Annotated in this window: 48 protein-coding genes (1 of these 48 running past the window's edge); 17 read left to right on the forward strand and 31 right to left on the reverse strand. The window is 34.1% G+C overall.

The annotated features are described in order from the left end of the window. Nucleotides 1-117: 117 nt before the first annotated feature. The 10 genes from EKM77_RS03755 to EKM77_RS03800 form a co-directional block, all read right to left on the reverse strand. The gene (locus tag EKM77_RS03755; protein ID WP_125592722.1) at nucleotides 118-1659 is read right to left on the reverse strand and encodes an ABC-F family ATP-binding cassette domain-containing protein; all 1542 of its coding nucleotides are present in this window, start codon (nucleotides 1657-1659) and stop codon (nucleotides 118-120) included. A gap of 64 nt (nucleotides 1660-1723) precedes the next feature. After that, nucleotides 1724-2929 carry an LCP family glycopolymer transferase gene (locus EKM77_RS03760; protein WP_125592723.1) on the reverse strand — a complete coding sequence of 402 codons (1206 nt, stop codon included), beginning with the start codon at nucleotides 2927-2929 and terminating at the stop codon, nucleotides 1724-1726. 215 nt (nucleotides 2930-3144) lie between these two features. After that, nucleotides 3145-4542 (reverse strand): MFS transporter, encoded by a 1398-nt coding sequence (locus tag EKM77_RS03765; protein ID WP_125592724.1) that lies wholly within the window; start codon nucleotides 4540-4542, stop codon nucleotides 3145-3147. Nucleotides 4543-4577: 35 nt separating this feature from the next. Then, nucleotides 4578-5597 (reverse strand): zinc-binding alcohol dehydrogenase family protein, encoded by a 1020-nt coding sequence (locus tag EKM77_RS03770; protein WP_125592725.1) that lies wholly within the window; start codon nucleotides 5595-5597, stop codon nucleotides 4578-4580. 20 nt (nucleotides 5598-5617) lie between these two features. Next, nucleotides 5618-6682 (reverse strand): mannonate dehydratase, encoded by a 1065-nt coding sequence (gene uxuA / locus EKM77_RS03775; RefSeq protein WP_125593076.1) that lies wholly within the window; start codon nucleotides 6680-6682, stop codon nucleotides 5618-5620. 19 nt (nucleotides 6683-6701) lie between these two features. Beyond that, on the reverse strand, nucleotides 6702-8318 hold the full coding sequence (locus EKM77_RS03780; protein ID WP_125592726.1) for a mannitol dehydrogenase family protein: 1617 nt from the start codon (nucleotides 8316-8318) through the stop codon (nucleotides 6702-6704). 163 nt (nucleotides 8319-8481) lie between these two features. Continuing rightward, on the reverse strand, nucleotides 8482-9219 hold the full coding sequence (locus EKM77_RS03785) for a GntR family transcriptional regulator (protein ID WP_125592727.1): 738 nt from the start codon (nucleotides 9217-9219) through the stop codon (nucleotides 8482-8484). A gap of 141 nt (nucleotides 9220-9360) precedes the next feature. Next, complete coding sequence (locus EKM77_RS03790; protein WP_125592728.1) at nucleotides 9361-9615, reverse strand: hypothetical protein; 255 nt, start codon at nucleotides 9613-9615, stop codon at nucleotides 9361-9363. Between the two features lie 68 nt (nucleotides 9616-9683). Then, nucleotides 9684-12314: a transglycosylase domain-containing protein gene (locus EKM77_RS03795; RefSeq protein ID WP_125592729.1), complete on the reverse strand. Its 2631-nt coding sequence runs from the start codon at nucleotides 12312-12314 to the stop codon at nucleotides 9684-9686. Nucleotides 12315-12322: 8 nt separating this feature from the next. Next, nucleotides 12323-13621 carry a hypothetical protein gene (locus EKM77_RS03800; RefSeq protein ID WP_125592730.1) on the reverse strand — a complete coding sequence of 433 codons (1299 nt, stop codon included), beginning with the start codon at nucleotides 13619-13621 and terminating at the stop codon, nucleotides 12323-12325. A 74-nt stretch (nucleotides 13622-13695) separates the two neighbouring features. On the opposite strand from EKM77_RS03800, the gene EKM77_RS03805 reads away from it, so the two are divergent. Continuing rightward, on the forward strand, nucleotides 13696-14622 hold the full coding sequence (locus EKM77_RS03805; protein ID WP_125592731.1) for a hypothetical protein: 927 nt from the start codon (nucleotides 13696-13698) through the stop codon (nucleotides 14620-14622). A gap of 143 nt (nucleotides 14623-14765) precedes the next feature. Here EKM77_RS03805 and EKM77_RS03810 read toward each other — a convergent pair whose 3' ends face one another. The 13 genes from EKM77_RS03810 to dnaA form a co-directional block, all read right to left on the reverse strand. After that, nucleotides 14766-16052, reverse strand: a complete 1287-nt coding sequence (locus EKM77_RS03810) for an adenylosuccinate synthase (RefSeq protein ID WP_125592732.1) — start codon at nucleotides 16050-16052, stop codon at nucleotides 14766-14768. Between the two features lie 52 nt (nucleotides 16053-16104). Continuing rightward, the gene (gene dnaB / locus EKM77_RS03815) at nucleotides 16105-17478 is read right to left on the reverse strand and encodes a replicative DNA helicase (protein ID WP_125592733.1); all 1374 of its coding nucleotides are present in this window, start codon (nucleotides 17476-17478) and stop codon (nucleotides 16105-16107) included. 5 nt (nucleotides 17479-17483) lie between these two features. Then, nucleotides 17484-17939, reverse strand: a complete 456-nt coding sequence (gene rplI, locus EKM77_RS03820) for a 50S ribosomal protein L9 (RefSeq protein ID WP_125592734.1) — start codon at nucleotides 17937-17939, stop codon at nucleotides 17484-17486. A gap of 12 nt (nucleotides 17940-17951) precedes the next feature. Beyond that, nucleotides 17952-19958 carry a DHH family phosphoesterase gene (locus tag EKM77_RS03825; RefSeq protein WP_125592735.1) on the reverse strand — a complete coding sequence of 669 codons (2007 nt, stop codon included), beginning with the start codon at nucleotides 19956-19958 and terminating at the stop codon, nucleotides 17952-17954. Between the two features lie 156 nt (nucleotides 19959-20114). Next, a complete protein-coding gene (gene rpsR, locus EKM77_RS03830) occupies nucleotides 20115-20351 on the reverse strand; it encodes a 30S ribosomal protein S18 (RefSeq protein WP_125592736.1) in 237 nt (78 codons plus the stop codon). Nucleotides 20352-20370: 19 nt separating this feature from the next. Further along, on the reverse strand, nucleotides 20371-20916 hold the full coding sequence (gene ssb / locus EKM77_RS03835) for a single-stranded DNA-binding protein (RefSeq protein WP_125592737.1): 546 nt from the start codon (nucleotides 20914-20916) through the stop codon (nucleotides 20371-20373). A 37-nt stretch (nucleotides 20917-20953) separates the two neighbouring features. Beyond that, nucleotides 20954-21250 carry a 30S ribosomal protein S6 gene (rpsF, locus tag EKM77_RS03840; protein ID WP_057766449.1) on the reverse strand — a complete coding sequence of 99 codons (297 nt, stop codon included), beginning with the start codon at nucleotides 21248-21250 and terminating at the stop codon, nucleotides 20954-20956. 196 nt (nucleotides 21251-21446) lie between these two features. Further along, nucleotides 21447-23987, reverse strand: coding sequence for a DNA gyrase subunit A (gyrA, locus tag EKM77_RS03845; RefSeq protein WP_125592738.1), 2541 nt, complete (start codon nucleotides 23985-23987; stop codon nucleotides 21447-21449). Between the two features lie 17 nt (nucleotides 23988-24004). After that, entirely contained in the window at nucleotides 24005-25957 is a 1953-nt protein-coding gene (gyrB, locus tag EKM77_RS03850) for a DNA topoisomerase (ATP-hydrolyzing) subunit B (protein ID WP_125592739.1), read from the reverse strand. Continuing rightward, nucleotides 25957-27078, reverse strand: a complete 1122-nt coding sequence (gene recF, locus EKM77_RS03855) for a DNA replication/repair protein RecF (RefSeq protein WP_125592740.1) — start codon at nucleotides 27076-27078, stop codon at nucleotides 25957-25959. Before recF ends, gyrB begins: the two co-directional genes overlap by 1 nt. A 6-nt stretch (nucleotides 27079-27084) precedes the next feature. Next, nucleotides 27085-27294 carry a S4 domain-containing protein YaaA gene (gene yaaA / locus EKM77_RS03860; protein ID WP_125592741.1) on the reverse strand — a complete coding sequence of 70 codons (210 nt, stop codon included), beginning with the start codon at nucleotides 27292-27294 and terminating at the stop codon, nucleotides 27085-27087. A 226-nt stretch (nucleotides 27295-27520) separates the two neighbouring features. Continuing rightward, the gene (dnaN, locus tag EKM77_RS03865) at nucleotides 27521-28657 is read right to left on the reverse strand and encodes a DNA polymerase III subunit beta (RefSeq protein WP_125592742.1); all 1137 of its coding nucleotides are present in this window, start codon (nucleotides 28655-28657) and stop codon (nucleotides 27521-27523) included. A 160-nt stretch (nucleotides 28658-28817) separates the two neighbouring features. Next, the gene (gene dnaA / locus EKM77_RS03870) at nucleotides 28818-30182 is read right to left on the reverse strand and encodes a chromosomal replication initiator protein DnaA (RefSeq protein WP_377729525.1); all 1365 of its coding nucleotides are present in this window, start codon (nucleotides 30180-30182) and stop codon (nucleotides 28818-28820) included. A 521-nt stretch (nucleotides 30183-30703) separates the two neighbouring features. On the opposite strand from dnaA, the gene rpmH reads away from it, so the two are divergent. From rpmH to EKM77_RS03930, 12 genes are all read left to right on the forward strand, one after another. After that, nucleotides 30704-30844, forward strand: coding sequence for a 50S ribosomal protein L34 (gene rpmH / locus EKM77_RS03875; protein WP_010625561.1), 141 nt, complete (start codon nucleotides 30704-30706; stop codon nucleotides 30842-30844). Between the two features lie 66 nt (nucleotides 30845-30910). Then, nucleotides 30911-31252, forward strand: a complete 342-nt coding sequence (rnpA, locus tag EKM77_RS03880) for a ribonuclease P protein component (RefSeq protein ID WP_125592744.1) — start codon at nucleotides 30911-30913, stop codon at nucleotides 31250-31252. Between the two features lie 30 nt (nucleotides 31253-31282). Beyond that, nucleotides 31283-32122 (forward strand): membrane protein insertase YidC, encoded by an 840-nt coding sequence (gene yidC, locus EKM77_RS03885; RefSeq protein ID WP_125592745.1) that lies wholly within the window; start codon nucleotides 31283-31285, stop codon nucleotides 32120-32122. A 135-nt stretch (nucleotides 32123-32257) separates the two neighbouring features. Beyond that, entirely contained in the window at nucleotides 32258-33646 is a 1389-nt protein-coding gene (gene mnmE, locus EKM77_RS03890; RefSeq protein ID WP_125592746.1) for a tRNA uridine-5-carboxymethylaminomethyl(34) synthesis GTPase MnmE, read from the forward strand. 8 nt (nucleotides 33647-33654) lie between these two features. After that, nucleotides 33655-35559 carry a tRNA uridine-5-carboxymethylaminomethyl(34) synthesis enzyme MnmG gene (gene mnmG / locus EKM77_RS03895; protein WP_125592747.1) on the forward strand — a complete coding sequence of 635 codons (1905 nt, stop codon included), beginning with the start codon at nucleotides 33655-33657 and terminating at the stop codon, nucleotides 35557-35559. Nucleotides 35560-35751: 192 nt separating this feature from the next. After that, nucleotides 35752-36576 carry an ABC transporter permease gene (locus EKM77_RS03900; RefSeq protein WP_125592748.1) on the forward strand — a complete coding sequence of 275 codons (825 nt, stop codon included), beginning with the start codon at nucleotides 35752-35754 and terminating at the stop codon, nucleotides 36574-36576. Beyond that, nucleotides 36573-37355, forward strand: coding sequence for an ABC transporter permease (locus EKM77_RS03905; protein WP_125592749.1), 783 nt, complete (start codon nucleotides 36573-36575; stop codon nucleotides 37353-37355). Before EKM77_RS03900 ends, EKM77_RS03905 begins: the two co-directional genes overlap by 4 nt. A gap of 10 nt (nucleotides 37356-37365) precedes the next feature. Continuing rightward, nucleotides 37366-38367 carry an ABC transporter ATP-binding protein gene (locus EKM77_RS03910; RefSeq protein ID WP_125592750.1) on the forward strand — a complete coding sequence of 334 codons (1002 nt, stop codon included), beginning with the start codon at nucleotides 37366-37368 and terminating at the stop codon, nucleotides 38365-38367. 9 nt (nucleotides 38368-38376) lie between these two features. Continuing rightward, entirely contained in the window at nucleotides 38377-39426 is a 1050-nt protein-coding gene (locus EKM77_RS03915; protein ID WP_125592751.1) for an ABC transporter substrate-binding protein, read from the forward strand. 10 nt (nucleotides 39427-39436) lie between these two features. Continuing rightward, a complete protein-coding gene (locus EKM77_RS03920) occupies nucleotides 39437-41110 on the forward strand; it encodes an adenine deaminase C-terminal domain-containing protein (RefSeq protein ID WP_125592752.1) in 1674 nt (557 codons plus the stop codon). A gap of 245 nt (nucleotides 41111-41355) precedes the next feature. Beyond that, nucleotides 41356-42258, forward strand: coding sequence for a Gfo/Idh/MocA family protein (locus tag EKM77_RS03925; protein WP_125592753.1), 903 nt, complete (start codon nucleotides 41356-41358; stop codon nucleotides 42256-42258). A gap of 162 nt (nucleotides 42259-42420) precedes the next feature. Beyond that, complete coding sequence (locus EKM77_RS03930) at nucleotides 42421-43563, forward strand: trans-sulfuration enzyme family protein (protein WP_125592754.1); 1143 nt, start codon at nucleotides 42421-42423, stop codon at nucleotides 43561-43563. A 123-nt stretch (nucleotides 43564-43686) separates the two neighbouring features. Here EKM77_RS03930 and EKM77_RS03935 read toward each other — a convergent pair whose 3' ends face one another. Then, nucleotides 43687-45060 carry an APC family permease gene (locus EKM77_RS03935; protein ID WP_125592755.1) on the reverse strand — a complete coding sequence of 458 codons (1374 nt, stop codon included), beginning with the start codon at nucleotides 45058-45060 and terminating at the stop codon, nucleotides 43687-43689. A 225-nt stretch (nucleotides 45061-45285) separates the two neighbouring features. On the opposite strand from EKM77_RS03935, the gene EKM77_RS03940 reads away from it, so the two are divergent. Together EKM77_RS03940 and EKM77_RS03945 are read left to right on the forward strand one after the other, a co-directional pair. Then, nucleotides 45286-46119: an alpha/beta fold hydrolase gene (locus tag EKM77_RS03940; protein ID WP_225425181.1), complete on the forward strand. Its 834-nt coding sequence runs from the start codon at nucleotides 45286-45288 to the stop codon at nucleotides 46117-46119. A 71-nt stretch (nucleotides 46120-46190) separates the two neighbouring features. Next, nucleotides 46191-46745, forward strand: coding sequence for a cysteine hydrolase family protein (locus EKM77_RS03945; protein ID WP_125592757.1), 555 nt, complete (start codon nucleotides 46191-46193; stop codon nucleotides 46743-46745). A 247-nt stretch (nucleotides 46746-46992) separates the two neighbouring features. On the opposite strand, the gene EKM77_RS03950 is transcribed toward EKM77_RS03945, so the two are convergent. Both EKM77_RS03950 and EKM77_RS03955 read right to left on the reverse strand, forming a co-directional pair. Then, nucleotides 46993-49008: a KUP/HAK/KT family potassium transporter gene (locus tag EKM77_RS03950; protein WP_125592758.1), complete on the reverse strand. Its 2016-nt coding sequence runs from the start codon at nucleotides 49006-49008 to the stop codon at nucleotides 46993-46995. Between the two features lie 17 nt (nucleotides 49009-49025). Continuing rightward, nucleotides 49026-49790 (reverse strand): DUF1003 domain-containing protein, encoded by a 765-nt coding sequence (locus EKM77_RS03955; RefSeq protein ID WP_125592759.1) that lies wholly within the window; start codon nucleotides 49788-49790, stop codon nucleotides 49026-49028. 174 nt (nucleotides 49791-49964) lie between these two features. Between EKM77_RS03955 and EKM77_RS03960 the strand changes: the two genes are divergently transcribed. Continuing rightward, nucleotides 49965-51155 (forward strand): ammonium transporter, encoded by a 1191-nt coding sequence (locus EKM77_RS03960; RefSeq protein ID WP_125592760.1) that lies wholly within the window; start codon nucleotides 49965-49967, stop codon nucleotides 51153-51155. 180 nt (nucleotides 51156-51335) lie between these two features. Here the strand turns inward: EKM77_RS03960 and EKM77_RS03965 are convergent, their stop codons facing one another. From EKM77_RS03965 to EKM77_RS03985, 5 genes are all read right to left on the reverse strand, one after another. Beyond that, nucleotides 51336-52523, reverse strand: coding sequence for an NAD(P)/FAD-dependent oxidoreductase (locus EKM77_RS03965; protein ID WP_125592761.1), 1188 nt, complete (start codon nucleotides 52521-52523; stop codon nucleotides 51336-51338). Nucleotides 52524-52612: 89 nt separating this feature from the next. Then, the gene (locus tag EKM77_RS03970) at nucleotides 52613-53770 is read right to left on the reverse strand and encodes a cation:proton antiporter (protein ID WP_125592762.1); all 1158 of its coding nucleotides are present in this window, start codon (nucleotides 53768-53770) and stop codon (nucleotides 52613-52615) included. Between the two features lie 9 nt (nucleotides 53771-53779). Continuing rightward, a complete protein-coding gene (locus EKM77_RS03975; protein WP_125592763.1) occupies nucleotides 53780-54367 on the reverse strand; it encodes a TetR/AcrR family transcriptional regulator in 588 nt (195 codons plus the stop codon). 138 nt (nucleotides 54368-54505) lie between these two features. Further along, nucleotides 54506-55444: a glycosyltransferase family 2 protein gene (locus tag EKM77_RS03980; protein ID WP_125592764.1), complete on the reverse strand. Its 939-nt coding sequence runs from the start codon at nucleotides 55442-55444 to the stop codon at nucleotides 54506-54508. An 84-nt stretch (nucleotides 55445-55528) separates the two neighbouring features. Further along, nucleotides 55529-57436, reverse strand: a complete 1908-nt coding sequence (locus EKM77_RS03985) for a coiled-coil domain-containing protein (protein ID WP_125592765.1) — start codon at nucleotides 57434-57436, stop codon at nucleotides 55529-55531. Nucleotides 57437-57561: 125 nt separating this feature from the next. Between EKM77_RS03985 and EKM77_RS03990 the strand changes: the two genes are divergently transcribed. Continuing rightward, a protein-coding gene (locus tag EKM77_RS03990; protein WP_125592766.1) for an acetate/propionate family kinase crosses the window boundary here: on the forward strand, nucleotides 57562-57671 show its beginning. 1084 nt of this gene lie beyond the right edge of the window; 110 of the gene's 1194 nt are visible here — the first part of the coding sequence; its start codon is at nucleotides 57562-57564; its stop codon lies off the right edge, out of view.

Raw genomic sequence — 57671 nt, forward strand, 5'->3', positions numbered from 1 at the left:
TTTTTCAGTGAAGAATGAGGAAAACTCATCAACACGTTGTCGCCGTTGCTCTGTCGCAACAACAGGTAATATATTACTAGTTAAGTAACACCTTTGCAAGTATTTTCTTTAAAAAAGTTACATTTTTTTTATTTTCTCTATATCTAGTACCTTATTGATCCAATCACTACTATAAAAGTCCTCTTCGTGGGTAACTAATATCATTGAACCGGGATAGCTTTTCAAGGCTTTTCTTAAAGAAGCTTTACTTTCATCATCTAAATGATTAGTTGGCTCATCCATAAATAGAAAGTTTGTGGGATCAAACATCAAATCAGCAATCTTAACTTTAGTCTGTTCACCACCAGATAGTGATCTGATCGGCGACATGATCTGTTGACTAGTTAGACCGGTTCTCGCCAAAACTTGGCGCACTTCTTTATTATCCTTTTCAGGATGTTCTTCACCTACTATTTGAAATGGTGTCGCCATTTTGTTCTTCCAAACCAAATCTTGTTTAAAGTAACCTACTTTTACAACTTCTGAAAAATCGTAGTTACCCTCAATAGGTTTTATAATATCCAATAGCGTTTTGATCAATGTTGATTTTCCGATACCATTGAATCCCTTGATAACCATTTTTTCTCCACTAACGATAGAGAAATTCAATTTCTGATCAAATAAGGGCTTGTCATAACCTATCTTTAAATCATTTACTTCTAATACCATTCTAGAACTGGGAATATCCTGGTATGGAAAGTTAAAGCTGGCGATCTTCTTATTACCTGGTGGTGTCAAAACATCCATATGTGCTAATTGTTTTTCACGACTCTTAGCACTTTTAGATCTAGTACCTGCCTTGAATTTTCTGATATAAGCTTTTGTTTTGGAAATTTTCTCTTGTTGCTTAACATAGGCTTTCATATAAGTTTCCTTATTAGCAGCCTTTTGCTTCATTACTTGTTTCAAACTTCCTGTATATTTGGTGATTCTTCCAAATTCGATATCGGCTATACAGTTAACTATTTTATCCAAGAAGTTATAATCGTGAGAAATAACTATGAAAGCACCCTCAAAATTATTCAAATAGTCAGATAACCACTCAATATGGTTAGTATCCAAATAATTAGTGGGTTCATCTAGCAAGATCATGTCAGGTTTTTCCAAAAGAATTTTGGCTAGAATAATTTTAGAACGTTGTCCACCACTAAGTTTTGAAACATCATGATCATATCCAATTGCATCTAATCCTAAACCAGTTGCGACTTGTTCTATTTTAGTATCCAGCTCATAAAAGTCATTGGCATCCAATATTTCTTGAAGCTTTCCGGCTTTTTCTAGGTCATCTTCATCTGGATCATTCATATAAATTTCAGTCAATTTATCATTAGCTTCATATAATTCACTAAAGGCTGTTTGAAGATATTCTTTTATAGTCATCCCCTCAACCAATTTGGCTTGCTGATCCAAATATCCAACTGTTAAATGCTTTTGCCAGGTTATTTTTCCTTCATCAGGTTCAATTTGACCAGTTAGAATTTTGATGAGCGTAGACTTACCCACCCCATTTTGCCCAGTAATCCCTAAATGGTCTTCCTTATTTACTTGGAGACTTGCGTCATCATATAATTTTTTATCTAAAAATTGCTGTGTTAAATCATGTACCTCTAAAACACTCATAAATAAACTCCTTATTTTAAAAACATAACAAAAGGCCGAAACAAATTCTGCTTCAGCCTTTTAATTAAAACCCTGATAGTCCGATTGTATCATCACTATCTTTATTAGTACCTTCACTACTTGTTGTACTTCTGATCTTGGTCTCGTAATTTTGGCTTTGATCACCAGTATATTTAAACGAGAATCCTAAAGATTTATTGTACTTATTCAATTTTGTTTCTTGATTATCTAAAGTTGCTGGAGTTAGATCCAATTGTTTTCTCAACTTATCAGATACTCTTTGCAATTCTTTAGTTGGAGCAATTTCATAAGAAGATCCGTCGATCGTCGAACTGAATCCTTGAACGTGATCAGAACCTATCTTTTTAGAAGCTCCTCGATAATTAAGGAAAATAGACTGCATATCACTAAAGCTTAAATTAGTAGTCATGGAATTTGAGATACTATTCAAGACTTTTTGATAGTGAGTAAATGTATTGGCACTTGCTGCACTCTTAATAATAGCAGAGATTACCTGTCTTTGACGTTTTTGTCTACCATAGTCTCCTTCTGGATCTTCATATCTCATTCTTGAATAATCCAAAGCTTGCTTACCATTTAGATGCATCTTTCCTTTTTTAAAGTGAGATTCTTTCTCATCTGTATCACCATATGAGAAGCTAAATGGTACATCGACATCAACTCCACCGACACTATTTACAATTTTCTTTAACGAATTGAAATCAACTTTTACATAGTAATCTATTGGTACATTTAGTAATTTTTCCGTTGTTACAACAGCACTTTCTTCATTACCTACATTATATGCTGAATTGATTTTTTGTATCTTTTTAGTATTATTGCCAACGCCTTTCCAAATTTGGGCCATGGTATCTCTTGGAACTGATACCATTGTGGTCTTATTGGTTTTAGGATTGACCGTTACTACGATCATAGTATCTGAATTACCACGATAGTCAACTTCCATATCTCTAACGCCACCATCAGTCGTATCTACACCTAACAATAATATCGAAATAGGTTTTTGATCAGAAATCTTGGCTGAAGCTTGTTTACCATCTAATGCCTTATATGTTTTGCCCAAAGTCTCTTGAGTTTGAGCGTAAATTCTAAATCCATAGGCACCTAATATAAAAAATACCGTTAATACGACTAAGCCTAGAATTTTCAGGAAGGATCTTTTAGAACCTCCACCATTATTAGAAGCCAACGCACTATTTCTAGTCAGACGACGTCTATGTTCCCTAGACATATTATTTTTATTATTCATAAATAAACTCCGTTTAGTATATCCCTAATATTTTCCATCAAATTCGGAAAATGGACATATTTGTACAACGTTAATAATATACCCTAAAAATATGAAGAAATTTAGTGTACGTTGAAACAATTATAAAAGTTTAAGCTATTCTGTCAAATTTAGCTATTGGATTTGTACACTAAAAAGCAAAAAAGATACGATTATTCATCATATCTTTTTAAATTCTATAATTCACTTGATTCTAATTTCTCTGTAACTTTTTCTTTATCATTTTTTGGCTCATCCATTGCATCAGTTAAGTCATTTAAATCACGACCAGTTGTTTCAACTGATTTGTATGCACTGAAGAATGTAAATAATGAAAAGACGATAATCATTACTGCTATTGGTAACCAACTACCAGTAAAAGCTGATACTAAACTAGCAGCAATTAATGGACCAAATCCTGTTGCTACTACTCCGGCAATTTCTTTTGCCAAAGCCATGAATGTCATTCTGTTTTTAGAACCAAACAATTCGGCTAACATAACATTTTCAAGGGCAAACATCCCCTGAACACCAACGTTTAATCCAATAACCATAGCAATTGTTAACAATACGGTATTTCTAGTTTGTATCATTAAAAGCATTGGAATGGCGTAAACAACCATTGCTGCAGATAAGAACATGTACATTTTACGACGTCCAACTTTATCACCTAAGTACCCAACAACGGGAATAGTAATAAATGAAACAAGAGAAGCAATAATATTAGCATTTGTAGTTACAGTCTTTTGAACACTTAAGAAAGTAACCATAAATCCAGCAATATAAGTTTGTAAAATACCACTATTACCAGCTTGTCCAAAACGAAGTCCTAAAGCGACTAACAAACTCTTATTAGCAACTTTATTTTTAGGCTTTTCTGGAGCTGCATTTTGTAATTTTTCAATACGTTCTTTTTCTAGTAATTTCTTTTTCTCTGCCATAACGGGGCTCTCTTTAATGAACATCCGAATTAAAATGGCAACAATCATAATCAAAAATGATGCATAGAATGGAATTCTCCACCCCCACGTATATAAACTATTATCATCTAATTTCATTAAAATAATGGTCCAGATCAAATTAGCCAGTAAGGTTCCTGTGGATGTTCCTAGACAAACGAAACTACCAACTAAACCACGATTACTTTTCTTAGCAAATTCTGCAACCATAACTCCAGCACCACTAATTTCAGCACCAGCACCAAAACCTTGTACTATACGTAAAACAACTAGTCCAATTGGTGCCCAAATTCCAACCTGTTGATAGGTCGGCAAGAAACCAATAGCGGTGGAAGCTAATCCCATCAACATGATTGTTACAAATAGAACTGTTCTTCGACCCATTTTATCTCCCATTCGACCAAAGAAGTAAGCCCCAAGTAATCGAGCCACATATCCAGCTCCATAGGTTCCCATTGCCATAACTAATGCCATGGCCGGAGATGACTCAGGAAAGAAGATTTCTCCAAATACAATCGCTGCGGCTAAGGAATATAATTGAAAATCCATAAATTCCATAGCGGTTCCCATCCAGCCACTTGCTGTAACTTTAATTAATTCTTTTGTATCAACTTCTGTATCGTTATTGTTTGCCATTACTTAATTCACCAACCTTCATGAGAGTTAACTATTTAATCAAATGTCAAAACGATCTTACGAGCTTGTTCAGGATGTTCATTCATCAAATCGAATGCATCTTGAGCATTTTTAATATTAAATTGTTGATTAACTACTCCATCATCATCTAATAATCCTGATTCGATCGACTTAATGATTGGTGCAAATTGGTAAGCTTGTAATCTTGAACCACAAATAGTTAATTGTTTTTGCATGATTGGTTTTTCAGGAATGTTAGAAGCTTCTTCAGACATACCTAATGGAACAATTCTTCCAGCAACTGATGCTAAATCTAAACAAGCTTCAAATGTTTTTGGAGCACCAACAGCATCAATAACTACGTTTGCCATTTCTCCATTTGTCCATTCAGTAACACGATCTTTAAGGTTCTCTTTTGTAACATCAACTACTTCATCGGCACCATTATGTTTAGCAAATTCTAGTTTAGATTCCAAAACATCTGTAACCATTACTCTGGCACCTTTTGCCTTTGCTACACGTAAAATTAATTGACCGATTGTTCCGCCACCTTGGATCAAAACTGTCTTTCCTAAGCCGACCTCTGCTCTAGTTGTTGAATTTCCGGCAATTGTATATGGTTCTGATAAAACAGCAGTTGTCCAAGGAACATTACTATCAATCTTGTGAATTTGTTTTAATGGAAGTTTTACATATTCTTGCATACCACCATCAATGTGAACACCTGATACTACTAAGTTTTTACATACATTAGGCATTCCATGACGACAGGCGTAACACTTACCACAATATGCAATTGGCTCTACTACAACGTGATCACCAACTTTAACCTCTTTAACATCATCTGAAATTTCATCTATCTCACCGACGAATTCATGACCCATAACTCTTGGCAAAGTAGCAAAGGGATTTTCACCATGATATAAATGATTATCACTTCCACAAATTCCTACGGCTTTAACTTTTACAATTACTTCATTTGGATTTTCAATTTCTGGTTTTGGAACATCTACAATTCTTAAATCTTCTTTTCCATATACACGTGCTGCTAACATTTTTAAAACTCCCTTCAAATTTAAGCTTTATTTATTGCTTCCCATAATCCATTTAAGTAAGTGGCTCCTAGAGCTCGATCGTATAGACCATATCCGGGACGATCTGATTCTCCCCAAATATTTCGACCGTGATCTGGACGAACATAACCGTCAAATCCACTATCATGCATGGCTTTCATAATTTCATACATATCTAATGAGCCTTCACTAGATAAGTGTGCTGATTCATGAAAGTCCGTTTTACTTGTAAATTTAATATTTCTAGTGTGAATAAATGGTGCGCGATCTTTTTTGACAAATTCTCTAACAATCGCTGGAACATCATTATCAGGATTTTCACCTAAACTACCTGTACAAATCGTGAAACCATTATATTTAGATTCATGTAGTTCTTCGATTTTTAACATATCTTCACGATTCTTATAGATTCTTGGCAAACCGAATAAAGGCATTGGTGGATCATCCGGATGCATTGCCATTCGTACATCACATTCCTCACAGACGGGAATTATTGCATCTAAGAAATATTTCAAATTTTCTGTCAATTTTTGTTCATCAACATCTTTATATGCATCAAATAATCTCTTTATTTCGCTTAATCTTTCTGGTTCCCATCCTGGTAGTGAGTAGCCTTTGGAATTACTTTCAACTCGATCGATCATTTCTTGTGGGTCAGATGCTAATTTATCTAGTTCAAATGACATAACATTCGAGCCGTCTGGTAAATCGAATTGAAGGTCTGTTCTTAACCAATCAAATACTGGCATGAAATTGTAGCAGATAACTTTGACACCATATTCAGATAAATTTCTGATTGTTTCCTTGTAGTTCTCAATGTATTTATCTCGACTAGGTTTACCGATTTTTATATCATCGTGGATATTAACTGATTCAATTACATCCATCTTTAAACCAGCGTCATTTATTTCTTTCTTTAATGAAGCAATTTTTTCCTTAGGCCAAACTTCTCCTACTGGAACATCAAATAAAGCGCCGACGACTTGAGTCATACCAGGAATTTGCTTAATTTGTTGTAATTTAATTGGATCATCATTTGATCCAAACCATCTAAATCCCATTTCCATCATGCTAAAAAATTACCTCCTATAAGTTGGAAAGAGCTTTTGCAATAGCCTCTTTACCGTTGTTCAATTCTTTAAAGTTTGCTTCTACTTTATCTGCCAAACCTATTTCATATAAATCATGAGCAAAAATTTGTTTATTACTTAATAATGGTTTTAAAGTTTTATGAATTAATTCATCATCTTGTGTACCTAATTCAATTGGTTCCATAATTTCTTTAACATAATCTAGTAATGGATCAGGACTTGGCGTAAAGGAATTACCTTGATCATCAACTGCTAAAATATAACGACACCAACCTGCTAAAATAAAAGGAATGTACTTCAAATCTTTCACATCACGATTTTCGTCATCTAAATAATGTTGAATTGTCACACCATAACGAATCGGAATTTTTTGAGAAGTATCACTGGCGATTCTTTGAGGAGTGTCAGGGATGTTTTTATTTGGTAGACGCTTATTTATTAATTCATTTATAAATTTAGTTGGATCAATTATTTTAGGATCTTTAACTACTGGAAGATCTTCGTCAAAACCTAAACCTTTAATTAATTTGACCAAATTAGAATTATTCATTTCATCGGCAATCGATGTGTAACCTAACAAACATCCAAAGATTGCTAAGGAAGTATGTAATGGATTTAAGCAAGCTGTAACTTTCATTTGATCAGCATCGTTAACGGTTTTACGATCGGTCATAATTACGTCAGCATTTTCTAATTTAGGACGTCCATTAGGAAAATTATCTTCAATGACTAAATAATGTGTTTCTTCGGTGTTTCCGAATGGTGCAATATTGGTATGTTTGTCTGTATGCAAGATATCTACATCATCAAAACCTTGTTCTGATAAAATATTAGAAACTTTTTCTGAAGGATTTGGTGTAATTCGATCGATCATGGACCAAGGAAAACTAACTTTACTATCATCTTTCAGATAATCTATAAAATCTTTTGTAACTAAATTGTTGTCTAACCAACCATTAGCAATAGTTAAGATTTCTTTTTCAAAACGTTGACCGTTCTCTGAAAAATTATCTGTGCTGACCATTGCAATAGGATATTTTCCAGCATTAAAACGGGCTAAAAGTAATCTGGCAATTGCTGCCATATTCGTGCTTGCTTCATCTGGATCGTTAGTAATATCCTTTTTGGCGCTTTCAGTAAGTTCACCATTCATATCTGTCAAAATATAACCTTTTTCAGTAATTGACATAGTGACAAATTGTAACGATGGATTTTCAAAAATATTTTTTAATTTTGCCCAACCGTCTTGATTGCTGTGATTGTAATAAATGCTTTCCCCAACGCTAGCAATCAAAGTTTTCTGATAACTATCATCACTCTTCATAACAACCTGTAGCATTTTATTATTATAGGGCTGATAAATATCATCTATAACTTGCTCATCATAAGTTTCAGCTACTACAATTCCACTTTTAAGATCTCCACTATTCAAAAGATCCTGCGCAATTTTGGCATGGAAACATCTAAATAAATTACCTCCACCAAAATGAACCCAAATCGGATTTTTATCTGTTTCTTTTTTTACTTTTTTGAAATCATACTTAGGAACTTCAATATCATGACTAGTGAATTTGTCTTCGTCATTCAAATAATCGTCTTTAATGCTAACCATCGACTTCATCTCCCACTTCTGTTATTAACATACTAGAATGCTAGTATTCCAACAAAGTTAATTTAACATCTTATGTAAGCGCTGTCAATAACATAAAAAAAAATAGTCCCCTTAAAATTGCTTAAAAGGACTATTTTCTAAATGGAACTCTCTATTTAATCAACTAAAAGCTAAAGAAGCTTTGTTTTTTCAATTTTAAATTCTTTATTTCTGTATTTTCCCAATTTGAAAAATACTCTGGATATTTATCATGAATTACGATTGTATCTTCAGCAAATTTTGAAATATGTTTATAAATATTCAATGCAGCTTCTTCTGCCTTACCTGCTCTAATAGATTCCAAAATATTATTATGTTCTTGAAGAGTTGAATCAACTCTAATGTTTGATAGAATTTTCAATTTTCTCAATCGATTCTGATCAGCAGATATCTGGGCCAAAGCTTTCTCAATATAAAGCATGTTGGCAGATTTATATATTATGTGATGGAATCGTTCATCAATTTCAAATGATTCTTCGTACAGATTTCGTTCCAAAACTTTCTTTTGATTATAAATGTTTTGCTCTAACTGTATGCAAATATCATCTCTTTGTTCCAATCCACAAATTTTTATAACGGCTGCTTGTTCCACTAAGTTACGCATATAAAATGATTCATAAATTCGATCGATATTTATCTGAGAAACATAAGAACCACGTTGCGGTAAAACATCTAACAATCCATCATCGGCTAACTTGGCACTAGCCTTTTGAATTGGTGTCCTACTAACGCCTAATTCTTTTGACAACTGAACTGGACTAATGATATCACCTGGAGACAATTCCAGAGAAACTATTTTATTGTACAGAGTTTGATATGCATAATCACTAGCTAATTGGGGTTGTGCACTGTTATCCTTCACTTTTTCCCACTCCTATTTTTAAAATTCATTTAACTTGTTTTAACATCTAAAAATATCTTAACGCAAGAATACTATATTTAGTTAGTTTTTAGGTTTTAAAATTTATAATAAACAAAAAAACATCTCACTAAGAGATGTTTTCTACAATACTCGATCAAGATTAGGAGTCCGATCTGTTTTTTCAGATTTAGATGCAACATCTATTTTGCCATCATTCAAAGTAAAGGTATCTTTATTTCGACATCTGGGACACTGCATCGTAATTTCATATTTAACAGAGTCGTCTGAATTTTTCTCCAGTTCCTTTTTCTTAAGGATCAGCATGGCTGGATGATTGCACTGACTGCACTTGAATAATAATATTCTACCTTCAGAAACTTTATCTGCTAAGCTCATTCTCCTTATCCTCCATTAATATTCTGGCTATATAAATATTAATAGATTGTGTACCTCATGACAACCCATTAATTACTGCTATTACCGTTTATTTTAACATCAGGGACATTGCCGCCGTAACTTCTTATTTCATTCATAATATTAACTAGTTTCTGCTTTTGTGATTCTTTATCAGAGTCATCATTTGCATACGCATCTTTAACTTTTTGAAGTTGCGTATTATATTGTGGCATCAACTCGTTTACCTTATTTTTACGTTTAGAAGCACGCTCTGATTCAATTTTTTCTTTCTCTTTATTGTATTCAGCAATTTTCTTATTGTCTTTTGAGGTTTGAAACATAGCTTGACTCATATTTAAATCTTTTTGAAGATCTAGAATTTGATTATTGAAGTCACTTTTAGCGTTTTGACGTTTTACGTTAGCATTCAAATAACGAATTTTCTGCAATTCATCAAGTTTCTTATTATATTGTGATTCTTTAATGATCGGTGAATCTTTATACTTATCAATTGCCTTTTCAACTTTACGTTCTCTAGAATATTCTTCTTTTTTAGTAAGGTGATAAATTATTCGATAATCCAAATTAGCTAAACGTTGTGCATTCTTGTTTGTCTGATCTGAATTATATTTTGAAAAGTCATTATCAATAATATCTTGAATCGTAGGTTTTTTATTCTTAGTTTGTACTGACAATTTATCGCCATCAACAGTTACAGTACTAGGTTTCTTAAAATCGTCATTTTTCTGCTTAAGCGTATCAACTAAATACTCACCTTCGGCTTTAAAGCTTTGCATTGATAAACTCTCTTCGGCAGTTGTCAAAGTAGATGGCATGTCATTTCCGGTCCAATTAGCAATGGTAAATTTAGGAGTCATACCAACAAAGTAAGAATCTTTACTATCATCTGTCGTACCTGTTTTACCAGCAGTGTAGTCGTAGTTATCAAGTTTAGCATCTTTACCAGAGCCATCAGTGATTACTGATTGCATAGTATTTAAAGTCATATAACTAGCATCTTTTGTATAAACAGATGTTTTTGGATGAGTATTTTGGTAAATATAACGTTCATTTTCATTATCGTAAATACTGCTTAGATTACTTGGGGCTATAAACTTACCCCCTCTTGAAAATGAACTATAAGCAGATGCCATCTCGGTGGTCGTTACACCATTTTTGAAACCACCAATAGCAATAATAGGATTATCATCTTCTGGTGATAATCGGGCAAAATCCATTTTAGTCAAATCATTGTAATACAGATGTTTGTTGTCTTCTAAAGCTAACTTATAGGCAACCGTATTAATAGAATTTGCCAAAGCATCACGAATAGTCGTCTTACCTTTGTATCCGCTGTACCAATTTTTCCTACCGGCAATTGCCGAATCAATTACAGTACTCTGTGGTAAATAGCCTCTTTCAAAGGCAGGTGCGTATGCTGTAATTGGTTTTGCGGCTGAACCTGGTTGACGATAACCATTGATAGCACGATTGACTTGATCTCCTTCAGTCGTTCTACCACCAACTATTGCCAAAACATCCCCAGTTTGATTATCAACTACTGTGCTAGATACTTGTGGCGCCAGTTTTCCATGGACATCTCGTCCGGTATACGCTTTGTATGAATCCGACACAATACTTTCGATCTTATTTTGAATATCCATATCAATAGTTGTGTGAATACTATATCCACCCTCCATCAACTCACCACGAGCTCGTTCAAATTGTTGTTGGAAGTTAGAATAGTATTGACTCATTTCTTTATCGCTATTAAATTTATACTTCATCATAAAGCCAGAAGATTTCATTAATTCTTCAGTTGCATTACTTACGGCATAACTCAATGCATAATTATTAGAAACATCATTATCAAATTTATGTTCATTGATCTTTAATCCTAAAGGTCGTTTTCTGGCATTCAAATAGGCGTTATGACTTATCAATTTATTCTTGTAGAAAATGTATAACACCATGTTTCTACGCTTTAATGAGCGTTGCGGATAACTAACTGGATCATAGTAAGCGGGATTATTTGGGATACCAACTAACATTGCTAGTTTATCAATTGATAAATTATTTTGATTCTCTGAAAAATAATAGTCAGCAGCACTACTAAAACCATAAGATCCATGTCCCATATAAACGTCATTGATATAAAATTCCAAAATTTGCTTCTTAGTGAATTTCTTTTCCAGTTGCTGGGCAATCACCATTTCTTTTAATTTACGATCAATTGTTTGCGACTGATCTTTTAACACCACATTTTTAACCAACTGCTGTGTTAAGGTCGATCCACCTTCAATCCTTCTATGTATTACTCTTGCTCCTAGTGAACGCATAATTGCATACATATCTACCCCGTGGTGAATATAAAACCTTTGATCTTCAACTTTGACCAACCCCTTTTTTATTTTGGGATTAACTTTATTTATTGGCACATAGTCAGAGCTAGATTGGGATAGTTTTTTTAACACTTTACCGTTACGATCATATATAACGGTTGAATTTTTTGGACGAAAATCACTCTTAGTTAAACCTTCACTATATGAATAACCATCTGAAATTGCGCCTTTGATATCATATCCATATTTCATCCAGAAAATACCAATTCCACTAGCGATCATAATGATCAAAACCAACAATATCCATGGCCATTTTTTATGTTTTCTTTTAATTGTACTTCGCTTAGTTTCTCGCATAATGACCCCTAATCAGCGTAAAATGTGATTCCTGATGAAATCTTAGATTGTAAACTCGACAAATCAGATGAACTAATTTGTAGACCATTACTATAACTACTACCACCGGAATAAATAAATCCAATCGTAGATCCATTGTTAAAGTAAATTGACTTACTTAAACTGCTATTATTTTTCATCCAAAATACTGGTGTTGCTGAATTAAAATCAGCAGTTGAATTATCAGCATCTGTAATATCATTATTTGACAATGTACTATCAGATGCATTAGTTAAGTATTGACCAAAACTGCTGTTACTACTATCAGTGATAATTGCATCATTATTGCCGGCAGAGGTAATGATCTTTTTAATATTATATTTTCCAGAACTGACTCTTGAATTACTTACTGATATATAACCGTCTTCAGCAACGTAATTTCCATTAACATTAGTCATCAAAGCTAATTTATTACTGCTTGAATCATAATATAGGACCGTCTTCCCAGTTAAGCCTGCATTACTCAAAGTATCAGAATCCGTACTAGATTTATCTAGTGTTCCGATAATATCAACATTGGCTGGTTTATATTTCTCAGTCAAAGGTGCATCCCTCAGAGCATCCAATTGTTCTTTAGCTGCAGTTACCCTAGCACTTGATCCTTTATGATTGGCATAATAATCAGTCATTTTAGCGACTGCATCAGTCCATTGTTTCTTAATTGTTTTATTCTTGATCAGTTTATAATAAGCGTTGACCATAGATATTTTTTTAATATCTAAACTAGCATTATCATCATTAAACTTATCCCAGGTTTTAGAAATATATCCATTAGCATCTTGTGTTTGTTCAAACCAAATTTGAATCTTATCTAAACGATTACGTTGTTTTTGGTAGACATCCTGATTTTTTTCTTTGAGAAGTTTCTTATCCAACTCATCGATCTGGCCACTGGACACACTATCTTTATAGTTATTCTTACCATCAAAAAGAGCAGAAACAGCCGCAGCTCGATCCATTCTTTCGCTGATATATTCTTCTAACTCTTGGTATCTTTTAATATTATCTTGCGTAATTATATGTTTACCACTGGTTTTGATCAATTTACCGACAAAATCAGCCGAAGAAGAATTGACGTTTGTTTTTAAAACCTTATGTGTTTTATCTTGATACTGACTATTTATTTTGGCAGTCACAGCTGCATTTACTACCCCACGTGAAAGCATTACAAAAAAGATAACAGCCGTTAGAGTGGCAATTACCTTAGCCCCTAGTAGTAAATAATGTACTGATTTAGAACCACCTTTTAAATCTTTTTTATCTTTCACGATTTTCCTCAAATAACGTTTCTTTTTGTATATTATATATATTAAAGTATCACAATTATAAAGGGTGAGAAATTTTGAAAAAATTATTTAAAAAACATCTAAAGTTATTAATAACCTTACTGATTCTAATTTTAATAATCTTAACTTATGTCTTCAATTGGGGAAACGTTAAAACTAAAACTATCAATAAGATATCATCTTTAACTATTCCGTTTTCCTTGATAGTTAATCCAAAGAATATCGATCAAGGAGTCACTCCAAAATCCATCAAACTTAATGATAAAAATTTTGAGAATGATAAAACACAAGCTATTGATCTCGTGAATACTATTAATAGTAACTATAAGGCCACTAAAAGCTTTAATTTTCTCAATGAAAAACAAGATAAGTCTCTCACCGATAAAATTAAAAAGCAATCACATCAATATATTCATGACGTTACCTTACTCAACTTTGGAAAAGATCGTAAGGGTAAATATTTAACGATCAGCCTTAATCAATATAATGACACTAAACAAATCGTTAGTTACCGTTATCGTCTATATCATAAGAAAAATGAAATATTCTCTGTTAAGTATCTAAAGAAAACTTCAAACACATACCCACCACGTTTTATTATTCCTGATGTACAAGTCGGTGAAACAGGAATAAACAATTCTAAGAATTTTATGCAACGACTTAAAACCGCCGTTATTAATTCCAATCTGGTAATGAATAACTCTTCTGAACCTGGAAGTTTTAATCAAATTGCCATTAACCTAGGACTTGATCCCGATAAAAGTAATACCGGACTTTACACTCTCGCCAAAAATTCTAACTCTAGAGTTACAAATTACGGTATTATTGGCTACGAAGTATCTGATGTTCCTAGATATTCGAGAATTTATATTAAACAACTAAGTAAAGATGATCATTTTTACTACACGTTAACTTACAATCGTAACAGTAAAAAATTTGTCAGCTTCCAAAAGGGAATTATCTCTACTACAAATAGAAACTAGGCAAAATAAAAGGATGTGACTGTCGTCACATCCTTTTGTGTATTACGATTATTATTTATTGAAACGCGTAACATAAGGCAGAGACCGAGCTTATCTACGAATATTCTCGGTCTCTAAACGCCTTATGTTACGCTCTGTTAACTTTAAGCATTCCAAACATCATTAACTTCAATTGTTTGTTCACGATCAGGTCCAACAGATACGGTAGCATATTCAACACCAAGTTGTTCTTTCAAAAATTCAAGATATGCTTTTGCTGCATCTGGCAGATCACTGATACTCTTAGCACCTGTAATATCTTCATCCCAGCCGTTGAATGTTTTATAAATTGGTTTACATTGTGCCAAAATATTTAAATTAGCAGGATATTCATCAATGATCTTTCCATTTAGATCATAACCTGTACATACTTTGATCTCTTTAAGTCCTGTTAAAACATCTAAACAATTAAGTGACAAATGAGTAACTCCGGCTACGTTGCATGAATGACGTAATACAACTGTATCTAACCAGCCAACTCGACGAGGACGGTGTGTAACAGTTCCGTATTCATGACCAGCTTCTCGCAAGAAATTACCTACTTCATTTTCTTGTTCTGTTGGGAAAGGTCCAGCACCAACACGAGATGTATAAGCTTTAACAACTCCAATAACCTTATCAACCATTGGAGCACCAATACCAGCACCAGTTGTTACACCACCAGCTGGATTAGATGAAGTTACATAAGGATATGTACCATGATCAATATCAAGCATGATTCCTTGTGCGCCTTCAAATAAAACATTTTTACCATTCTTCAATTCTCGGTTTAAATAAGCAGAAGTATCGATGACACGATCTTTTACATCTTGGCCAAATTGATAATACTTTTCAAAAACATCATCAAATTTAATTTCATCAGAATTGTAAATTTTTGTAAATAATTCATTTTTTTGCTTAAGATTTTCTGTAAGTAAATCTCTAAAAATATCCTTATCTAAAATATCTGCCATTCTAATACCAATACGAGCGACTTTATCCATATAAGCTGGGCCAATACCTCTATTAGTTGTTCCGACTTTAGAATCGCCTCTTGCGGCCTCTTGAAGTGAATCCAACTTGATATGATATGGCAAAATCAATTGTGCACGATTAGAAATCTTCAAATTTGAAGTATCTACACCTTGTTCATGTAAACGATTTAACTCTTCTAAAAGAGATTCTAGATTTAAAACAACACCATTACCAATAACACTAGTCTTATCAGAATAAAGAATTCCTGAAGGAACTGATCTTAATTTGTAAACATTACCATCAATATTTAGGGTATGACCGGCATTATCTCCACCTTGATATCTAGCGATGATATTTGCTTCTCCACTAAAATAATCAGTGATCTTACCTTTACCTTCGTCACCCCATTGGGTACCTACTACAACAACTGTTGTCATGTCTATCTCCTCTTAAATTGTTTCAGTTTTTAAAAAACAAGTGAAAGTATCTCTAATTTTCTGGGATATTTGCTATCGAAGAAAACTTATTATAAGACTTCACGAACAATAACTTGGCTGTTCCACGCGGACCAGAACGGTTTTTACTTACTATTACTTCGACCTCACCAACATCTTGATCTTCTTGGTCTTGTGGTTCACTGTCATCATCACCATCTTCATCACGATAGTAATCATCACGATAAAGAAACGCAACAATATCAGCATCCTGTTCAATTGAACCAGATTCACGAATATCTGACAACATTGGTCTTTTATCCTGACGCTGCTCAACTCCACGAGAAAGCTGTGACAACGCAATTACTGGAACATGCAATTCTTTAGCTAATTTTTTCAAATTACGAGAAATAACTGAAACTTCTTGTTGTCTATTTTCCTGACCAGTACCTTCGATCAATTGTAAGTAGTCGATAATAACTAAATCTAACTGACCACTTTCTTTTAGTAATCGACGGCATTTTGATCTAATTTCAGCCATCTTAACACCAGGAGTATCGTCAATATAAACATTGGTTCTTGATAAACTTCCCATTGCCACGACCAAACTGTTCCATTGATTTTCATCTAATTGGCCAGTACGCAATGCATTAGCATCGATACTACCTTCAGAACAGATCATACGATTAACTAATTGTTCAGCACCCATTTCCAATGAGAAAATAGCAACTGTTGCTTGATCTTTAGTTGCTGCATTTTGGGCTAAATTTAAGGCAAAGGCAGTTTTACCAACACCAGGACGAGCTGCCAAAATGATCAATTCGTCTTTGTGCAATCCAGTAGTTAAATTATCAAGATCTTTATAACCGGTCGATAAACCAGTAACGTCAGTATCTTGACTATATAACTTATCAATTTCGTTAAAAGATGATTTTACGACATCAGAAATTTTTCTAAATCCTTGATGATTACGATTCTCTGAAACTTCCATAATATCTTTTTCAGATTGATCGATGATCGTATCAAGGTCTTCTGACTCTTCAAAACTACGAGAGACAATATTTGTACCCGCATTGATCAAACGTCTTAAGACAGCCTTATTTTTAACGATACGCGCATAATAACTCGTATTAGCTGCCGTTGGAACAGCGTTGGCTAATTCTGCTAAATAACTAACACCACCAACATCTTCAACTTGATTTAAACGATCAAGTTCATTTTGAACCGTCACTACATCGACTGGAGATTCTTGATCATTCAAATTAACCATCGCCTGGAAGACAAGCTGATTAGCATGTTGATAAAAATCTTCTGCGTCAACATATTCCATTGACTCAACTAGTGCATCCTGGCTTAAAAATACCGCACCTAAAACAGCTTGTTCAGCATCTTTATCATTAGGTGGTATCCTTGTCATTTCATTATTCATTTAAATTACTTCTTTTCGGCAACATGAACTCTAATAGTTGCTTCAACACCCTCAAAAATTTTACTTTTAACATTGATATAACCTAATGATTTAACACCATCATTTAATTCCATCTTGTGTTTATCAACCTTTAGTCCATATTGTTTGTCTAATTCTTCAGAAATTTTCTTACTTGTTACTGATCCGAATAATCTACCATCTGCTCCTGATTTGGCAAAAATTTCAACGATCGTCTTATCGTCTTCAATTTTCTTTTTTAATTCATTTGCATTTGCTAGTTCTTCTTTATAGTTCTTGGCTTCTTTATTTTGTTCAGCCTTCAATTTTGACAAATTTTGATTAGTAGCTTCAATTGCCTTGTTGTTCTTGATTAAGAAGTTTTGGGCATAACCATCTGCAACATTTTTTATTTCGCCCTTTTTTCCTTTTCCTCTTACATCCGCAGTAAAAATAACTTTCACGATGGATTCCTCCTAGTTTTTATTTTCAGATTCAGATAAAACTTGAACCAGCTGCTCTTTAGCTTCATTAACAGTTACGTCTGATATTTGAGTAGCGGCATCGGATAAGTGACCTCCACCACCCAATTTTTCCATAATAACTTGGACATTGATATTGCCTAAACTACGAGCAGAAATACCAACTCTATCATCAGGTCGTTTACTAATTACAAATGAGGCCTCGACATTATTTAATGATAACAATGTATCCGCTGCCTGGGCAACAATAACTGGATCATATACTCGATCATTTTCACCAAAACAAACTGCCATTCTATCTCCTACCATTGTTATGGATTCGATCAAATGATTTCTTTGGATAAATGAATCAATATTTTCTTTCAAAAGATTTTGAATTAAGGTTTCATCTGCACCGACAGAACGTAGATAACTAGCTGCATCAAATGTTCTAGTTCCAGTTCTAAGTGAAAATGATTTGGTATCAACTGTAATACCTGCCAACAATGAAGTGGCTTCAATTTTTTCAATGGCTTTTTTGTTCTTTGGCTGATATTCAAGCATTTCAGTAATCAACTCACTAGTAGATGAGGCGTAAGGTTCAATATAAATCAACATTGGATTTTCTGGGAATTCCTCACCTCGACGATGATGGTCAATTACAACTACCTTTTCACTAGTCTTATTAAATAGCTCTGGATTTATTGAAATACTCTGCTTTGAATGGTCAACCATGACGATCAAAGTATTAGATGTGACGATATTCATTGATTCTTCTGAAGAAACGATATCATCTTTAATACTAGGATCTTTGTCGATCAATTGAATTAATCGGCTAACGTCAGTATGAAGACTATTAGTATCGATCACGATTTTACATGGTGTATTGTTCATTTGCGCAATACGTCTGATACCAAGACTTGATCCCAAAACATCCATATCGGGATGATTATGGCCCATTACCAAAACTTGATCACTATCTTTTAACAATTCTTGCAAGGCTTCACTGATCATTCTCGCCCGAACACGAGTTCTTTTTTCCATAGGATCGGTATTTCCGCCGTAGAAACGAGCTTTTTTACCAATTTCTTTAACGACTACTTGATCTCCACCTCGTCCTAAAGAAAGATTAAGATTTTTTTGAGCTTCATCATTTAGAACATTTAAGTCATCAACACCGTATGAAAATCCCATACTTAAAGTTAATGGAACATTTTGTTGAGATGTATATTCTCTAATAACGTCCAAAATTTTAAAACCTTTTTTCTCCATATTAAAAATCTTACCTGAGTAGGCAACAATGAAAAAGTGATCATCGTCAATCCGTTTCAAGAACATTTGCTCACTAGATGCCCAATTAGATAATTCATTAGTAATGTAATTATCCAGATTAGAAACATCCCGATCACTCATTGATTGAGTTATTTCAGCGTAATTATCAAGATAGACTTGACCAATTACAGAACGATTGTCTTCATAACGTCGCTCAATTTTAGAATAATGAGTTATATCCATAAAATACATTGTTTGTAGTTCTCTTTGAATCTGAACTAAATAGTATTTATCGCCGATTCTTATAGTTCGATGTGATTCATCTTTATTATCAGAGCTAACTAATGAAATCAAATCATTAGAAATATCTGATAAGCTCATACTAAAGATGCTACCCATTCCAGTCTTCTCAACAAAATAAGGATTAACCCATTGAACATGGTTATCATCATCATAAAGCAAGATTCCCAAAGGATATTCGACAAAACTATTGTCCGTTCCTCGATCGATTCGATACTGTAAATTGTTCGTATACTTACCGGCTTTTTCACCTAAAAGCAAGAAGAGGTATACAAAAAGTATCAACGAGATAATTACAAGCACAGCTTGAATATAGCCACTAATTGAACCATGAACTAATCCAACAATTAAAATTGAAACTAGCATGACAATTAAAGATAGCGCTGTCAATTGTGTTGAATAATCTACTCGAGAAAGGAAAAATCGCAAATTAGATTTTATTTTTTCCATATTAGTCCCCTCTTAAACGTACCCTCTAATTTTATCACAGCCTAGTTTCACTTTTAATATCTAAATATAAGACTTTGATAATACTCTAATAGATAGTTTAATAAACTCAGAGAATAAAAAAAGACCACTCTGCAGTGGTCTTAAATTAATTTTCAATTAGTCTTCAGCAACGAATGGTAATAGAGCCATAATTCTTGCACGTTTGATAGCGATTGTAAGCTTTCTTTGGTTCTTTGCACTTGTACCAGTTACACGTCTTGGCAAAATCTTACCACGTTCTGAGATAAATCTCTTAAGTAATTCTGTATCTTTATAATCGATAAATTCGATATGGTTAGCTGCGATGAAGTCAACTTTACGTCTTCTACGTCCGCCTCTTCTTTGTTGAGCCATTTATGTCATTCCCTTCACTTTAGAATGGTAAGTCGTCATCTGATATGTCGATTGGTTTACTGTTATCAGCAAATGGATCGCCCATATTATTTGAGTTGTTACTGTTATTATTATTGTTAGATTGATTGTTAAAGTTATTGTTGTTATTTGTTGGAGACTGATTTGATGATTGATTTTGTTGGTTGTAATTAGGAGCTTGATTTGGATTACTATTGTTACTTGAATTAGCTCTTCTTTCACTATCAGATCTTGATTCTAGCAATGAGAAGTTTTCTACAACTACTTCGGTTACATAGACTCTTTGACCTTGTTGGTTTTCATAGTTACGTGTTTGAAGACGTCCATCAATTCCAACAAGTGATCCTTTGTTAGTGAAGTTAGAGAAATTCTCAGCAGCCTTTCTCCAAATAACACAATTAATAAAATCAGCTTCACGTTCACCTTGAGCATTAGTGAATTGTCTGTTTACAGCGACTGTAAAACTGGCAACTGCTGCACCATTGGCAGTATATCTAAGTTCAGGATCACGTGTCAGGCGTCCAACTAGAACTACTCTATTAATCATATACCTGCCTCCTTAAAATGTTTCACGTGAAACAAAATTAGTCTTCACGTTTGATGATCATGTGACGAAGAATATTGTCTTCGATCTTTGATAGACGATCGAATTCGTTAATTGCTTCATCGTTGTCAGCGTCTACGTTTACAATATGGTAGACACCTTCTTTATAGTTAGCAATTTCGTATGCTAAGCGTTTCTTTTCCCAGTCTTTGGAATCGATTACTTTGGCGCCGTTATCTGTAAGGATCTTATCGAAACGATCGATTAGAGCCTTCTTTGCGTCTTCTTCAACATCAGGTTTGATGATGTATGTAATTTCGTAATGTGTTTCAGCCATGACTGTACACCTCCTTATGGTCTAATGGTTCTAATTAAAGAACAAGGAGCATAAATTAACTACATTTTATACTCACGATGTTATAGTTTAGCATAATTGCCAAACAATTTCTAGATAAAATTTCCATTAAAAAAGTGTTTCTGCCTGACACGTATCAAAAACTTGATACATATCAAATTACGCAGAAACACTTTTCTTATTCTTCAGTATTATCTGAATCTTCTTTTGTTTCTATTGAGTCTTTTAATTCAGCACTATCTGAATCATTTTGATCTGAATCACTATCTTTTTGTTCATCATCATCGTCTGGTTCTTCGTGTTCAATTTTTGCCATTGTTGAAACAATTGAATTATCATCAACCTTAATCAATCTGACACCTAAAGTAGCACGACCAGTTTGAGATACACTTTGAACTTCAAAACGGATCATAACTCCCATATCGGTGATCAACATAATATCTTCATCACCACTAACAGCTGTGACACCGGCTATTGGTCCATTCTTTTCGGTAACGTTAGCAGTCTTAATACCTTTACCACCACGTCCCTTAACTGGATATTCTTCAACCTTAGTACGCTTACCATAACCCTTTTCAGAGATCGTAAGGACTTCTTGTCCAGATTCAACTATTGATGAACCTACAACATAATCTTCCTCACGAAGCTTAATACCACGTACACCGGCGGCAGTTCTACCCATTGGACGAACGTCACTTTCTCTAAAGGTTACAGCATAACCTCGATGAGTTCCGATGAAAATGACTTTACTACCATCTGTTAAAAAGACATTAGTTAATTCATCACCATCTTTTAAAGTGATCGAACGAAGTCCGGAATGTCTAATATTAGCGAAATCAGTTACTGGAGTACGTTTTACAGTTCCATACTTAGTAACAAAGAAGAGGAATGAATTTTCTTTATCAATATCTCGACCGACATTGATAACAGTTTGGATCTTCTCTCCTTTTTCGATATTTAGCAGATTTATTACAGGGATTCCCTTAGCAGTACGGCCGTATTCAGGAACCTCGTAACCTTTTGTTCGATAAACTTTACCAGTATTAGTGAAGAATAGCATTCGATCATGCGTTGAGGCATAGATCATATGTTCAATAAAGTCATCATCATGGATACCCATACCTTGAATTCCACGGCCACCACGATTTTGAACTCTAAATTCATCAGCTGATAAACGCTTGATATAACCGTTATGAGTCAATACTATTAAAATATTTTCTTCTTCGATTAAATCTTCGTCTTCAATATTAGCTACTTCACTAGCACGAATTTCAGTTCTTCTAGGATCACCAAATTTATCTTGAATTTCAAGTAATTCATCATAAATTATTTTATCTACACGTTCTGGTGTATTTAAAATATCTTTGTAATCAGCAATTTTAACTAAAAGATCTTGATATTCGGCTTCAACTTTTTCACGTTCCAAACCAGTTAAACGAACCAAACGCATATCAAGAATGGCTTGTGATTGTTTATCTGATAACTTGAAACGATCCATTAAAGTTTGTTTTGCAACGCTTGAAGTTTGTGAACCTCTGATAATACTAATAATTTCATCAATATGATCAAGAGCAATTCTCAATCCTTCAAGAATATGAGCACGTGCTTGGGCACGGTCTAATTCATATTTAGTTCTTCGTCTAATAACAACTTCTTGATGCTTCAAATAGTAAACTAAAACTTCTTTTAGAGACAAAACACGAGGTGTTTTATCAACGATAGCAACCATGTTGATACCATAAGAAATTTGTAGCTGTGTCAATTTATATAAGTTATTCAAAACAACTGAGGCACTCATATCACGACGAATATCAATAACGATTCTCATACCTTCACGATCTGATTCATCATTAAGGTCAGTGATACCATCAAGTTTTTTATCACGAGCTAATTCAGCAATACGTTCAACTAAATTAGCTTTATTTACCATGTATGGCAATTCAGTAACAATAATTTGTTCCTGTCCACTCTTTTTAGTCACAACATCGACTTTAGCACGTAAAATTATGGTACCTTTACCATTTTCATAGGCTTTTCTGATACCAGAACGACCCATAATGATTCCCCCAGTAGGAAAATCAGGTCCAGGCAAAACTTTCATCAAGTCAGCAATAGTTGCATCTTTATTTCTCATCAAAATATGTAATGCATCAATGACTTCTTTTAAGTTATGTGAGGGAATATTAGTAGTCATACCAACAGCAATTCCGGTTGCACCATTGACTAAAAGATTAGGGAAACGTGCAGGAAGTACCATTGGTTCTTTTTCTTCACCGTCATAATTAGGTACTAGATCAACGGTATCTTTATTAATATCACGTAACATTTCAACTGCCATTTTGCTCATACGAGCTTCGGTATAACGCATAGCAGCGGGTGGATCACCATCAATTGAACCAAAGTTTCCGTGTCCATCAACTAAAGGATAACGATAACTAAAGTCTTGAGCCATTCTAACCATTGATTCATAAATGGCAGAGTCCCCATGTGGATGATACTTACCCATAATGTCACCGACAAAACGAGCACTCTTTTTATATGGCTTATCTGGTGTAACGCCAAGTTCATTCATTCCGTAAAGAATACGACGATGAACTGGTTTTAAACCGTCACGTACATCTGGAAGTGCTCTTGAAACGATAACACTAGCGGCATAATCCACGAAAGATTTTTTCATTACTTCCGTTAGATTAACATTGGATATTCTTCTATCGTCCATTAACTTGCTTTACCTCCCTAATAATCTACTTCGGCATAACGTGCATTGTCTTCGATAAATTCTCTTCTTGGTTCAACTTTGTCACCCATCAGCATTGAGAAAACTTTATTAGCTTCGATGGCGTCATCTAAGTTAACACGATCTAATCTTCTCTTTTCTGGATCCATAGTTGTTTCCCATAATTGATCAGCATCCATTTCACCAAGACCCTTGTAACGTTGGATCTTTGGTTCTGGTTTTGGTGAAAGTTGAGATACAAAATCATCTTTTTCTTTATCAGTATCAAAATATTGCATCATCTTACCTTGGCGAACTTGATACAAAGGTGGCTTAGCAATATAGACGTAGCCTGCATCAACAACTGGACGCATATAACGATAGAGCAACGTTAATAACAATGTTCTAATATGTGCGCCATCGACATCGGCATCAGTCATGATGATAACTTTATGATAACGAGCCTTAGAAATATCAAAATCATCCCCAAAACCTGTACCCATAGCTGTAAAGAGCGTTCTAATCTCTTCGTTAGCTAAGATTTTATCCATTGTTGCTTTTTCAACGTTCAAAATTTTACCTCTAATAGGTAAAATTGCTTGAGTTAATCGTGAACGACCAGTTTTAGCGGAACCACCGGCTGAATCACCCTCAACAATAAATAATTCAGAAATTTCTGGATCTTTACTAGAGTTGTCAGCTAATTTACCAGGTAAATTACTGATTTCTAGTCCATTTTGTTTTCTCGTAACTTCACGGGCACGCTTAGCTGCCATTCTAGCTTTAGTAGCCAAACTACCTTTTTCAACGATTTTTTTAGCAAGACTTGGATTTTCCATCAGGAATTTCATAAAGTGCTCACTAAAGAGACGATCTGTAATTGTACGAGCATCACTGTTACCCAACTTAGTCTTTGTTTGACCTTCAAATTGAGGATCAGGATGTTTAACACTGACAACTGCAGTCATACCTTCACGAACATCTTCACCGGAAAGCTTTTCGCTGTCTTTTAATAATTTATTTTTATGAGCGTAATCATTGATAACACGCGTCAAAGCTGTCTTAAATCCAACCTCATGAGTACCACCTTCATAAGTATGAATATTATTGGCAAAAGTCATCAAATTAGTGTGGTATTCATCGGTATATTGAAGTGCTACTTCAACTGTAATACCATCTTGAACGCCTTCAAGATAGATAGGTTCGTCAAATAGGACATCTTTTTCTTTGTCCATAAATTCAACATAACTTTTAATACCGCCTTCATAATGAAAGACGAGTTTTTCTGCGGTATCCGCTCTTTTATCTGTAAATGTAAGCTTTAGTCCCTTATTCAAGAAAGCCAATTCACGAATTCTGGTTGTTAAAACTTTGTCATCATAGACCGTTGTTTCAGTAAAAATATCTGGATCTGGAACAAAATGAACTCTAGTTCCATGATCAAACTCTGGCGCATCCCCGACAACATGCATTGGATGTTGAACTTTACCCTTAGAAAAATCGATTCCATACTGCTTGCCAGCACGAGTAACAACAACATCTAACTCACTACTTAGGGCATTAACAACTGAGGCACCAACACCATGAAGTCCACCGGAAACTTTATATCCGCCACCGCCAAACTTACCTCCGGCATGCAAAATCGTATAAACAGTTTCTAGAGCAGGCTTACCAGTTTTCTTTTGAATATCGATAGGAATACCACGACCATCATCAAAAACAGTGATCGAATTATCAGGCTCAACAGTAACGTCTATTTTAGTAGCAAATCCTGCCAAAGCTTCATCGATACCATTATCAATTATTTCCCATACAAGATGGTGCAGACCTTGTTTACTGGTTGAACCAATATACATACCAGGTCTTTTACGAACGGCCTCAAGTCCTTCAAGAACTTGAATTTGGCTGGCATCATATTCTTCGGCCAATTCTTCTTTTTTCTCTAGTTCAGCTTCTCTATTGTTTTCAGCCATTAAATTTCCTCCTGTTGAACTACTCCATTACTGATATTTAAAATATTAGGATCTCTAACTAAAGTCTGATCGACATCTTCCAATGAAGTTGTGGTAATGAATGTTTGAATTCGATCACTGATTGATGTCAAAAGGTGAGTTTGTCTTTTCCGATCTAACTCTGACAAAACATCATCCAATAAAAGGATCGGATAATCGCCGACCTCTTCTTTGATCAGCTCCACTTCTGCTAACTTTAAACTTAAAGCGACCGAACGCTGCTGACCTTGAGAACCAAAATCTTGAGCATCCTTGCCATTGATCATAAATTTAATATCATCACGGTGCGGTCCGTATAACGTAACGCCACGTTGAATTTCTTTTTTTACATTATCTTTGAAAATAACTTTGTAATTATTATATATATTTTCAATACTCGCTTTACTAACATCAACTACACTACTGTAGCTAAGTTTAAGTTCCTCTTGTTGATCGGTTATGTCAGCATGAATTTTACTCATGAAAGTTTGCAAACGAGATAAGAAATCCAGACGCATTTTCACTACTTCAGCACAATAACCAGATAGCTGATCTGATAAAACGTCTAAATACATCAAATCTGGATTTTTTTGATGTTGTAATTTTTTCAGATATACATTTCGCTGCTTTAATACCCGACGAAATTGGCTAACTGTCTTTAAATATTGAGCAGAAATTTGACCAAATTCCATATCAATAAATTTTCTACGAATACCAGGGTTGCCCTTTACAATTGACAAATCCTCCGGAGAAAACAAAACAACATTCAAATTACCAATATAACTTGATAATTTGCGTTGTTCTAAATTATTTAAACGGGCTTTTTTACCAGACTTACTAATAACCAAATCCATTTGAAGGTTACTAGAGTTATCTTTAATAACAGTCCCTGAAATTCTGGCAAAGTCACTACCCCACATAATTAAATCTCTGTCGCTAGATGTCCGATGGCTTCTCGTTAAAGCTAAAAAATACATTGCCTCTAATAAATTTGTTTTACCTTGAGCATTTCTACCCAAAAAAATATTAATATTAGGAGAAAAATCAATTTTTAAAGACTTGTAATTACGATAACTATGAAGCCGTAATTCTTTTATATACAAATGTTCTCATTCAATTTCATAAGATTCATCGTCAATAACCAGCACATCGCCCTTACGTAACTTTTTACCGCGACGATTTTCCAGTTCACCATTAAATTTCACTGGATTATCTTGCAAATACCACTTTGCTTGACCACCGGTTGAAATGATCCCAACGTCTTTTAAAAATTGTCCTAACGTTATAAATTCCGTTTCAATCTTTATCTTTTGCGACATACTAACACCCTATTTATTAGATTTACATATTTATTGACATACAATAATTATAGAGGTTTTTCACTTGAAAAACAACTTATCAAGCGTTTAGAGCAATTTTAAGGCCTTTTAGTAGTTCCCCACTAAAAAAGATAAAAAAATCACAGACAGCTTAAAATATTGGTATATTTCCAAATCAGACAAAAAAAAGGGTCAGAACGAAATGTTCTGGCCCTTTTTTACATAATTAAAATGTTCTAACAGGTGTAATCAGTTGAACAAAGTTATCTTTATTCTCAACTGGTCTTAATGTAAATGGGTGCAATGGTGAAGTAAAACTCATTTCTATATTGGTATTTCCGCCAAATGATCTTAAGGCATCTTTCAAGTAGTCAGGATTAAATGATATTTCCAAATCATCACCTTCAAGAGTCTCAAAGTCTAAAACTTCTTCAACTGTTCCTACTTCTGGTGAATTACCATATAAAGTTGCTTTTTTCTCAGCAGTTTTGATTTCTAACTTAATAACGTTATTACGACTTTCATGAGAAAGGAGTGAAGCTCTTTCAACTGAACCGAGTAATTTTGTTGTGTCAAAAGTAATTCTAGTATTCGAATCTGCTGGGATAAGACGATCCGTTTCTGGATATCTTCCATCGAGCAAACGTGAATAAAACATTACATTGTCAAAACTGAATAAAACTTGATTTTCTGAAATTGACATTGAAATTTCTTTAACTGAATCACTGATTGTTCTGACTAATTCAGTCAAACTCTTTCCAGGAATGATCAAGTTATAGTCTTCGTCACTTGTGATATCGATTCTTCTTTGTGCAAGACGGTGACTATCAGTTGCAACGGAAGTAAGACCTTCACTACTGATCAGAAAGTTAACACCAGTTAAAACGGGGCGACTTTCTTGGTTTGAGACTGCAATAACAGTTTGGTTAACAACTTCTTTAAATAAATCAGTGGGGAAAACTAATTGGTTTGAAGTCTCTACTTCAGGAAGATGTGGATAATTACTTGCATCTAAACCATTGATAGTAAATTCTGAAACTCCAGAAGATATTAAAGTCTGATTATTATTTAAAACCTCAAGATCAAAATTATCGCCAGGAAGTTTTTTAATAATTTCATTAAAAAATCTAGCAGGTAGAACTATTGACCCGGTACTTTCAATTCTTAAATCGTTATCTGTATCTTCTTTAGAGATAAATGACGTAATTGAAATATCTGAATTACTTCCGGTAATTGTTAAACCATTTTCTGACAAGTCTAATTTCATTCCTGTGAGAATTGGAATAGTTGTTTTTGTTGAAATAGCTCGTTGAACATTATTTGTTTGATTCACGAATTTAGATCGATCAATTGAAAATTTCATAGGTGACTCCCTCTTTTAATTAATTAATATATATAAATAGAAGTAGTAGTAGGCACTGTTGATTCTGTGGAAAACTTTTTAAAAGCTAAATCACTGTTGAATTTTGCCTGTTATTAACAGGTGTGGATAACTCTATACAAACTTAAAACTTTTCAACATGTTAATTTCTAAGTTCATCCTTCAATTCATTTACTGCTCGTTTGATTTCTTCATCTTTTATAACTAACTCGGATATTTTATCACATGAATGCATAACTGTCGTATGATCCTTGCCGCCAAATTCCATTCCAATTTGCGGTAAAGACTTGTCAGTTAGTTCTCGAGCTAGATACATCGCGATTTGTCTAGGAACAACAATTGTTTTTACACGTTTCTTTCCTTTTAAATCATTAACAGAAACACGATAATATTTTGCTACACGACTCTGAATCTTATTTATCGTTAATCCATTTTGTTCTTTATTCAATTTCAGTGATTTTAGAGCATCAGCTGCAATCGATTTAGTAATATCTTCCTTATTCATAGTTGAATAAGCCTGAACTCTTAACAAGGCACCTTCAAGTTCACGAACGTTAGTATCAACTTGTTCGGCAATATAAGAAAGTGTGTCGTCAGGAATTTCAAGATTTTCGGCTTTTGCTTTGTTTCTTAAAATAGCAATTCTTGTTTCCAGATCCGGAGCAGTTATATCAACGGGTAGTCCCCATCTAAAACGAGAAACTAATCTTTCTTGTAATTTTGGTATCTCATTTGGAAGTCGATCAGAGGTCATAACAATTTGTTTGCTATTGGCATAGAGCTCATTAAAAGTATGGAAAAATTCTTCTTGAGTTCCCTCCTTTTCAGCGAAGAACTGAATATCATCTATTAGTAATAAATCTACATTACGATATTCTTGACGGAATTCATCTTGAGTTCTTGTTTGGATCGAATTGATGAAGTCATTTGCAAAGGTCTCACTAGTAATATATTTAACTTTTGCAGCTGGCTCTAATTTGATCATTTGATGTCCGATAGCTTGCATCAAATGGGTTTTACCTAAACCTACACCACCATAAATAAACAGTGGATTATAAATAACTCCTGGTTCTTCGGCGACTGCTAATGCAGCGGCGTGTGCCATTTGATTACCGCTACCTGTAATAAATGAATCAAAAGTATATTTAGGATTTAAATGTGAATTATGAAAAACGTGTCCAGTGGTAGTTTTTTCTTCGACATTATTTTGAGAAACTCTTTCGGGTTCCTCTTTTTTTGCATGCTCTTCGGCAGTTTCAATGATGGGATTTAACTCAATTCCGTTGAATTCAAAAGAGTAGATAGCAATATCCTCTGCATAATGGCGTTCCCAATATTCCTTATGAAGATTGCTAGGTACAGAAATATGTAAATCGTTTCCTGATATATATAAAGGATTTGCGCTTTCTACCCAAGTTGTATAGCTGACGGGGGTCAAATTAGATTTTAATTTGCTAGTTAAGTAGTCCCAAAATTGTTTGATTTGAGCATTTGAATCGTCGTTTATATTTTGCAAAGATTTCCCCCCAATCTTTAATGTGGATAATTTTTTTCCAGAAAAATGACATTGTATAGTTTATCATTGTATAAAAGAGTTTTCCACAGAACAAATGTTTAAATTATAAAAAAATAACAAGTTGGAAATACGAAAAAAAATAGGTTGTGAAAAACTCGGAAAAAATGAGTTGTTCACATAGTTATCCACAAATATGTATAGCTAAGAATACCATAATACCAGGTTTTTTAGGAGATCTAAAAAATTATTCTCAACCTGTGGAAAACTAAAACACAGTAAAAAATTACAGGTGATAACTTTGTCTAAAGTTTTGTGGATAAAATAAACTGTTAATTTCTTCCACAGATTATCCACAGGAAATTTGTTCAAAAAATCTGACAATACTTTTTTAAACTATATGGAAGTAATCAAAAATTTGTTGTTTAAATTCATTGCATTGCATGGTATTATAGTTAAGCAATTGTCTGAAGAAGTGAAAAAAATTTGTTAAATAAGATTCAGGAGGTTTATTGATGACTACAAAAAGAACATTTCAACCTAAGAAGCGTCATCGTGAACGCGTCCATGGTTTCATGAAGAGAATGAGTACAAGTAATGGTCGCAAGGTTCTTGCAAGACGCCGCAAAAAGGGTAGAAAAGTATTATCAGCTTAGTTTTGAAGGATCACTGATTTTTAGTGGTCCTTTTTTATTACAAAACAAGGGATAGTCTGGTGACATATGAGAAAGAGTTATCGAATTAAAAAAGAAAATGAGTTTCAATATGTTTATTCAAACGGACAATCTGTCGCAAATCGTAATTTTGTTCTTTATCAAATTGATAAAAAAGATCAAAAACATTTCCGCGTCGGATTATCAGTAGGTAAAAAGGTTTCGCATACAGCTGTCGGCCGTAATCGTGTAAAGCGCTACGTTAGACAATCTCTGTTGGAATTAAAACCTGAGTTACCAGCTGAACTGGATTTTTTGATTATTGCTCGAAAACCAGCAGTTAAATTAGATATGTTTGAAACGAAAAAAAATATCGTACATTTGCTAAAGTTAGGTAAAATACTAGGGTAAGATAAAAAATAATAATATATAGGTGTAAAAGTGAATAAAAAAAGCTTAAAAAAATACTTGGGTGTGGCTTTATTACTTGGTGTTGTTTTAGTTTTATCAGGTTGTTCTAACCTTAATGAACCAATTACCAGTCAAAGTACAGGAATTTGGGATCACTATGTTTTATATAGTTTTTCTCAATTTATCCTTTGGTTAGCTTCTCTGGTTGGCAATAGTTCAGGATGGGCTATAGTTCTATTTACTCTGATCGTTAGAATAGTTTTGTTACCACTAAACTGGTACCAGATCAGAAGTATGAACAAACAAATGACTGTGCAACCTCAATTACAAGCACTTCAAAAGAAATATTCTGCTAAGGATACTGACACACAACAAAAGTTAAGAGACGAAACTCAAAAACTTTATAGTGAAGCTGGTGTTAATCCAGTTGCAGGATGTTTGCCATTATTGGTTCAGATGCCAGTTATGTTTGCCTTGTACCAAGCTATTTATAAGACAGAACAACTTCGTAACGGAACATTCTTATGGATGCAGTTAAGTAAGGCTGATCCATATTACATAATGGCAATTTTGGCGGCTGTATTTACTTTCTTAAGTACATACATCGCAAGTTTTTCTCAACCAAATCAAAATACAACTACAAAGTTGATGACATATGTAATGCCGCTCTTTATTTTTGTTCCAGCATTGACATTCCCATCAGCCATTACTTTGTATTGGGTTGTAACAAATGCTTTCCAAGTTATTCAGACATTGGTTTTCCAAAATCCTTTCAAATATCGTCGTATTCAAAAGGAGAAGGAAGAAGCAGAGCGTGAGAAGCAACGTAAGATTAGAAGAGCCAAAAAACGTGCTTACAAACGTCGTTAATTGACAATTTTTCTAAAACTAGTTAAGATGTTTTAGAATTGTTCAAATATATAGAAAAGTAGTCAAAGTGCTTTTCCGCCAAATTGGTGGATTATGCACTTTTTTTGTGCTTAAAAATAGGAAAAGAGGACTATTATGGCTAGTGCAGTTACTGAATATGATACGATTGCTGCTATTTCAACGCCCCCTGGGGAAGGTGCTATTTCAATCGTTCGCCTTTCAGGTGATCAAGCGGTAGATATAGCTCAAAAGGTATTTAAGGGTAAAGACCTTACTAAAGTTCAAAGTCACACTATTAATTATGGTCATATTATTGATCCAACTGACGGATCTTTAGTAGATGAGGTAATGGTTTCAATTATGTTGGCACCTAAAACATTTACAAGAGAAGATGTAGTTGAGATCAATACCCACGGTGGAATCGTGGCGACAAATAAGGTATTGCAACTTTTGATTGGTTCTGGGGCCCGTATGGCTGAACCAGGAGAGTTCACTAAGAGAGCCTTTTTAAATGGTCGTATCGATTTAACTCAAGCTGAGTCAGTAATGGATTTGATCCGTGCTAAAACAGATAAAGCCATGCAAGTTGCTGTTAATCAATTAGATGGAAATCTTAATCATTTAATTGCTAATTTACGTCAGGAAATATTAGATGCTTTAGCTCAAGTAGAAGTTAATATTGATTATCCAGAGTATGATACTGAACAAATGACAACTAAAATGTTGCTAGAGAAAGCTCATTTGGTAAGTAAAAATATTGATAGTTTACTAAAAACAGCCGATAGTGGTGAAATTCTTCAACATGGTTTGGCAACAGCCATTGTTGGAAAACCTAATGTCGGAAAGTCTAGTCTTTTGAATAGATTACTTGATGAAGATAAAGCAATCGTTACTGACGTAGCGGGAACTACCAGAGATATTGTTGAACAATATGTCAATATTGATGGTGTTCCATTGAAATTGATCGATACAGCAGGTGTTCGAGATACAACTGATAAGGTTGAAAAAATTGGTGTAGAGCGTTCAAAAAAAGCTTTAAAAGATGCTGATCTAGTTATTGTTGTTCTTGATGCTAGTCGAAAATTAGAAAATGACGATATTCAATTACTTGAAGCAACTAAGGATAAGCATCGTATTGTTATTTTTAATAAAAACGATTTAATCACCGTTATAACGCCAGAGACGGTAGAACAAGTTAAAAAAGACGATATTATTTTGAAAACGTCCGCTATAACGAACGATGGTATTGAAACCATTAAGAAGACAATTAGTAATATCTTTAATGCTGGTATTGAGGATAATAGCAATAACGTAATTATTACTAGTGCCAGACAGGCAGGTTTGTTACGACAAGCTAAAGAAAATTTAAATGATGTTATTTCAGGAATTGAAGCAGGGATGCCAATTGATTTAGTACAAATCGATATGACAGCTTGCTGGGATACGTTAGGTGAAATTACTGGTGAAAGTTATCCAGATGAATTGATAACACAACTATTCTCACAATTCTGTTTAGGAAAATAGGTGAATTTATGCAAGTTAAGGAATTTGATTCAGAGAATTATGATGTAATTGTTGTAGGTGCCGGTCATGCTGGTTCTGAAGCGGCGTTATCTGCTGCAAGAATGGGACAAAAGACTTTATTAGTAACAATAAACTTGGATATGGTAGCTTTCATGCCATGTAATCCTTCTTTAGGTGGTCCTGCGAAGGGAATCGTTGTCCGTGAAATTGATGCTCTAGGTGGAGAAATGGGGCACAATATTGATAAAACGTATATTCAAATGCGTATGCTAAATACTGGTAAAGGACCAGCGGTTAGAGCATTACGTGCTCAAGCTGATAAAAATATGTATCATCGTATGATGAAAGAGGTGCTTGAAGAAGAGCCTAATTTGACTTTGAGACAAGGTATCGTTGATAAACTTATTGTTGAAGATGGAATTTGTAAGGGTGTTGTAACGGCCACTGGTGCTAGATATCATGCCAAAGCGGTTGTTTTAACTGCCGGAACTTCATCAAGGGGTAAGATCATCATCGGTGAACTTACTTACTCTTCAGGTCCTAATAATAGTATTCCTTCAATTAAGTTATCTGAAAACCTTGAAGAAAATGGATTTAAATTAACTCGTTTTAAAACTGGTACACCACCTCGTGTAAATAAGGAAACAATTGATTTTACTAAGACTGAAGAACAACCAGGTGATAAAGAACCTAATCATTTTTCATTTGATACACCAGATTCTCAATACTTGAAGGATCAGTTATCATGTTGGATGACTTATACAAACGCTACAACACACCAAATCATTCGTGAAAATCTTGATCGGGCACCAATGTTTTCTGGTGTTATCAAGGGTGTTGGACCTAGATATTGTCCTTCGATCGAGGATAAAATTGTCCGTTTTGCTGACAAACCACGTCATCAAATTTTCTTAGAGCCAGAAGGTAAAGACACAGAAGAATATTATGTTGGTGATTTTTCAACATCAATGCCAGAAGAGGTTCAATTGAAGATGGTTCATTCTGTTGCCGGTTTGGAAAATGCTAAGTTAATGCGTCCGGGATATGCAATTGAATATGATGTTATCGAACCTTGGCAATTGAAACTAAATATGGAAACTAAGGTCGTAAAGAATTTGTTTACTGCCGGACAAATGAACGGAACTTCAGGTTATGAAGAAGCCGCTGGTCAAGGTATTATGGCTGGTATCAATGCTGCTTTACGAGCTGAAGGGAAAGATCCATTTATTTTACGTCGTGATGAAGCTTATATCGGCGTTATGATTGATGATTTGGTTACAAAAGGAACTAATGAACCATATCGTTTGTTAACTAGTCGTGCTGAATATCGCCTAATCTTACGTCATGATAATGCAGATCTGAGATTAACTGATAAGGGACATGAACTGGGTTTAATCAGCGAAGATCGTTATGCTAAATTTAATAAAAAGCGTGAAGAAATTGAATCTGAATTAAACCGTCTTAATCGTAAGATGATCACACCAAAGATGGCAGAGCCATTTATGCAAAAGAACAACTTGAAGAGTCTTAAAGATGGAATCTTAGCTGATCACTTGTTAAGACGTCCTGAAGTACATTACGAAGATATCATTGATATGATAGGAGATCCTGATGAGGGTCCAGTTGATCGTCGTGTTAAAGAACAAGTAGAAATTAGCATTAAATATGCTGGTTATATAAAAAAAGAACAAATGAAGATCGAAAGATTGAAGAAGATGGAGTCTAAAAAGATTCCTGATCGTATTGATTATACAAAGGTTCCAAGTTTAGCAACTGAAGCCGTTCAAAAATTATCTAAAATCAATCCTGAAACAATTGCTCAGGCAAGCCGTATTAGTGGAGTTAATCCAGCTGATATTGGAATATTAAGTGTTTATATCGAACAAGGAAGAATTGCTAAAGTTCCTGAATAGTCTTTAGATTTCTAAATAGAATAGTTTTCTGAAAACCAGAAAAAATAAGAAAATCGTACGAACGATTTTCTTATTTTTTTTGTTATTAAGTTTTATTACTAATAAAATACGAACTATATCAAAAATGTAATTTGAAATTGTTCGTATTTTCTGCTATATTACTGGTATTGATTTCAGAAAGGTTGTCATAATTTGAAAAGATCTACTGTTTTACTGCTATATCCAGGGCTTTTATTGATATTGGTTTTGTTGATATTGCCAATCTTGCAGATGTTTTTGCCAACGTTTACGGGGGATCAGTTTTTCCTAGAAAAATATTTCAACTTCTTCCGTAGTAGCGGAAATATGCAAGTTATTGCACGAACATTGATAATCGCGGTTGTTACGACCTTAATAACTTTATCTTTAGGGCTGCCCACTGCATATTGGATATCTCGTTTGGGGGATAGATGGAAAAAAGTTGTTTCAATTATTGTTTTATTTCCAATATTGACCAATGCCGTAGTTAGAAACTTTGCTTGGATAACTATTTTAGGTAAGAACGGGGTTATCAATAACTTTTTAATGCAAGTGCACATTATCGATAAACCAATGACTTTGTTATACACGAACTTTTCGATCGTAGTTGGATCGGTTTATCTATTTTTACCGATCATGATCACATCTTTAGTTAGTTCGTTTGGTCAATTGAATTTTGAAGTAGAAGAAGCGGCATCTGTAATTGGGGCCAGACCAATGATCGTATTTTTTAAAGTCATCTTGCCGCAATTGTCGGTTGGGATGTTGACTGGTTCGATCCTAGTTTTTGTTGGATCACTGACAGCTTATACAACACCTCAATTATTAGGTGGAAATAAGAATATGGTCTTGGCAACATTGCTGCAGCAACAATCTATTACTTTAGGAGATTGGACTAGTGCAAGTGTAGTAGCGGTTGTTCTAACTGTGATTGCTGTCTTAGTCATGACAATTATGAATTATGGAACTAAATTGCTAGATCGGAGAAATGCTAAATGAGAACAAAAATAAAATTTTCATCCGTAGTCGGTTTTTTAGTTTTAGTAATACTAGTTGTGCCACTACTAATTGTTATCATCACTTCTTTTGGTGAAGAATCGGCGATCTCTTTTCCAATAAAGGGATTTACATTCGATTGGTACGCTAATGTTTTCCAGCAACCGGATTTCGTTGAAGGTTTAAAAATGAGTTCGATAGTTGCGATTGTGGCATCATTTTTGGCCTTGGTGGTAGGAACACCGATGGTTTATGTATTGACTAGATTTGATATCCATCATAAAGATTGGTTTCAAACTATCTTTTTAAGCCCGGCGTTGATACCTGAAATCGTAATTGGTTTTGCTTTGTATCAAGCTTTAGTGATTAGTTTGCAATTGCCATTGTTTATAAGTTTGCTTGTTGGACATTTTCTACTCTGCTTGCCGTATGTAGTTCGCTTGATTACTGCAGGGATGATGGAATTTGATGAAAGTATTGAAGAGGCTGCTTGGATGGTGGGGTATAACAAATTATCAGCGTTCTTTAAAGTAGTTATTCCTAATATCAAACAAAGTGTTGTGGCAGCATTCATTCTTTCGTTTATTACTTCGTTCAACAACATTCCAATTAGTTTGTTCTTGAATGGTCCAGATTTAAATATGTTACCAACGTCTATTCTTAACTACTTGGAAAATAATTACGATCCTACAGTTTCAGCAGTCTCAGTTATCTTGATGATCATTACCGCTTCAATCATGATCATTGCTGAAAAGTATTTGGGATTAAACAAATTGACATAGGAGATTTAACTTGGCAAATATTGAAATATCAGATTTATCAATGTCTTATCAAAAGGGTAAACAAATTCTTGATGGATTGTCATTGGACATTAAAGATGGAGAATTATTATCTATTTTAGGACCTAGTGGTTGTGGTAAAACGACGATGCTCCGTTTAATATCTGGACTGATTCCTATTCAAAAAGGAACTATTAAAGTTTCAGGGAAAGATATTAGTAAGGTGCCAGTTTATAAAAGAAACTTTGGAATGGTTTTCCAAAGTTATGCTTTATTTCCACATATGACAATTTTTCAAAATATTACCTTTGGTTTAAAAAGACGAAAATTAGATAAAAAAGAAATTGAACAAAAAGCTCTAGATATTCTTGATATAACAGGATTATCTAATCTCAAAGACCGAATGCCTAGTGAATTATCTGGTGGTCAGCAACAGCGAGTATCTTTAGCCAGAGCATTAGCAATCAACCCCAGCGTTCTACTTTTAGATGAACCTTTAAGTAATCTGGATGCTAAATTACGTATTGAAATGCGTGAAGAGATTCATCGACTGCAACAAAAATTAAAGATGACAACGATCTTTGTCACCCATGATCAGGAAGAATGTTTTGCCATTTCTGATCGAGTTGCTTTAATGAATCAAGGACAGATCGAACAATTAGATACACCGCAAAATATTTACAAAAATCCTAGAACTGAATTTGTTGCAAGATTTATAGGATATGAGAATTTCATTTCTAAAGAATGGGCTGAAAGTAAACAGTGGCAATATCATAAAGATATTGAAGGAAAGCTGTTAACCATCAGACCAGAAAACATCGAAATTGGCTCAGGAGAAAATATGCTTTCGGGGAAAGTCATTTCGAAAAATTTCTTAGGTAACTACTATCAATATCTTGTTGAAACTGAAATTGGGGTTTTAAAAGTTAATACGACTGAAGATCAGTCTTCAACAAATGCTGAAATTACATTGAATTTTCCAGAACAATCATTGATTGAATTAGAGGATAAATAGGAGATTAACATGAAAAAAAATACTAAATTCTTTGCGATCGTTACAACTTTACTAATGACTTTACTAGTAGCAGGGTGCAGCAACAACAGCAGTAAAGAGAGTAAACAATTAACTGTTTCTACTTTTGGATTAGCTACTAAACAGATGACAAATGATGTTTTTAAACCTTTCCAAAAAGATAATAAAGTAAAAGTTAAGAGTCAATTTGGTGATAGTTCATCAAGATTTACTCAAATTGAACATAATCCTAATTCTAGTGTTGATGTAATTGAATTAGCTCAAAATAATGCTGTTGCAGGTCAAAAGAAGGGCTTATTTAAAAAATTAGACTTCAATAAAATTAAGAATTTCAAGTATTTAAGTAAAGAACAACAAAAATTAGCTAAAGATACAAATAGTGTTCCTTACACAGTTAATAGTATTGGTATCATCTATAATCCTAAAACAGTAGGTAAAATTACTTCATGGGATCAATTATGGGATAAGAAATTAGAAAATAGAATTGCTATTCCTGATATTTCAACAACCTTTGGTCCAGCAATGGTTTATGTTGCCGGAGAACATGCTAAAACAGATGTAACAAAAGATGACGGAAAAGCCGCTTTTGGTGCTTTAAAAGAATTAAAACCTAATGTTGTTAAAACTTATTCAAAATCTTCAGATTTAGCAAATATGTTTAAATCAGGTGAAATTGACGCCGCAGTTGTTGGTGACTTTGCTGTAGATATGATTCAAGGTGCAGCTCCTGATGTAGATTATGTAGTACCAGAATCAGGAACTTATGCTAACTATGATACAGTTTCAATCTTAAAGAACAGCAAGAATACTGACGCAGCTTATAAATATATCGACTATCGTATTAGTAAAGATTCACAAACAACTGTTGCCGGATCAGATTCATTGAATAATGCACCGGTAAATGATCAGGTAACACTAACACGTGATGTTAAACATATGACTTTTGGTGATGTTGCTAAACGTGCTAAATTAATTGATTTTAACTATGTAAACAAAGAATTGCCAACATGGATCAAAACTTGGAACCAAACAATGAACTAAAGAGGAAAATATGAAAATAGACACTTTAATCATTAATGGAAAAGTTTTTAATAGTTTTAATCAAACTTTTGAGAAAAAAGATATTGCTATTAAAGATGGAAAAATTGAAAGAGTCGATAGTGATTTAAGTTACGATGCCAAAACAACAATTGATGCAAAAGGTAAATATCTTATCCCAGGTCTGATCGATTCCCATATGCATATCGAAAGTTCTATGACGGGTCCAGCTAACTTTGGTAGTGTTGCCGTTAAGTTTGGGACAACAACAGTAGTTGCAGATGCACATGAAATTACTAATGTAGCTGGATTACAAGGTCTAAAGGATTTTATGAATCAAAGTAGTGTAATAGATACTTTCTATGCCATTCCGTCTTCTGTTCCTTCAACTAGAACTGATATGGAAACAACAGGTGGAGTTATTGGACTATCTGAAGTTAGTGAGCTTTTAAAAGACAAGCGAATTATTTGTTTAGGTGAAGCTATGAACTTTAAAGGAATCGTAGACGAGCCTGATTCCTTGATCAGACAGATCATTCGTTTATGTCAAAATAAACGTCCAACGATGCCGCTTGAAGGACATTGTCCTAAATATAGTGGTGAAGATTTAGCCAAATTTGTAGCTAGTGGGATAACTTCTGACCATACATTCCAAACTCCAGAAACGATGCTGGAAAGAATCAATAATGGTATGTATATCCAATTTCAAAAAAAATCACTCTCAAAAGAGAATATGCAGGCAATTGTTAAACATAATCTTTATGAGTACGCAGGTTTTGTTACTGATGATGTGATGGCCGATGATTTAGTAAATGGTCATTTGAATTTGATCGTTAAAGAAGCTATTAAACTTGGCTTACCTGCTGAGAAAGCCATTTACATGACGACTTTCACACCAGCAAGAAGAATGTCTTTGAATGATCGTGGAGTTATCGCTCCTGGTAGAGTAGCTGATTTGATTGCATTATCAGATTTAAATGAATTTAAAATTGATCAAGTATTTAAATCAGGTGTACCGGTAGAAGAATTACCTCCAAAGCGTGCTGATTTTCCTAAATATTTGCAGACGACAGTTCACGCTAAAAAAATTACTAAGGAAGATTTGATTTTAAAAAATTCCAAGGAAAAAGTAACCGCAAATATAATAGCGGTCAATGAACATGGTACTTTTACTAAGCATGAAAAAATTACATTGAATGTTTTGGATGGTCGAGTAGATTGGCAATCAGCTGGTTTATCACTATTAATTGTTCAAGAAAGATACGGCAAGAACGGCAATATGAGTTTTGGATTAGTTAAGAATACTCTTAATAAGTCGGGAGCAGTTGGTACAACTTGGGCACATGATCATCATAATTTAATGGTCATGGGAACTAATTTGGATGATATAGTAAAAGTGCAACATCAGTTGATCGATCAGCAAGGTGGCTATATTGTAGCTGAAGATGGAGAAATAACAGCTAATGTTCCTTTAAATGTTGGAGGAATTATAAGTAGTGAACCAGTAGATATTCTAGCTATGAAATTAAAAAAAGTTAGAGAAGCGATGAATCGTTTAGGATATGTTAATTTCAACGAAATTATGTCATTCTCAACCTTGTCATTATTAGTTTCTCAAGAATTAAAAATTTCTGACGTCGGGATGTTTGACGTTAAAACACAAGAAAAAATTCCATTGTTTGATTAAAGTTATCTATGGCACGCGTTTCAATAAATAATATTCATGATAAAAGCAAATCAAGATTAGTTCCAAGTAGAGATAAACCCTCTACTTGGAACTTTTTTTGTATATTGTATACTTGAAATTAGAATTATAGTTATAATCATAAAACACCATATATAGTATTACAGCATATGTTTATACACCACATGTTCCATGTGAAACATTAATAAGAAATCATAATTTTAAAATTCAGTGATTGGAGAATTATTTTGGAAAAAATTGGAGTTATTGGTTTAGGAAAAATTGCTCAAAAAGCATATTTACCTGTAATGTCAGAATTACAAGATAAATATGAATGGCATCTTACTACTCGTAATAAAGATAAAGGGGAATTCTTAAAGAAAAAATATAACTTTAGTCATCTTCATCAAACATTAGATCAGTTAATTGCTGAACATCCGCTGGCTGTTTTTGTACATACACCAACGCATACACATGCAGAAATTATTGAAAAACTGCTTATGTCGGGAATAAATGTTTATGTTGATAAACCAGTCTCTGAAGATATCGATGAGGTAAAAAGACTTTATAAATTAGCTGCTGATAAAAAATTACTGTTAACTTGTGGCTTTAATCGCCGTTTTGCACCATTTAACCAAGAATTGAAGAAAATTCCTAATAAACGAATGATAACAGTTGAAAAAACACGTGAAAATGTAGAGCAATCCGTCCATAAAGCAATTTTTGACTTAGCAATACATAGTGTCGATACAGCTTTATATTTGATGGATGAACCAGTAAAAAAAGTTAATTCACGATTAATTTTGTCAGATGAGAATTTAGCACAATCATATTTAGAAATTGAAGGAGAAAAAAGCCAAGTTCAAGTTACTACTAATATGATGAGTGGATTAAATTTAGAGCAAAGTGTTGTTCAAGGAAATGACAAAAGGGCTGTTGTTACTAATTTGAGTATGTTACAACGATATAGTACGGGTGGAATAGAGATGATTTCTCGTCCTGATTGGGAGCAGAATCTTGTTACTAGAGGTTTTAAAACGATAATAATTTCATTTTTGAATTCTGTTTCGGAAAAATTAGAGAATCCAGTTAGTCCGGAATCATCTATTTTAAGTCATGAAACCTGTTACAAAATCGTTCATTCAAAATAGAACACCATATGTAGTAGAAACGTATGTTCCTAATACAGAATGTTCCATGTGAAACAATCCAACAAAACTGGGTTGAAAGTTATATTGTAATAAAATTAAAACAATGCTAATATACTTGCCAATAAAGTGTCTTGAGATGCTTTATATTGAGGGGGATTTAATATGTCAAAGTTTAATACCACATTGATTCATGGAGGAAGAATTGATGATAATCAAACAGGTGCGATAAATACACCAGTTTATAACTCATCAACTTATGTCTATCCTAAATTTGGAGCAGATGTTCGCTGGGATTACGAAAGATCAGGTAATCCTACTAGAGCATCATTAGAACAACTATTAGCCAAACTGGAAAATGGAATTGCCGGATTTGCCTTCGCTTCAGGGATGGCAGCTATCACGGCCGCATTTTCTATTTTTAAGCCTGGTGACAATATTGTTATTGGTGACAATATTTATGGTGGAACTTTTAGATACATTAATGATTATTTAAAACCAAATGGAGTTACTTTTACTTCAGTCGATACTAGAGACTCAAAAGCAGTTGAGAATGCCATTTCTCCAGAAACTAAAGCTATTTATTTTGAAACTGTTACGAATCCGTTATTACAATTAACTGATGTTCGTCAAATAACTGCCATCGCTAAGAAACATCAAATTTTAACGGTGATCGATAATACTTTCCTATCACCTTACTTGCAACAACCACTTAATTTGGGAGCAGATATTGTAATTCATTCCGCAACTAAATATTTAGCAGGTCATTCAGACCTTATCGCTGGAGTTGTAGTGGTTAAGGACAAGAAAGTTGCAGATCAAATTTATAATTATCAAAATACTACTGGTGCTGTGCTACCACCACAGGAATGTAGTATTTTGCAAAGAGGTATCCAAACTTTGGCTGTTAGAATGGATCGCCACTTATTTAACGTTGAAAAAATAATTGACTTTTTAGAAAACGATTCACATATTCAAACAATTCATTATCCAGGTCATGATGGTGATAAAAATTTTGATGCCATTAAAGATGAATGTAAAGGATTTGGTGGAGTGTTGTCATTTGAACTAAAACCAGGTCTTGATGCTAAAGCTTTTGTAAATCATATTAAGATGATTTCATTTGCTGTCAGTTTAGGTTCAGTTGAAAGTCTGGCAGAAGTTCCAGCGTTTCAATCACATGCTGAAATTCCTCGTGAAGAAAGATTAAAAGTGGGGATCAAAGATGAATTGATCAGACTTTCAGTTGGATTAGAAGATTATCATGATTTGATCGATGATTTAAAACAAGCTTTAGAATTTGTATAGATAATTTAAGAAGTGTGATAAAGCGTAGACTTTTCCACTTAAAAGAATAAGAGCAGTAATCCAAAAAATCGGATTACTGCTCTTATTTATTGAAACACGTAGTTAAGCCTTATGGCGCGCTCTTTAATCTGCTTGGCGATATCCATAAGCGAAATATATACCGGTACCCAGTGCTATCCATCCAATAAAAGCAATCCAAGAATTTATACTTACTTGTGTCATTAATAAGATGCATAGAAATGCTGAAAGGATCGGGAAAAATGGATAAAAAGGTACGTGGAAACTGCTTTCTGGAGTATCTTTTAGATGTCTTAACTTAATAACTCCTAATGAAACAAAGGTGAACGATAATAATGTTCCGATGTTAACTAAGCTCGTTAATTCCTTTAAAGAAACTAAACCGCCTAGAAAAACAGCCATAATTGTTATGGCATTCAAAGATAACATTGGCATATTTGATTTTTTATCTAATTTACCAAATTTTGCGGGGATCATTTTATCGCGTCCAAGTGCATAAACTAAACGAGATCCACCATAAAGTGTATTCAGCATCATGGTGAACATCCCTGCTAATGCACCAATTGTGATCACAAAAGCCACTTTGCCAAGTCCAACATATCTAAGTGCCAATACTACTGGGTCGGAAACGTTTAAATTTTTGTAATTAACCATACCAGTTAATACTGCCGCCATGACAAGATATAAAGCCGCACAAATTGCTAGAGAGATCATGATCCCTGCGGGGATGTTTTTTTGTGGATCTTTAACTTCTGGCGCTGAAGAAGGTATGATATCAAATCCTAAATAGGAGAAGAAAACAAGTGCAGCTCCTTTTACTACACCTAATCCTCCCATTGGAAAATAGGGATGGTAGTTTTCTGGCTTAATATAGAAAAATCCAATAGCGATGAAGGCGATAATAACGGCCAACTTCACGAAAACCATGACGGCGTTCATTTTAGCTGAAGCTTGAACACCGCGTCTTAGTAAAAGATAGATCAATATTAATACTACAACGGATGGTAAATTAATAATCGTCCCTTGAGAAGGAACAAAGGGTCCTGTTAACGCCTTAGGAAGCTCTATACCGAATCCTTGAAACAAACTAACGAAGTAGGCAGAGAAACCTGAAGAAACGGCTGCAACGCCTAATATGTACTCTAAACATAATGCCCAGCCTACGATCCAACCGGGTAATTGTCCAAAGACGATGCTTCCGTATGAATAAGTGCTCCCGGCAACTGGAAAAGTTGAAGATAGTTCAGCAAAGCACATGGCTGCGAGGATACAAACGATTGCTGCCAAAATAAAAGATATTGTAATACTGGGACCAGAAGTTGAGTATGCGACGATCCCGGGAAGAATAAAAATTCCTGTCCCGATAATTGATCCAATTCCCATGGCAATCAAATTATTTTTGGTCAGAGATTTTGTGAAATGCGAATCCTTAGAGATGAATTTCTTGTAATCTGCTTTTTTGAAAATTTTTTCTTTCATAATTTACCTACCTGTAAAATAACCTCTATTAGATTACTTAAGTTACCTATTAAATGTCAATCGTTTAAATATTTCACATGCACCATATTAAAGTAAAGAAACTTTGATAGAATAAAATTATGCTTACGAAGATTACTTTTTGATTAAAAACAGACAAATACAATGCAAAAGTCTAGTTTTTTCGGTATATTTTGAATGATAGAAAAAGATAAAGAGGCAATAGATTTGGAAAATAAACTAGAGACATCACGTGGATTTGTAAACATTAGAGTAACTGGCGATGTGAATGATGATAAAGACATTATTGTTTTAGTTTCAGGGGTCAATGGATCTATTTCGTATTATGATGCTATTACACCTTATTTGACTGATAAATATACAGTTGTAGCGATGGATCTATTAGGACAGGGTAATTCTAGTGAAGGTAAGGATGACCTTTATACGATCGATATTGAAGCTTGGGCAATGTGGGAAGGTATTGGCCGAATCAAGATCCTTAAGCCAGTAATTGTCTTTGGATATGGCGTTGGTGGACTTATCGTCAATCGAATGGCTGAACAACATGACATAGCAATGTCCAAAAAAATTATGCTAAACACTCCCGCAACGCAAAAATATGCTGATTTGGATACTTCGACAACATTATCGTCGATACCCTTATTAGGTAAAATGGCTAAATCTTCAGTTAAATCTAATTTATACTTTGCAAAAGATTTTGATACTTCTAACTTGGAAGATCCTAATGTTATAGCTGATTCAGCTAAAGAAACTGATAAAAAAGTAGCTAAACAATTATTAAAATCAACTGATAAATATTTGGAAGAAATGGCTTTGAACCGCAGAATGCGTAAGTTTAATCTGCCAACCTTAGCATTATTTTCAGATGGAGATCAAATTTTAGGAGAAGCTGGGATCAAGGATGCTAAAGCAACTATTGGTCGTGTTCCTAATCTTAAAATGGAAGATGTTCCTAATACCGGACACATCGCCTTCATTGAAAAACCAGCAGAGATCGCCAAAAAAATAATTGCGTTTGATGAAAGCACTCCAACAGAATAATCATTAAATTGTATTTGACTTAATCTTCATAACCATCAATAATCAAAGTAAAAAGGAAAGCAGGTACTCTCATGTCAAACCAAGCTCTTTTAATTATTGATTATACAAACGATTTTGTTGCCGACAATGGCGCTTTAACTTGTGGTAAACCAGGACAGTTAATTGAACCAAGAATTATAAAGTTAGCTGAAGATATGAGAAAGTCAGGTGACTGGGTATACTTACCAACTGATCTTCATAAATTATTTGATTCTTATCATCCTGAAACTAAACTTTTCCCAGCCCATAATATTAAAGACACTTGGGGAAGAGAGTTTTTCGGAGATTTAAAAGATTGGTACGAGAAGCATAAATCTGAAAGTAACGTTGAGATGTTTGATAAAACTCGTTATAGTGCTTTTGCCGGAACAGCATTAGATATTCGCTTACGAGAAAGAGATGTTGATACACTTCATTTAGTTGGTGTATGTACAGATATCTGTGTTTTACATACAGCAGTTGATGCTTATAATTTAGGATATAAAATCGTAGTCCATAGCCAAGGAGTAGCCTCATTTAATCAAGTAGGTCATGATTGGGCAATGGAACATTTTGAAAAAGTTTTAGGTGCTACAATTAAAAAATAACAACATAGAGAATAGGGCAAAACAGGTTCAGCTTTCTAGCGTGGCGAATAGGTCCAGTAATCCGATTTTAGATTACTGGACCTATTTATTTTAGGTGGAAAAAGCTATATTTTGTTGTATTACAATTATTATTTATTGAAACGCGTGACATAAGGCAGAGACCTCCGCTTATCTACGAATATCGAATAATTGTGTACTTTCAATTATTCGATATTCTAGGATATGCTCGTTCTCTAACCGCCTTATGTCACGCTCTATTTTTAATTTTATTTAAAACAAGATAGGGATCTTCATGGATTCCTAAGAAAAGCGGAACTTTTTCTTCGACTACATCACTAAATTCCAAACCAAACCAAAGTGAAGGACTAATGGTGATATTTTGTAATAGTAAACGGCCACCTATTAGAACTCGATCTAGGCTACGCATGTATTCTTGAGCACCTAAATCTTGAAATTGCTGATTTTGGATAATGAATTTAAATGAGCCTACGTGACGGTTGGGCAGCATAGAATATTTGGGATCTTGTTGATCGATGGCACCGTCATTCATTAGCGAATTGATAATTTGTCGAATATAAATATTAACATGTTGTGATTTCTTAAAGCCCAAATTTAATTGAACATTAACTACATTTCTAGTATTCATCATATCGACATTGTAATTACATTCATACGGGGCGTCGGTTTGATTAACGGAAATAAACCAATAAACTTTGGCTCTCTTAGGATCTTGATCAAGAATAGAATAGATGATCGACCTTTTTATAGAATAATCAGAACTGACATTATGCATATAAACCAAATTGGTTGCATATATTGGAATAGAATTATCGTTACTTAATTTTTCTAATTGAGGGATAAAATCCAACAAAGAAACATTTTCACTTTCATTCATATAGGCATCTCGACGTTTATTACCAAAGTACCAGATGATCATAACGGATAGGATCAGGGATGTGATTATAACGGTAATATAGCCACCATGGATGAATTTAACGAGACTAGAAATTAAGAACAATGATTCTAGTGCAACAAAGAAAACTAAAAAGAAAAATGCTAAGTGACGATGCTTTTTCATAATTAAAAATTGATGTAGCAAGATAGTCGTCATCAGCATAGTAATGGTTATCGCCAAACCATAGGCTGCTTCCATGTGTTCTGAAGTTCTAAATCCCCAAACGATACCTAACGTTATCAAGCAAAGGATCCAATTTACTGTTCCAATGTAAAGTTGACTCTTTAATTTTCCCGGAAATTTTACTCTCAGACGTGGAAGTATTTTAAGACCGATAGCTTCTTGAACTAAAGTGTAAGATCCGGTTATTAAAGCTTGTGAGGCAATTATAGCGGCTAAAGTTGCGATTATAATGGCGAATAATTTTAAGTTTGAAGGTATCATTTCATAGAAGGGGTTAATAGTATTCATACCATTAAATTTATTTTCAGTGTAGTTTGTCATTACCCAGGCACCTTGACCGAGGTAATTTAGCATGAGCATGACGTAGACAAAAGGCCAAGTGGCATAAATATTATGCTTGCCGACTTGTCCCATATCAGAATATAAAGCTTCCGCTCCGGTGGTGGCTAGAAATACACTGCCAAGAATGAATATACCGACGTGATTGATCGGACTGGTTAAAACTTTAACTGCATAAAATGGAGAAAGTGCTTTTAAAACACTTAAATTTGAGAATAAATTTTTTAAGCCAATCAAACCAATAAAAGAGAACCAAACTAACATGATCGGTCCAAATGAGCGGCCGATTTTTTCAGTACCAAATTTTTGAATGACGAAAATAGACATTAAGATGATCGTTACAATTATTAAAATAACAAATTGATTATTGGAAAAACTTAAACTGCCGAATTTTTGACCTTTAATACCTTCCATAGCAGAAGTTACAGTAACAGCAGGTGTTAGTGTTCCATCAGCTAATAAAGCTGATCCGCCAATAAGAGCCGGGATGATCAACCATTTTTTGCTGGATTTAACTAAAGCAAATAGGGCAAATATGCCACCTTCGCGGTTATTATCGGCTCTCATAGCTATAAGAACGTATTTGATAGTTGTTATCAGCATTAAAGTCCAAAAGATCAAGGAAATACTTCCGATTATATATTCAGGAACAGCTTCTTTGAGACTACCTGCATCATTAATGATGGCATTCATTACATAAAGCGGGGATGTTCCTATATCTCCGTAGACAATGCCTAGAGTTATCAGCATGCCTAATTTAGAAAATGAGGATGTTTTTCTTTCCATATGATTATCTCCTCACATTAAAAATGTCGTCTAGAAGGATGACGCTTTCGGGATGATGGAGAATTTTTCTCACTTTTGAGACTTTGAATTTCATTTTCCAATTCACTTAAAATAGATATCTGCATTTTTTGAATTTCTAAAATATGTGGCCATTGTACTTCGTTTAATTGATCAACTTTTTCATGTAAAATTCTGATTTCCATTTCAGATTTCGAATTGGTTCGATAGTCATTTTCGGCATCGAAGCGATCTCTATCAGCTTGACGATTTTGACTCATCATAATAATGGGAGCTTGAATGGCTGCGATACAGCTAAGGAATAAATTAAGAAGTATAAACGGGTAGGGGTCAAAATTGACTCCTAAAAAATGAGTAACATTAATCCCCATCCAAAGAACCAAGATTATGACAAAGGTAATAATGAAACCCCAACTACCGCCGAATCTGGCAACAAGGTCAGCTAGTTTTTGTCCTCTAGTAAGTTTTCCGTGAATGGTGTCGTTGATATTTCGAGTAACATAATTGTCTTTAGCTAATTCTTTTTGTAGAGAAGCATTCATTTTTCGATCTTTTTCTAAATCCTTATCAACCATTTCCTGCATTTGTGTAAGTCTAATTTTTTGAATATCTTTTAAGCAGATGAAGGAGGAGTTCTTGGCGTTAGGAATAATTCTATAAATGGATTCTGTTAATTTAGGGTTGAGATCTCTAATAAATAATCCTTCAGTAGCAGAGAAATGGTTGTCACAAATAACACAAGTTTGATTTTTTCTAACCGTCATTTTTAAACCTCCAATATCTAAATTTATATTGATAATAATACTTATCTCATGTTTAAACAAATAATAAGAATGCTTGTAAATTCAAGAAATTTAATTTTGTAAGTTAAATTGGTATACCTTATCTTTAAAAAGAAGTACAATCGGCAACATTAAATAAATAAGGGTGTGATATTTATGAGTATTGTGTTTATGATTTTAGCAACACTGTTAGTATGGGTAATGACGCCGGGCATCGCAGTTTTTTATGGTGGATTTGTTCCCCAAAATAATATCACCAGAATTTTATTTGATAGCTTCTTAATGTTTGGTATAGCTGGATTGATGTGGGTTTTAGTAGGATATTCCGCTTCCTTTGAAGGAAATCATTTTGGTATTATCGGTAATTTTAATCATTTATTCTTATCAGGGGTAAATATGACAGCTTTATTTGGAACTACAAAATTACCGACATCGATCGTTGTTCTTTTTCAGATGATGTTTGCCATTTTGACACCAGCATTGTTTATAGGAGCAATCGCTAATCGAACTAGAATTAAATTTGTAATTGGATTTATTGTTTTATGGTCGTTACTGATCTACTATCCGTTAGTACATATGGTATGGTCCAGTAATGGTTTTCTTGCTCAGATGGGTGTTTTGGATTTTGCTGGCGGAACAGTTATTCATATCGATGCCGGTATAACGGCTTTAGTATTATCGAACTTTTTGTTAAAGCCGTACAAACCAGCAAAACAACCAAGTGGAAATTCTTTTTGGATATTAATGGGTACCGGACTTTTATGGATCGGGTGGTATGGATTTAATGCAGGTAGCGCTATGGCTTTAAATACACAGGCGATACAAGCTTTTCTTACAACGACCGTAGCGCCTCTGTCAGCAATGTTAACTTGGATTGCTTTAGAGAATACATATAAGAAAAAAATCACGCTAAGCGGAATTTGTACGGGTACGATTTGTGGCTTAGTCGGGGTAACTCCAGCAGCAGGATATGTAACCTTAACATCTGCTTTTATAATTGGGATCATTTCCGCAATGGGAAGTTTTTATTTTATGAATAATTTGAAGTATAAATTTCACCTGAACGACTACTTAGATATTTTTGGCTCACATGGAGTAAGTGGAATTATTGGTTCATTAGCAACTGGTTTGTTTGCTACAAAAACTGTAAATCCAAATGTGATCAACAATGGATTATTAACTGGTGGTGGAATTAAATTATTATTGATTAAAATAATTGGAGTCTTATTTACAGTTATTGTCGTTATAACATTGAATTGTTTGATTGTATCAGGTTTGAAAAAACTGATGAAAGATGATGTTTACAGCCCAGAAATAGGTGAATTAGATCCCATTAAATTGACTTAGGTAGTAGTATAGTGCGATACTATCTCTGGTGCCAAACCAGGTGGAGGTACGTGATCGGCGTGAAAACGTTCGGAAGGTCACCGCACTTCACCAATTAAACCTTGCATATTATGCAGGGTTTATTTTTTTGCCCAAAATAAAAAAGTTATGACAAAAGTCACAACTTTTTATTGAATTATATTAAATGGTACCCTTTTTGATTGCTGTCTTAATTCCAGCAACTTCATAGATACTTCTATCGGCTGAACCACGTTTTAGAAGTGAAGCAGGGAAGCCCTTGAACTTCAACTTCTTATCTGTAATTTCAGCAATACCATGATTTTGACCTAATGAAGCAATTGTACCAAGTGAATGGTAAACAAACTTCTTAAGGTCTTTTCCGTTGATCAATGCAGCGATATTAAATGCTGCACCAGTACCTTCGGCAATAGCTAATTGGCCGGTTGTTGGAAGTGGACGTTCTTGACCATCAGGGATCATTGCTGAATCATCACCGATGAAGAATGCTTCTGGATGATCTTCAAGGTTTAAGAATTCTGTTGTCATAACACGGTTTCTTCTAGCTTCTAATCCAGAATCCTTGATTACATCACTACCACTAACACCAACAGTCCAGATAATTGTGCTACCATCAACACGTTTTTCTTCTTCACCGTCCATGTAGATAACGCCATCTTTTTCGATCTTAGTGATCTTAGCACCAGTAAGAATCTTAATGCCATGTTTTTCTAAGAATGATACGGCATAATTAGCTAGACCTTCATCAAACATTGGAAGAATATGTGTGGCCATTTCTAGACATGTAACTTTGATTTCAGGAACGCCGTACTTTGCCTTTAGGATCTTAGCAGTATCGATCAATTCACCAAGAATTTCAACACCAGTAAATCCAGCACCACAAACAACGATGCTCAAATCAGCTTCATTTTGTGATTCTTTATAGTTGGCAATATTTTCATTGATCTTCTTGTAGATATTTTCGGCAGTTTCAATATCTTGAAGAATAAGAGCATTTTCGCTAGCTCCTTCAAGTCCGAAGTCTTCTGATCTGAATCCTAGAGCTACAATGACGTAGTCGTAAGAAATATCGTCGTGATCTTCGAAACTAACTGATTTATTATCAAGATCTACATTTTTAACAGTAGCCTTGATGAAGTTGACGTTGGAAGGAAGAACAGAACGAACATCGAAACTAACGGCATCTGCTCTGCTTGTACCTGCAGCAATCATGTGTAACGCTGTTTTTTCTACATGTTTTTCATTTTTATCTACTAAATCTATCTGTGTATCGGATGGAGTAGTTTTAGCTAGATCTCGAGCAGCTTTTAATCCACCGTAACCTGCACCTAATACTAAAATATGGGCCATAATAACTTGTCTCCTTCGTCTTTTAAATAATTATTGTTTACGTTACCATTATATATCTATCAGGAGTCTTAAATAAAGTAGGGATACTTCTAATTTGAATTTAATGGATTTTTACTAATAGAATGTTTCAAAAAGAATGGGGCTAAAATTGTAATTAAAATAATACTTATAATAACTGCTGAATAATATTCATCGGATAGTAATTTTACACTGAATCCGATTTGGGCAATTATCAGAGCCATTTCACCACGAGAGATCATTCCTGATCCGATAACGTAAGAATCTTTGAAATCAAATCCTGAAATCCTCGCACCGAATCCGGCACCAATCAATTTTCCAATGATACCAGTGACTGTTAGTATTAAAATCAACCAAAAGTCATGGAAAAAGCTGTTAAATTCCAAGTTAATACCGATGCTTATGAAAAATACCGGAATAAAGATAGAGTAACCAATAGTTTCTATGTTGTGATTGATTTTTTCGTTATACTTGGGCGCATTTGAAATAGCAATTCCCGCTACAAAAGCACCTAAAACGGCATCCAATTGTACGATGTCGGCAATATACGCGAAGACCATACATACGACTAGAGCCATAATAGTTGGCGCATGAGTCGCATCAATATATTCAGATAGTTTCATTATCTGGGGTATGATCCAGCGATGTGCAACGTAGATAATAACGCCGAAAATCACCCACATGCCTAGTAACGTTAACAGCTTTTGAGCTGAAAAGTTTCCGGTTAGTGTACCGGACATAACGCTTAAAATCGAAATAGCTAAAATGTCATCCGCTACAGCAGCACCTAAAATTACAGCTCCAGAATCGCTTGATAGATAGTTCAAACTCTTTAAAACTTCAACTGAAATCGAAACAGAAGTTGCCGCGAAAACAACCGAGATAAAAATACTTTCTTTTAGGTTGATATTAAAAATCAAGGCTGTCAGTAAAGTTAGTATTACTGGCAAGATAACTCCCATAATTGCTACATTGATACTTGGGCGGAGATGTTTTCTCAACAACTTTAGATCACTTTCTAATCCAGCTAAAAACATCAGCAAAATAACGCCGATCTCAGCAAATAATTCTACTTCATGAGTCGACTTAACGATGTCTAAGACACCTTTCCCTAAGATAACACCAAGGATAAGTTGTCCAATAACAGCTGGGAGGTTGAGTCTATTGAAAATATGGCTAACTACCAGAGTTAAAAAGAGCATTAGTGCTAGTAATGTTATAAATTCCATATTACCTCCTTACTTTTTTTGAATACCGTGAATAAATATTTTGACCATAGTGCTTAAATTAGCGATATTACGCTTTCGCTTAGCGTCATTATACTCGATATAAGGTAAAAGCATGGTCAAAAAGGTCCCCACTTGTACGGGAATTGCTAAATCAGATCGTAATTCACTTTTATGTGATTGGAAAATATTAAACATAACCTTGTAATATCCACTATCCCAGTTTTTACTTATATCTTTTCGATCATCGTCATTAAAGACAGTTTCTATGTCATGACGCATCATAAAATAATTGATGCGGAAGTTTTCAATCATATATGTTGAGATAGTGAGTATCAAATCTTCAAAGGGCATATCTTTGTTCTCTTTATAGACAGACATTAAACCTTCACTAAAGCCACCAACAGCGTATTCAATAGCTTTCATATAGAGAACTTTCTTGTTTTTGTAGTAATGATACATATTAGGTTGAGTAATATGTAGTTCGTTAGCTATTTTTCTGGTCGAGGTAGCTTGATAACCTTGGGACAAAAAATCCTTTGCAGCTACTTCGAGGATAGCTTTTTTTGTTTTTTCAGCTTGCTTATCTCTAGAATTCATTAATAGTTTCACCCTCATGTTCCTTGAACTTCATTATACCAACATAATTATTAAAAAAGTGAATTTATCATCTGATAAATAAAATATACAAAAAAACTATCTGAACATCAATAAGCATGCTCAAACAGTCTAATTTAGTTATTTTTTCTCTTTAATAATATAAATTGGACGTTTTTTAACTTCTAAGAATATTTTACCAATATATTCCCCTAAAATACCAATACTCAATAATTGTATTCCACCGATAAGTAAAATAATAGTTATCATTGATGACCAGCCATTGACACTACTCATTGGATTAATAATTTTTCTGACAATAATGGCAATGATGGCAATTACTGATGCAATGGAAAAGGCGGATCCTAGCCAAGTAGCAAACATTAGAGGTCGTTCGGTAAAGTCAACGATACCCGTTATAGCGTACTTAAATAATTTCCAAAAATTCCAAGAAGTTGTACCAGCGACACGTTCTCTATTTTTGTAAGGTAAATATTTAGTCTTGAAGCCGACCCAACTAAATATTCCTTTTGAAAAACGATTGTATTCGGTCATTGAAAGAATGGCATCGACCATTTGGCGAGTCATTAAACGATAATCACGAGCGCCTGGAATGATCTTAGTTTGTGACATCTTATTGATCACTCCATAAAAGGAGTTAGAGAAGAAGGAAATAATAGGATTTTCTCCTTCACGATCCATTCTGGCAGTTCCGATACAGTCATAGTCATATTCATCTGACTCCAACATATCAAACATTTTCACTAACATTTCAGGCGGATCTTGTAAATCGACATCCATAACGGCTGTGTATTCACCTGTGGCTTCATTTAGACCAGCATAAAGAGCTGATTCTTTACCAAAATTTCTTGAGAAGGAAATGTAGTGTACTTCATCGCTATGTTTCTTTTGCAATTCACGCAAAACGGGATATGTTTTATCGTGTGAACCGTCATCGACAAACCAGTATTCCAAGTTGAATTTATTATTTTCGGTTTTAACTTTATTCATGGCTTCATAATAAAGTTCGATAGATTCTTCCTCGTTATAACAGGGAACAATCACAGAAATAGTCTTCATATAAATATCTTCCAATCTATTTGATAAGGTCGTGCTCGAAAATACGGGGCAAAGGTCAGTTAGACTGCCTTTTGCCCCGCATTGTTAAATCTTCAATGAGTCTGGTAAATACAATTCGTTGCTACTTGAATGACTAATTGAACTGACACTTATGTCACGAGTAGTTGACGTTTCAATTGCTTGTAAATCGTCAGCATGTTCAACCAAGATATTCAAAATATTAGTATTTGCAGTCAATAGATTTATAACTTCTTTAACGTTCTTTTGAGCGTTTGTTAGAAGTGGAATAAATTTATCATTTTCGATCTTGTTATCATTAGTAATTAGCTTATACAATAAATCATCATTGTTACCGACAAAGACACTGTTACTGCTGTCAAGAGTTAAACTCTTTAGCCACCAAGCAATGAGTTCGTCTTTTTTATTGAAATCATGTTCCAATAATCCATTTGCGTCGAATAATTGATAACTAGTTGCTTTTTCACCTTCAAAAATAACGGTTAAGACGATTGATCCATCAGTTCTATAAAAACTTTGTTCTGTTAGTTCTTGTTTTTTATTGAAAATTTGGACTGATGACAATTGACCAGATGCATTATAAATATTAGTTTTATTAATTTGTTCGTTCTTATAGTAATTTATACGGTTTATTTTTTCTTCGTTATATTCAACGGTCATTAATAGATTATTATTTTGGTCGTAGATCAAAGTATCTTTAGTATCGACATCTGTTCTTGTGATCCAGCCATCATTTTCAGGAATTGAAACAGGTTGTTCACTTGGGTTTGCGCTAACTTGTAATTGATCGAATAAATTAACTACGTTTGGTGTTTCTAGATGATTTGATTGAATTTCTGAATTAACGGTTTCTGCAAGCTTTTCATTATAGAAAGTTGAGATAACATTAACTGGTTTTTGTAATTTAGATTCCAAGAAACGGATCATATCAAATAGGTTGTTCATTTGATCTTTATTATCAAATGAATCAGCTAAGACAAAGTAGTCCTTATCTTTATCTAAATAGACATCACGAACTAGGAAAGCTGAATGGAAGACATCTTTAATATATTTTTCAACATAGGCTTTATTGTTGTTAACTTCAGATAATTCTGATTCAATCTTTTTATGTTCTTCATCAAGACTTTGAATGTGTCGCTCTAAACTGGCAGTCGTTTCAATACGATAGTTGCGATCGTTTTTGATCTTACTTTCGATCTGGTTAGCGTTACCCTTTAGAGAATTGATAGCAGAATTAGTTTTATTGATTTTACCGTTAACTTCATCAAGTTCGGCATTGAGGTTCTCGATGTCTTCGTTAATAGTATCAATATTCTTTTGAATATCAGCACGTTGATCGTACAGTTTGTTGATAGAGGCCTTTTGGTCTTCCATCAATTCGAGCATCTTTTGTAAGTCTTTTTCTTCTTTGATGGATCCCGATAGATCTTTTTCGGATTGTTCATTTTCAGCTAAATCTTTTTGTTTTTCATCAAGATTTTGTTGGCTGCGTTCAATTTTGGCAGTGAGGGTATTCTTTTGATCTTTATAGTCTGCAAGAAATTCTTCTTGTTCTTTTTGATCTGCACGAACTCTAGCAAGTTTTTCTTTTTCTGCGTTGTCATTTTGTGATTTAATATCAGCTAACTTTTCGTTAGTTTCGACTTGATCACGATTTAATGTATCTAAGTAGTTAGATAATGTATCGGTTTTATTTTCTAGTTCATCTTTTTCGGTAAAAAGATTAGTTTTGAGGTCATTTCTCAATTGAGTATATTGATGAGAAAGCTCATTCATTTGGTCTTCTATGCCGATACGCTGATCTTTTATTGAAACAGGTAAATTAGCGCTTTCATCTGGTGTTTCAGCTGGTGTATTATTAGTGGTGGATGTTATTTGATCCTTTTCTTGTGTATCGGGTGCAGCGTCCGTTACAGTTTCATTTTTTGTATCTGGTTTCTCATCTATTTTGCGTAACATGTTAAATAATTTCACGAATGGATTCCCCCAAGAAAAGACTTATAATAGTTACTAAAGAGTAGCATTTTTTTAAATTGGTGTAAAGCTGATATAGAGCCATTTTAAACAAATGTTAATACCTAAAAAAAGGAGATTTGAATATGAAGATAATGGCTATAAATGCAGGGAGCTCCACTTTGAAGTGGAAACTGTTTGAAATGCCGGAAAAAGCAACAATTGCTTCCGGAATGATCGATCGATTGGGGACACC

It is taken from the genome of Companilactobacillus baiquanensis (genome assembly GCF_003946605.1).
Taxonomy (GTDB): domain Bacteria; phylum Bacillota; class Bacilli; order Lactobacillales; family Lactobacillaceae; genus Companilactobacillus; species Companilactobacillus baiquanensis.

Coding starts and splice junctions, on each gene's coding strand:
- EKM77_RS03920 (WP_125592752.1), top strand. CDS start 39,437: ATGAAAATAGACACTTTAATCATTAATGGAAAAGTTTTTAATAGTTTT.
- EKM77_RS03795 (WP_125592729.1), bottom strand. CDS start 12,314: ATGCGAGAAACTAAGCGAAGTACAATTAAAAGAAAACATAAAAAATGG.
- uxuA (WP_125593076.1), bottom strand. CDS start 6,682: ATGGAAATGGGATTTAGATGGTTTGGATCAAATGATGATCCAATTAAA.
- EKM77_RS03975 (WP_125592763.1), bottom strand. CDS start 54,367: ATGAATTCTAGAGATAAGCAAGCTGAAAAAACAAAAAAAGCTATCCTC.
- EKM77_RS03810 (WP_125592732.1), bottom strand. CDS start 16,052: ATGACAACAGTTGTTGTAGTAGGTACCCAATGGGGTGACGAAGGTAAA.
- EKM77_RS03760 (WP_125592723.1), bottom strand. CDS start 2,929: ATGAATAATAAAAATAATATGTCTAGGGAACATAGACGTCGTCTGACT.
- EKM77_RS03965 (WP_125592761.1), bottom strand. CDS start 52,523: ATGGCCCATATTTTAGTATTAGGTGCAGGTTACGGTGGATTAAAAGCT.
- EKM77_RS03770 (WP_125592725.1), bottom strand. CDS start 5,597: ATGTTAGCAGCACGTGTATATGGAAAAGAAGATTTAAGAATTGTAGAT.
- EKM77_RS03905 (WP_125592749.1), top strand. CDS start 36,573: ATGAGAACAAAAATAAAATTTTCATCCGTAGTCGGTTTTTTAGTTTTA.
- dnaN (WP_125592742.1), bottom strand. CDS start 28,657: ATGAAATTTTCAATTGATCGATCTAAATTCGTGAATCAAACAAATAAT.
- EKM77_RS03980 (WP_125592764.1), bottom strand. CDS start 55,444: ATGAAGACTATTTCTGTGATTGTTCCCTGTTATAACGAGGAAGAATCT.
- mnmE (WP_125592746.1), top strand. CDS start 32,258: ATGGCTAGTGCAGTTACTGAATATGATACGATTGCTGCTATTTCAACG.
- gyrA (WP_125592738.1), bottom strand. CDS start 23,987: ATGGACGATAGAAGAATATCCAATGTTAATCTAACGGAAGTAATGAAA.
- EKM77_RS03960 (WP_125592760.1), top strand. CDS start 49,965: ATGAGTATTGTGTTTATGATTTTAGCAACACTGTTAGTATGGGTAATG.
- EKM77_RS03955 (WP_125592759.1), bottom strand. CDS start 49,790: ATGACGGTTAGAAAAAATCAAACTTGTGTTATTTGTGACAACCATTTC.
- ssb (WP_125592737.1), bottom strand. CDS start 20,916: ATGATTAATAGAGTAGTTCTAGTTGGACGCCTGACACGTGATCCTGAA.
- EKM77_RS03755 (WP_125592722.1), bottom strand. CDS start 1,659: ATGAGTGTTTTAGAGGTACATGATTTAACACAGCAATTTTTAGATAAA.
- yaaA (WP_125592741.1), bottom strand. CDS start 27,294: ATGTCGCAAAAGATAAAGATTGAAACGGAATTTATAACGTTAGGACAA.
- EKM77_RS03765 (WP_125592724.1), bottom strand. CDS start 4,542: ATGGCAAACAATAACGATACAGAAGTTGATACAAAAGAATTAATTAAA.
- dnaB (WP_125592733.1), bottom strand. CDS start 17,478: ATGAATAATGAAATGACAAGGATACCACCTAATGATAAAGATGCTGAA.
- EKM77_RS03950 (WP_125592758.1), bottom strand. CDS start 49,008: ATGGAAAGAAAAACATCCTCATTTTCTAAATTAGGCATGCTGATAACT.
- rpsF (WP_057766449.1), bottom strand. CDS start 21,250: ATGGCTGAAACACATTACGAAATTACATACATCATCAAACCTGATGTT.
- rpmH (WP_010625561.1), top strand. CDS start 30,704: ATGACTACAAAAAGAACATTTCAACCTAAGAAGCGTCATCGTGAACGC.
- EKM77_RS03970 (WP_125592762.1), bottom strand. CDS start 53,770: ATGGAATTTATAACATTACTAGCACTAATGCTCTTTTTAACTCTGGTA.
- rnpA (WP_125592744.1), top strand. CDS start 30,911: ATGAGAAAGAGTTATCGAATTAAAAAAGAAAATGAGTTTCAATATGTT.
- EKM77_RS03915 (WP_125592751.1), top strand. CDS start 38,377: ATGAAAAAAAATACTAAATTCTTTGCGATCGTTACAACTTTACTAATG.
- EKM77_RS03780 (WP_125592726.1), bottom strand. CDS start 8,318: ATGGTTAGCATTAAAGACGATTATTTGAATGACGAAGACAAATTCACT.
- mnmG (WP_125592747.1), top strand. CDS start 33,655: ATGCAAGTTAAGGAATTTGATTCAGAGAATTATGATGTAATTGTTGTA.
- rpsR (WP_125592736.1), bottom strand. CDS start 20,351: ATGGCTCAACAAAGAAGAGGCGGACGTAGAAGACGTAAAGTTGACTTC.
- EKM77_RS03930 (WP_125592754.1), top strand. CDS start 42,421: ATGTCAAAGTTTAATACCACATTGATTCATGGAGGAAGAATTGATGAT.
- gyrB (WP_125592739.1), bottom strand. CDS start 25,957: ATGGCTGAAAACAATAGAGAAGCTGAACTAGAGAAAAAAGAAGAATTG.
- EKM77_RS03935 (WP_125592755.1), bottom strand. CDS start 45,060: ATGAAAGAAAAAATTTTCAAAAAAGCAGATTACAAGAAATTCATCTCT.
- EKM77_RS03825 (WP_125592735.1), bottom strand. CDS start 19,958: ATGGAAAAAATAAAATCTAATTTGCGATTTTTCCTTTCTCGAGTAGAT.
- EKM77_RS03790 (WP_125592728.1), bottom strand. CDS start 9,615: ATGAGCTTAGCAGATAAAGTTTCTGAAGGTAGAATATTATTATTCAAG.
- EKM77_RS03945 (WP_125592757.1), top strand. CDS start 46,191: ATGTCAAACCAAGCTCTTTTAATTATTGATTATACAAACGATTTTGTT.